This window comes from Ruegeria sp. BHSC043 (genome assembly GCF_059612985.1).
In genome coordinates, this window is sequence record NZ_JBXWRS010000001.1 from 672,126 (window position 1) to 728,852 (window position 56,727).

The 56,727-nt window shown below is 55.8% G+C and carries 55 protein-coding genes and 4 pseudogenes (2 of these 59 running past the window's edge); 41 read left to right on the top strand and 18 right to left on the bottom strand.

Features of this window, described 5'->3' with window-relative positions; translation table 11 throughout:
* The 5 genes in view from AC2FMM_RS03310 to AC2FMM_RS03330 are tightly spaced (at most 41 nt apart) and all read left to right on the top strand, a layout consistent with a single transcriptional unit that may run on beyond the window.
* Positions 1-200 carry the 3' portion of a Na(+)/H(+) antiporter subunit B gene (locus AC2FMM_RS03310; protein ID WP_170340506.1) on the top strand. Its footprint begins 76 nt before the window's first position, so the window shows 200 of its 276 coding nt (coding positions 77-276); the start codon falls outside the window, past its left edge; its stop codon occupies positions 198-200.
* A complete protein-coding gene (locus AC2FMM_RS03315; protein WP_170340508.1) occupies positions 193-882 on the top strand; it encodes an MnhB domain-containing protein in 690 nt (229 codons plus the stop codon). Before AC2FMM_RS03310 ends, AC2FMM_RS03315 begins: the two co-directional genes overlap by 8 nt.
* Entirely contained in the window at positions 882-1,202 is a 321-nt protein-coding gene (locus AC2FMM_RS03320; RefSeq protein WP_217355050.1) for an NADH-quinone oxidoreductase subunit K, read from the top strand. Before AC2FMM_RS03315 ends, AC2FMM_RS03320 begins: the two co-directional genes overlap by 1 nt.
* A 41-nt stretch (positions 1,203-1,243) precedes the next feature.
* On the top strand, positions 1,244-2,677 hold the full coding sequence (locus AC2FMM_RS03325; protein WP_496795783.1) for a complex I subunit 5 family protein: 1,434 nt from the start codon (positions 1,244-1,246) through the stop codon (positions 2,675-2,677).
* Between the two features lie 28 nt (positions 2,678-2,705).
* Positions 2,706-4,373 (top strand): complex I subunit 5 family protein, encoded by a 1,668-nt coding sequence (locus AC2FMM_RS03330; RefSeq protein WP_170340513.1) that lies wholly within the window; start codon positions 2,706-2,708, stop codon positions 4,371-4,373.
* 71 nt (positions 4,374-4,444) lie between these two features.
* On the opposite strand, the gene gltS is transcribed toward AC2FMM_RS03330, so the two are convergent.
* Positions 4,445-5,674, bottom strand: coding sequence for a sodium/glutamate symporter (gene gltS / locus AC2FMM_RS03335; RefSeq protein ID WP_170340515.1), 1,230 nt, complete (start codon positions 5,672-5,674; stop codon positions 4,445-4,447).
* A gap of 159 nt (positions 5,675-5,833) precedes the next feature.
* Here gltS and AC2FMM_RS03340 point away from each other — a divergent pair, with 159 nt between their 5' ends.
* On the top strand, positions 5,834-6,538 hold the full coding sequence (locus AC2FMM_RS03340; RefSeq protein WP_170340517.1) for an IS6 family transposase: 705 nt from the start codon (positions 5,834-5,836) through the stop codon (positions 6,536-6,538).
* Positions 6,539-6,592: 54 nt separating this feature from the next.
* Positions 6,593-7,141 (top strand): annotated as a pseudogene (locus tag AC2FMM_RS03345) (IS6 family transposase); the annotation flags it as partial.
* 187 nt (positions 7,142-7,328) lie between these two features.
* On the opposite strand, the gene AC2FMM_RS03350 reads toward AC2FMM_RS03345, so the two are convergent.
* From AC2FMM_RS03350 to AC2FMM_RS03370, 5 genes are read right to left on the bottom strand one after another with little or no spacing between them, the layout of a single operon-like run.
* Positions 7,329-8,087: an SDR family NAD(P)-dependent oxidoreductase gene (locus tag AC2FMM_RS03350; protein ID WP_093962201.1), complete on the bottom strand. Its 759-nt coding sequence runs from the start codon at positions 8,085-8,087 to the stop codon at positions 7,329-7,331.
* Positions 8,088-8,105: 18 nt separating this feature from the next.
* Positions 8,106-8,927: an ABC transporter permease gene (locus AC2FMM_RS03355; RefSeq protein ID WP_093962200.1), complete on the bottom strand. Its 822-nt coding sequence runs from the start codon at positions 8,925-8,927 to the stop codon at positions 8,106-8,108.
* Between the two features lie 7 nt (positions 8,928-8,934).
* Entirely contained in the window at positions 8,935-9,786 is an 852-nt protein-coding gene (locus AC2FMM_RS03360; RefSeq protein ID WP_093962199.1) for an ABC transporter permease, read from the bottom strand.
* A 38-nt stretch (positions 9,787-9,824) separates the two neighbouring features.
* Complete coding sequence (locus AC2FMM_RS03365; RefSeq protein ID WP_093962198.1) at positions 9,825-10,988, bottom strand: ABC transporter substrate-binding protein; 1,164 nt, start codon at positions 10,986-10,988, stop codon at positions 9,825-9,827.
* A gap of 34 nt (positions 10,989-11,022) precedes the next feature.
* Complete coding sequence (locus AC2FMM_RS03370; protein WP_254432852.1) at positions 11,023-12,123, bottom strand: ABC transporter ATP-binding protein; 1,101 nt, start codon at positions 12,121-12,123, stop codon at positions 11,023-11,025.
* Between the two features lie 165 nt (positions 12,124-12,288).
* Between AC2FMM_RS03370 and AC2FMM_RS03375 the strand changes: the two genes are divergently transcribed.
* The 5 genes from AC2FMM_RS03375 to AC2FMM_RS03395 all read left to right on the top strand — a co-directional run bounded on the left by AC2FMM_RS03375 (position 12,289) and on the right by AC2FMM_RS03395 (position 16,953).
* On the top strand, positions 12,289-13,044 hold the full coding sequence (locus tag AC2FMM_RS03375; protein WP_170343062.1) for a helix-turn-helix transcriptional regulator: 756 nt from the start codon (positions 12,289-12,291) through the stop codon (positions 13,042-13,044).
* A gap of 236 nt (positions 13,045-13,280) precedes the next feature.
* Positions 13,281-13,484 carry a hypothetical protein gene (locus tag AC2FMM_RS03380; protein WP_058283652.1) on the top strand — a complete coding sequence of 68 codons (204 nt, stop codon included), beginning with the start codon at positions 13,281-13,283 and terminating at the stop codon, positions 13,482-13,484.
* A 522-nt stretch (positions 13,485-14,006) separates the two neighbouring features.
* Positions 14,007-14,579, top strand: a complete 573-nt coding sequence (locus AC2FMM_RS03385) for a carboxymuconolactone decarboxylase family protein (protein ID WP_093964968.1) — start codon at positions 14,007-14,009, stop codon at positions 14,577-14,579.
* Positions 14,580-14,802: 223 nt separating this feature from the next.
* Entirely contained in the window at positions 14,803-15,582 is a 780-nt protein-coding gene (locus AC2FMM_RS03390) for a methyltransferase domain-containing protein (protein ID WP_496795784.1), read from the top strand.
* A 483-nt stretch (positions 15,583-16,065) separates the two neighbouring features.
* The gene (locus AC2FMM_RS03395) at positions 16,066-16,953 is read left to right on the top strand and encodes a LysR family transcriptional regulator (protein ID WP_170408191.1); all 888 of its coding nucleotides are present in this window, start codon (positions 16,066-16,068) and stop codon (positions 16,951-16,953) included.
* A gap of 159 nt (positions 16,954-17,112) precedes the next feature.
* Here AC2FMM_RS03395 and AC2FMM_RS03400 read toward each other — a convergent pair whose 3' ends face one another.
* On the bottom strand, positions 17,113-17,562 hold the full coding sequence (locus AC2FMM_RS03400; protein WP_093964970.1) for a MaoC family dehydratase: 450 nt from the start codon (positions 17,560-17,562) through the stop codon (positions 17,113-17,115).
* A gap of 198 nt (positions 17,563-17,760) precedes the next feature.
* On the opposite strand from AC2FMM_RS03400, the gene AC2FMM_RS03405 reads away from it, so the two are divergent.
* The 3 genes from AC2FMM_RS03405 (at position 17,761) to AC2FMM_RS03415 (ending at position 20,739) form a co-directional block, all read left to right on the top strand.
* Positions 17,761-18,468 carry an IS6 family transposase gene (locus AC2FMM_RS03405; protein WP_496795785.1) on the top strand — a complete coding sequence of 236 codons (708 nt, stop codon included), beginning with the start codon at positions 17,761-17,763 and terminating at the stop codon, positions 18,466-18,468.
* 482 nt (positions 18,469-18,950) lie between these two features.
* Positions 18,951-19,655 carry an IS6 family transposase gene (locus AC2FMM_RS03410; protein WP_496795786.1) on the top strand — a complete coding sequence of 235 codons (705 nt, stop codon included), beginning with the start codon at positions 18,951-18,953 and terminating at the stop codon, positions 19,653-19,655.
* A 265-nt stretch (positions 19,656-19,920) separates the two neighbouring features.
* Positions 19,921-20,739, top strand: a complete 819-nt coding sequence (locus AC2FMM_RS03415) for a MipA/OmpV family protein (RefSeq protein WP_176432512.1) — start codon at positions 19,921-19,923, stop codon at positions 20,737-20,739.
* A 42-nt stretch (positions 20,740-20,781) separates the two neighbouring features.
* Here the strand turns inward: AC2FMM_RS03415 and AC2FMM_RS03420 are convergent, their stop codons facing one another.
* Positions 20,782-21,645 carry a bile acid:sodium symporter family protein gene (locus AC2FMM_RS03420; protein WP_224890507.1) on the bottom strand — a complete coding sequence of 288 codons (864 nt, stop codon included), beginning with the start codon at positions 21,643-21,645 and terminating at the stop codon, positions 20,782-20,784.
* A 236-nt stretch (positions 21,646-21,881) separates the two neighbouring features.
* Positions 21,882-23,015: an alpha/beta hydrolase gene (locus tag AC2FMM_RS03425; RefSeq protein WP_496795787.1), complete on the bottom strand. Its 1,134-nt coding sequence runs from the start codon at positions 23,013-23,015 to the stop codon at positions 21,882-21,884.
* Between the two features lie 176 nt (positions 23,016-23,191).
* On the opposite strand from AC2FMM_RS03425, the gene AC2FMM_RS03430 reads away from it, so the two are divergent.
* On the top strand, positions 23,192-25,165 hold the full coding sequence (locus AC2FMM_RS03430; RefSeq protein ID WP_224890509.1) for a mechanosensitive ion channel family protein: 1,974 nt from the start codon (positions 23,192-23,194) through the stop codon (positions 25,163-25,165).
* 73 nt (positions 25,166-25,238) lie between these two features.
* Here AC2FMM_RS03430 and AC2FMM_RS03435 read toward each other — a convergent pair whose 3' ends face one another.
* A complete protein-coding gene (locus AC2FMM_RS03435) occupies positions 25,239-26,168 on the bottom strand; it encodes a helix-turn-helix domain-containing protein (RefSeq protein WP_496795788.1) in 930 nt (309 codons plus the stop codon).
* A 314-nt stretch (positions 26,169-26,482) separates the two neighbouring features.
* Between AC2FMM_RS03435 and AC2FMM_RS03440 the strand changes: the two genes are divergently transcribed.
* The 4 genes from AC2FMM_RS03440 (at position 26,483) to AC2FMM_RS03455 (ending at position 31,323) form a co-directional block, all read left to right on the top strand.
* On the top strand, positions 26,483-27,373 hold the full coding sequence (locus AC2FMM_RS03440; RefSeq protein ID WP_224890511.1) for a transporter: 891 nt from the start codon (positions 26,483-26,485) through the stop codon (positions 27,371-27,373).
* Positions 27,374-27,476: 103 nt separating this feature from the next.
* Complete coding sequence (locus AC2FMM_RS03445) at positions 27,477-29,024, top strand: amidohydrolase family protein (RefSeq protein WP_496713234.1); 1,548 nt, start codon at positions 27,477-27,479, stop codon at positions 29,022-29,024.
* Positions 29,025-29,070: 46 nt separating this feature from the next.
* Positions 29,071-30,438 carry a metal-dependent hydrolase family protein gene (locus AC2FMM_RS03450; RefSeq protein ID WP_217897916.1) on the top strand — a complete coding sequence of 456 codons (1,368 nt, stop codon included), beginning with the start codon at positions 29,071-29,073 and terminating at the stop codon, positions 30,436-30,438.
* A 99-nt stretch (positions 30,439-30,537) separates the two neighbouring features.
* Positions 30,538-31,323 (top strand): porin family protein, encoded by a 786-nt coding sequence (locus AC2FMM_RS03455; RefSeq protein WP_093964984.1) that lies wholly within the window; start codon positions 30,538-30,540, stop codon positions 31,321-31,323.
* Positions 31,324-31,354: 31 nt separating this feature from the next.
* On the opposite strand, the gene AC2FMM_RS03460 is transcribed toward AC2FMM_RS03455, so the two are convergent.
* The 4 genes from AC2FMM_RS03460 to AC2FMM_RS03475 all read right to left on the bottom strand — a co-directional run bounded on the left by AC2FMM_RS03460 (position 31,355) and on the right by AC2FMM_RS03475 (position 34,744).
* Positions 31,355-32,008 carry a DUF3299 domain-containing protein gene (locus tag AC2FMM_RS03460; protein WP_496795789.1) on the bottom strand — a complete coding sequence of 218 codons (654 nt, stop codon included), beginning with the start codon at positions 32,006-32,008 and terminating at the stop codon, positions 31,355-31,357.
* A gap of 206 nt (positions 32,009-32,214) precedes the next feature.
* Entirely contained in the window at positions 32,215-33,465 is a 1,251-nt protein-coding gene (locus AC2FMM_RS03465; protein WP_093964986.1) for an ABC transporter permease, read from the bottom strand.
* Positions 33,462-34,157, bottom strand: coding sequence for an ABC transporter ATP-binding protein (locus AC2FMM_RS03470; RefSeq protein WP_496713239.1), 696 nt, complete (start codon positions 34,155-34,157; stop codon positions 33,462-33,464). The genes AC2FMM_RS03465 and AC2FMM_RS03470 overlap by 4 nt, the downstream gene beginning before the upstream one ends.
* A gap of 5 nt (positions 34,158-34,162) precedes the next feature.
* The gene (locus AC2FMM_RS03475; protein WP_306372403.1) at positions 34,163-34,744 is read right to left on the bottom strand and encodes a DUF2796 domain-containing protein; all 582 of its coding nucleotides are present in this window, start codon (positions 34,742-34,744) and stop codon (positions 34,163-34,165) included.
* A 599-nt stretch (positions 34,745-35,343) separates the two neighbouring features.
* On the opposite strand from AC2FMM_RS03475, the gene AC2FMM_RS03480 reads away from it, so the two are divergent.
* Complete coding sequence (locus AC2FMM_RS03480; RefSeq protein WP_496795790.1) at positions 35,344-38,133, top strand: hypothetical protein; 2,790 nt, start codon at positions 35,344-35,346, stop codon at positions 38,131-38,133.
* Between the two features lie 2 nt (positions 38,134-38,135).
* Here AC2FMM_RS03480 and AC2FMM_RS03485 read toward each other — a convergent pair whose 3' ends face one another.
* Positions 38,136-38,621 (bottom strand): hypothetical protein, encoded by a 486-nt coding sequence (locus tag AC2FMM_RS03485; RefSeq protein WP_093964988.1) that lies wholly within the window; start codon positions 38,619-38,621, stop codon positions 38,136-38,138.
* A 295-nt stretch (positions 38,622-38,916) separates the two neighbouring features.
* Here AC2FMM_RS03485 and AC2FMM_RS03490 point away from each other — a divergent pair, with 295 nt between their 5' ends.
* Complete coding sequence (locus AC2FMM_RS03490; protein WP_496795791.1) at positions 38,917-39,624, top strand: IS6 family transposase; 708 nt, start codon at positions 38,917-38,919, stop codon at positions 39,622-39,624.
* Between the two features lie 52 nt (positions 39,625-39,676).
* On the opposite strand, the pseudogene AC2FMM_RS03495 reads toward AC2FMM_RS03490, so the two are convergent.
* Positions 39,677-39,877, bottom strand: a pseudogene (locus AC2FMM_RS03495) (transposase); the annotation flags it as partial.
* Positions 39,878-40,217: 340 nt separating this feature from the next.
* On the opposite strand from AC2FMM_RS03495, the gene AC2FMM_RS03500 reads away from it, so the two are divergent.
* The 6 genes and pseudogenes from AC2FMM_RS03500 to AC2FMM_RS03525 all read left to right on the top strand — a co-directional run bounded on the left by AC2FMM_RS03500 (position 40,218) and on the right by AC2FMM_RS03525 (position 45,484).
* Entirely contained in the window at positions 40,218-41,228 is a 1,011-nt protein-coding gene (locus AC2FMM_RS03500) for a helix-turn-helix domain-containing protein (RefSeq protein WP_496795792.1), read from the top strand.
* Positions 41,229-41,367: 139 nt separating this feature from the next.
* Complete coding sequence (locus tag AC2FMM_RS03505) at positions 41,368-42,396, top strand: DUF1214 domain-containing protein (RefSeq protein WP_496795793.1); 1,029 nt, start codon at positions 41,368-41,370, stop codon at positions 42,394-42,396.
* Between the two features lie 45 nt (positions 42,397-42,441).
* Positions 42,442-43,950 (top strand): DUF1254 domain-containing protein, encoded by a 1,509-nt coding sequence (locus tag AC2FMM_RS03510; protein WP_496795794.1) that lies wholly within the window; start codon positions 42,442-42,444, stop codon positions 43,948-43,950.
* Complete coding sequence (locus tag AC2FMM_RS03515; RefSeq protein WP_496712171.1) at positions 43,950-44,510, top strand: DUF1254 domain-containing protein; 561 nt, start codon at positions 43,950-43,952, stop codon at positions 44,508-44,510. Before AC2FMM_RS03510 ends, AC2FMM_RS03515 begins: the two co-directional genes overlap by 1 nt.
* A 12-nt stretch (positions 44,511-44,522) precedes the next feature.
* Positions 44,523-44,771: a hypothetical protein gene (locus AC2FMM_RS03520; protein WP_496712173.1), complete on the top strand. Its 249-nt coding sequence runs from the start codon at positions 44,523-44,525 to the stop codon at positions 44,769-44,771.
* 9 nt (positions 44,772-44,780) lie between these two features.
* A pseudogene (locus AC2FMM_RS03525) lies at positions 44,781-45,484 on the top strand (IS6 family transposase).
* 435 nt (positions 45,485-45,919) lie between these two features.
* On the opposite strand, the gene AC2FMM_RS03530 reads toward AC2FMM_RS03525, so the two are convergent.
* Positions 45,920-46,582: a hypothetical protein gene (locus AC2FMM_RS03530; RefSeq protein ID WP_496795962.1), complete on the bottom strand. Its 663-nt coding sequence runs from the start codon at positions 46,580-46,582 to the stop codon at positions 45,920-45,922.
* Between AC2FMM_RS03530 and AC2FMM_RS03535 the strand changes: the two genes are divergently transcribed.
* Positions 46,505-47,146, top strand: a complete 642-nt coding sequence (locus AC2FMM_RS03535; protein ID WP_496795958.1) for an IS6 family transposase — start codon at positions 46,505-46,507, stop codon at positions 47,144-47,146. The genes AC2FMM_RS03530 and AC2FMM_RS03535 overlap by 78 nt on opposite strands.
* A 349-nt stretch (positions 47,147-47,495) precedes the next feature.
* Here AC2FMM_RS03535 and AC2FMM_RS03540 read toward each other — a convergent pair whose 3' ends face one another.
* Complete coding sequence (locus AC2FMM_RS03540) at positions 47,496-48,548, bottom strand: helix-turn-helix transcriptional regulator (RefSeq protein WP_496795795.1); 1,053 nt, start codon at positions 48,546-48,548, stop codon at positions 47,496-47,498.
* 189 nt (positions 48,549-48,737) lie between these two features.
* Between AC2FMM_RS03540 and AC2FMM_RS03545 the strand changes: the two genes are divergently transcribed.
* From AC2FMM_RS03545 to AC2FMM_RS03600, 12 genes and pseudogenes are all read left to right on the top strand, one after another.
* On the top strand, positions 48,738-49,850 hold the full coding sequence (locus AC2FMM_RS03545; protein ID WP_496795796.1) for an SH3 domain-containing protein: 1,113 nt from the start codon (positions 48,738-48,740) through the stop codon (positions 49,848-49,850).
* A 101-nt stretch (positions 49,851-49,951) separates the two neighbouring features.
* Positions 49,952-50,254, top strand: coding sequence for a hypothetical protein (locus tag AC2FMM_RS03550; RefSeq protein WP_496795797.1), 303 nt, complete (start codon positions 49,952-49,954; stop codon positions 50,252-50,254).
* A 291-nt stretch (positions 50,255-50,545) separates the two neighbouring features.
* Positions 50,546-50,722 (top strand): hypothetical protein, encoded by a 177-nt coding sequence (locus tag AC2FMM_RS03555; protein ID WP_496713206.1) that lies wholly within the window; start codon positions 50,546-50,548, stop codon positions 50,720-50,722.
* A 31-nt stretch (positions 50,723-50,753) separates the two neighbouring features.
* A complete protein-coding gene (locus tag AC2FMM_RS03560) occupies positions 50,754-51,065 on the top strand; it encodes a hypothetical protein (protein WP_496713208.1) in 312 nt (103 codons plus the stop codon).
* 390 nt (positions 51,066-51,455) lie between these two features.
* Positions 51,456-51,995 (top strand): hypothetical protein, encoded by a 540-nt coding sequence (locus AC2FMM_RS03565; protein ID WP_496682738.1) that lies wholly within the window; start codon positions 51,456-51,458, stop codon positions 51,993-51,995.
* A gap of 104 nt (positions 51,996-52,099) precedes the next feature.
* A complete protein-coding gene (locus AC2FMM_RS03570; protein WP_496682735.1) occupies positions 52,100-52,384 on the top strand; it encodes a hypothetical protein in 285 nt (94 codons plus the stop codon).
* 31 nt (positions 52,385-52,415) lie between these two features.
* Positions 52,416-53,119 (top strand): annotated as a pseudogene (locus AC2FMM_RS03575) (IS6 family transposase).
* Positions 53,120-53,298: 179 nt separating this feature from the next.
* Positions 53,299-54,003, top strand: a complete 705-nt coding sequence (locus AC2FMM_RS03580; protein ID WP_496795798.1) for an IS6 family transposase — start codon at positions 53,299-53,301, stop codon at positions 54,001-54,003.
* Positions 54,004-54,232: 229 nt separating this feature from the next.
* Positions 54,233-54,406, top strand: a complete 174-nt coding sequence (locus AC2FMM_RS03585; RefSeq protein WP_496795799.1) for a hypothetical protein — start codon at positions 54,233-54,235, stop codon at positions 54,404-54,406.
* Positions 54,407-54,523: 117 nt separating this feature from the next.
* On the top strand, positions 54,524-55,168 hold the full coding sequence (locus AC2FMM_RS03590; RefSeq protein WP_496795069.1) for a protein-tyrosine phosphatase family protein: 645 nt from the start codon (positions 54,524-54,526) through the stop codon (positions 55,166-55,168).
* 19 nt (positions 55,169-55,187) lie between these two features.
* Positions 55,188-56,621, top strand: coding sequence for a hypothetical protein (locus AC2FMM_RS03595; protein WP_496795800.1), 1,434 nt, complete (start codon positions 55,188-55,190; stop codon positions 56,619-56,621).
* Positions 56,611-56,727, top strand: the beginning of a protein-coding gene (locus tag AC2FMM_RS03600) for a metallophosphoesterase family protein (protein WP_496682727.1). It continues 825 nt past the right edge of the window; the window shows 117 of its 942 coding nt (coding positions 1-117); the start codon lies at positions 56,611-56,613; its stop codon lies off the right edge, out of view. Before AC2FMM_RS03595 ends, AC2FMM_RS03600 begins: the two co-directional genes overlap by 11 nt.

The window sequence follows — 56,727 nt, forward strand, 5'->3', positions numbered from 1 at the left end:
GCCACGAGATGTTCACCGCTATCGTGCTGTTCATCGCCTTCGGTCTGCTTGTTGCACTTGCATGGGTGCGGCTCGACGCACCGGACGTTGCCTTGGCAGAGGCATCCATCAGTGCCGGTTTGACGGGCGTTCTTCTGCTTGCAGCCTGGCGGCGCCTGCGCAGTCCGCCGCAGCAGGATGGGGGGCAGAACAATGAATGACGACACATCCCCCGTGGTGCGCCTGTTGATCGGCGCGTTGGCGGCCGCGATCTCTTGGGGACTGGCGATTTCGCTGATGCGTCTCCCCGTGGGGAACAGCGAGCTTGCGGACCGTGTGATGGAAGGATTGCCCGACAGCGGTGCCAGCCATCCGGTAACGGCGGTGCTGCTGAACTTCCGGAGCTACGATACCTTCCTCGAAACCTGTGTCTTGTTTCTGGCCGTTGTCAGCATGTGGTCACTTGGTCCGGCGCGTGCAGATCCCGCGACGCTGGTTTCCACGGGCCCGGTCCTGGGCGAGGCCGGTAAGATCCTGCAGCCCATGTGCCTGTTGACGGCGGGCTACCTGCTCTGGGTCGGCGCGACAGCGCCCGGCGGGGCATTCCAAGCCGGGGCGATCCTTGCGGCAGGTGGCGTTCTGGCCCTGCTGATGGGGTGGCAGCCCGGTGCCCGGATGCGGCCCTGGCTCGAGGTCGGGTTGACGATGGGGGTCGGCGCGTTCCTTTGCTTGGCGACCATCAGCCTGTTGTCTTCGGGCACCCTTCTGTTTCTGAACCCGGAACTGGCGAAGGGTGTGATCCTTGCGATCGAACTGGCTGCAACCATCTCGATCGGGCTTTCGTTGGCCGCGATCTCGTTGGGTGGCTCGCCAATCTACAAATTGCGAGACAAGGGGCAATGATGCCGACCCTGGCACCTTACATCGTCGCCGGCGCGATGCTTGTGGGTCTGGGCCTCTTCGGTCTTTTCACAGATCGCAAACTGCTTCGGCAAATCATCGCCCTAAACATCATCAATGCCGGCGTGTTCCTGCTGCTGATCGCATCATCCGGCGAAAGCAGCGCCTCCGTCGCTGATCCGGTTCCCCGCGCGATGGTGCTTACAGGTGTTGTCGTCGCGGTCAGTGCAACGGCGCTGGCGCTTGCCTTGGCGACCCGCCTGCATCAGGTGACGGGTGAAACGCGCCTGTCGGTCGGCACGGACGACGAGGCCGGGACATAGCAATGCCGGGACCAACCGAACCTGCATGGATCGCTTGGGTGATGCTGCTTCCCTTTGCAGCGGCAACCGCCTCGTTTTTGACATGGCGCCTAGGGGCGAAAATCGGTCTCTCCGCGGCCTTCATCAATGCCATCGTCTCGGTGACGCTTGTCGTTCAGGTCCGGGGCGGAGGGACCGTCACGCATCACGTGGCCGGTTGGGGAACGCCACTAGGTATCGAACTGAGGGCAGATGGGCTTGCTTGCCTGATGCTCATCCTGACGGCAACTGTCGGGATGGCTGTCAGTGTGTATGCGTCCGGCTATTTCCCCGCCGAAAGCAGGCAGCAACGGTTTTTCTGGCCCCTTTGGCTGCTGCTTCTGGGAGGGCTGAACGCACTTTTCCTGTCTGCCGACGTGTTCAACTTGTACGTCACCCTAGAGATCGTCGGCCTTGCCGCCGTCGCGCTGGCGTCATTGCCGGGCACGGCGGCCGCGCTGAACGCGGCGATGCGCTATCTGCTGGTCAGCCTGCTGGGCTCGCTGTTCTACCTGCTTGGGGTGTCGCTTCTCTATGCCGAACACCAGCTGCTGGACCTGGTCGCGCTTGGCAGCGTGATGGAACCGGGCGCGATCACCTGGTTGGCCATAGCATTGATGACGGCGGGACTGCTCATGAAGGCGGCGGTCTTCCCGTTGCACTTCTGGCTTCCACCCGCGCACGCCAATGCACCCGCACCGGTCAGTGCCATTCTGTCAGCCTTGGTGGTCAAGGCTTCGTTCTACCTGCTGCTGCGATTGTGGTTCGAGCTCTTCGCGCCGGCGGTGACAGGCACTGCCTTGCATTGGATTGGTGCATTGGGGGCAGCCGCAATACTGTGGGGGTCATTGTTGGCCTGCTATCAGCGCAGGCTGAAGCTTCTTGTCGCCTATTCGACGGTTGCCCAACTCGGTTACCTTTTTGTCGCCTTTCCGCTTGTCACCGCGACAGAGGGCATTGGATACGGCGGCGCGGTTTACTTTGCGCTGTCGCACGGGTTCGCCAAGGCCGCGATGTTCTTCAGCGCCGGCACGATGTTGCATGCGGCAGGTCATGACCGGATCGACGACCTGAGTGAAATCGCACCGCACATGCCGGTATCGATGCTTGCCTTCGGGTTGTCCGGCCTCAGCTTGATGGGCCTGCCGCCCAGTGGCGGGTTCATTGCCAAGTGGATGCTTCTTGAAGCGACGCTGCAAAGCGGATTGTGGTGGTTGACTGCAACGATCCTGATCGGTGGTCTGCTTGCGGGCGTCTACGTCTATCGCGTCGTGTCATGTGCGTTTGCACCAGGGACCGCCCGTAGCTTTGCGCCGACACTGCGCCGGCTGGAGTGGTCTGCGCTGGTCCTTGCGGTGATCGCCTGCCTCCTGGGCCTTACACCCAACGCTCCGCTTGCCTTGGTGAGCGAAGGACCAGACCTGTCCGCACAGCTGTTCGGGGGGGCTGGGTCATGAGGTGGCGCAGGCAACCAGGGGGCAGCCGATGACCCAGCTTGCCCCCGTATCGGTCCATTCTGCAATTCTGCTTGCTGTGCCGTTGCTGCCGCTTTTGCTTGCCGCCGGGCTTGCGCTGCCGGCCTGTCGCGGGCTTTGCCTAAGACTGGCCGCCTGGGCCGCGCTTCCGGCGCTTGCCTCGGCATTCCTGGTGCCATTGGGCACTACCGTCAGCGTTCCCGTGCTGCTCGATGGCGCACGTTTTGGCATGGACCAGACCAGCCAAACCTTCCTTTTGTTCACCAGCTTGCTGTGGCTGTTGGCAGGCCTGTTCGGATCACGTTACCTGGCCGACGATCCCCGGCGCGGGCGGTTCACAGCTTTCTACCTGACAGCGATGTCTGGAAGCCTTGGCCTCAACATCTGCCTGGACCCAGCCAGCTTCTTTGTCCTGTTCGCGGTGATGGGGGTCAGCTCGTTCGGGCTTGTTGTCCACGATGGCAGCGCCGAGGCCCGGCGCGCCGCGCGGGTCTACATCGCGCTCGCCATTCTGGGCGAGACCCTTCTTTTCGTTGCGGTCATCAAGATCACGGGCGCCGGCTTCACGGAACTGCCTTACCGCGATCCGGCGGCTTCGAACCTTGTGATCGCACTTGTGCTGGTCAGTTTCGGGATAAAGGCGGGTGCCTTGCCCTTACATTTCTGGTTGCCGCTGGCACATCCCGCGGCGCCGATACCCGCCAGCGCCGTTCTCAGCGGCGCGATGATCAAGGCGGGATTGCTGGGGTGGTTGCGGTTCCTGCCGATCGGAGCGGTTGCCGCGCCGCACTGGGGGATTGCGGTTGTCATCGCCGGTTTGGCCGCGGCGTTCTACGGCGCCCTGGTCGGTTCGACCAAGGACAACCCCAAGGCCGTTCTGGCCTATTCGAGCATTTCGCAGATGGGGCTGATCACCATTCCTATCGGTATCGCGCTGGCCGTTCCGGACGCTGCGCCGATGGCGATCGTGGCGGCGCTTTTGTATGCCGTCCACCACGGTCTTGCCAAAGGGACCCTGTTTCTGGGCGTCGGCATGGCGCATCATGCCGGCAGATGGCGTGGCCCGGTTTTCCTGACCTTGCTGTTGCCCGCCGCGGCCTTGTCGGGGTTGCCCCTGACCAGTGGTGCCGTGGCAAAAACGGCCCTCAAAGGGGCAGCTGTAGTGTCCTCGTGGTACGTTTGGCTTGGTCCGCTCATGTCGCTTGCCGCAGTGGGCACAACGGTTCTGATGGCGCGCTATCTGGTCAATCTGCAAGTATCTTTGAAGAAAGACCATACCCCAAAGCCGGGGCTGTGGGTGCCTTGGGTAGCTCTACAATTGGCCGCGGGATCCCTGATCTGGCTGTTGCCACTGGCCGGTGAAGCCAGAGTCGAGACGCTGTCGCCTGGAAAGGTATGGCCGTCAGTCTGGCCGCCCATTCTGGGCGTGCTCTTGTCGGTGATACTCTGGAACCTTGTGTGGCGCCACGTTTCATCCCCGGAAGGAGGACAGCCGCGCGACATCCTGCGCGCGTTCGAAACCTTTCTGTGGTGCTCTGGCGCTGCGCTTGCCCGGGTGCTGCATCAAGGCGAACTGCGACTGCGGGACTGGCCCATTGCCGGGGTTGTGTTTCTTCTGACCATCGCCGTGCTTTTTCTGTCCTTGGCGTTCCGTTCGGACGTGCCCGCCGCTTTCTGAACGTCATTTGCAGATACCGCCGCGCAAGTCCGCCCGCCGCAGTTCTTGCACCGTTCCGGTGATGCGCAGGATCAGGGTAGAACCGAAAGGAACCCCTGGATGATGAAGGCATTGGCGACGTCCACAAAAAAGGCCGACACCAGCGGCAGCACGATGAAGGCCAGAGGCGAGGGGCCATACTTCTGCGTGACCGCCGTCATGTTCGCGATCGCCGTCGGCGTTGCGCCGAGGGCGAAGCCGGCAAACCCGGCCGAGATGACGCCGGCAAAGTAGTTCCGTCCCATCATTCGGTAGACAACGAAAACGATGAACAGGGCAGCGGCGGCAGTCTGCAGAAGCATCGTGAAGGCCAGAACACCGGCCGAGCCCGCCAGGGTCCAGAGTTGCATGCTCATCAGCGACATGGACAGGAAGACAGCCAGTGAAAAGTCCTGCAACAGCTGCAGCGACGCGGTTCCGGTAGGTGTCTTGATGCGCGGCAACAGTTTTGGAGCGAGATTGGCGATGACGATGCCGGAAAGAAGGCAGGGCACAAACAACGGCAGCTTCAAACCCGCCGCGTCCAGCGCTTCATCCGCGACAAAGCCGATCACAATGGAGATGTGCAACCAAAGGATGGCTCTCATCAGGCCGGGGTTCGTAGGGCCACCGAAGGAGGCAGTGCTGGCGTTTTCAGCCGCGCTTTCTTCTCCAGCTGCGGCGGCGCGCTCCTCGGTGCTCGGTTCCAGCTTGTCGCGGCTGATCAGGTAGTTGGCGATGGGGCCGCCGAGCAGGCTTGCCAGAATCAAACCGACCGTCGCGGCGGCGATGCCCAGTTCGGCGGCGCCCGCCACCGCGTATTGCTGCTCTACCACTGGGCCCCACGCGATCGCGGTGCCATGGCCGCCTATCAGTGATGTCGTTCCCATCATGACACCAGCCTGCGAGTGCAGGCCAAAGATCGACGCGCCCAAAACGCCGATGCCATTTTGAACGACCATGTAGCCAATCGTCAGAAGAAGCATGATGCCGAGCAGCGGGCCGCCCTTGACCAGATCCGAAAACTTCGCGTTCAGCCCGATGGTGGTAAAGAAGTAGACCAGCAAGGAGTCACGCGCATCCAGGTCGTAAATCACCTCGCGCCCGGTCGCAGTCACAACGACAAGCGTCAGAATCGCAGCAAGCAATCCGCCAGATACCGGTTCGGGGATAGAGTACTTTCGCAGGATCGGAAACCGGTCGGACAGCTGTGCTCCAAGAAAGTAGACGACTATGCCGAGCGTCATGGCAATGAAACTGTGTACCTCGATCGGTTCGACCATGAGCTGTGCCCCCGAGCACGAAATTGCTGAACGGATTAGTCGCCGCCACCGTAGGGCCGCGGGTTGGATCATTGCAACGGTATTGTTGGAAGGGCACATTCAGGTAGTGTCAGAGGAACTTATCTTGAGGCAGGGCAGGCCGCTGGCTAGCGTCCCTGCATGACCAGATCCCGTCCCTTCAAGTACTTCAAAACTAGCCCGGAGATCATCCGCTTGGCGGTGATGCTCTACGTCCGTTTTCCGCTCTCGCTCAGGAATGTCGAAGATCTCCTTCATGAAAGGGGTGTCGATGTGAGCCACGAAACGGTCCGATATTGGTGGCACAGGTTCGGTCCGATGTTCGCCTCGGAGATCCGAAAACGCCGGATCGGAGGGAAAAAATCCAGCCGGTGGCGCTGGCACCTCGACGAAATGTTCGTGAAGATCAACGGTGAGCGTCACTACCTCTGGCGGGCTGTTGATCACGAGGGCGAGGTGCTGGAAAGCTTCGTGACGAAGACACGAGACAAGAAGGCGGCGCTCAAATTTCTCAAGAAAGCAATGCGCAAGCACGGTCGTCCCGAGGCAATCGTGACGGACAAGCTCCGGTCCTATGGCGCCGCTCTGAAGGAACTCGGAGCAGGCGACCGGCAGGAGACAGGTCGCTGGCTCAACAACCGAGCGGAGAACTCACACCTGCCTTTCCGACGACGGGAGCGAGCGATGCTCAGGTTCCGGCGCATGCGAAGTCTACAGAAGTTCGCCTCCGTCCATGCCTCCGTCACAAACCATTTCAATCACGAGCGCAGCCTCTCCAGCAGACCCCAGTTCAAGTTGAACCGCGCCGCCGCTCTCGCCGAATGGCGCGGACTCTGCGCTGGATAAGAGGCAGTGACCCTGTCCTGGCAGAGACTGGTTCGAATTGGTCTGACAGCACCGTGGAACAGGTTTGGTCCAATGTTTGCAGCTGAGATCCGACGGAAGCGTGTGCAGCAGCTGCGCGCGTTCTCGAAATGGAAGTGGCACGTGGACGAGGTTTTCGTAAAGGTGAATGGCAAGCGACATTATCTGTGGCGTGCAGTAGATCACGAAGGTGAAGTGCTGGAAGCAGTTGTCACCAAGCGCCGAAACAAGGCTGCAGCACTAAAATTCCTCAGGAAATTGATGAAACGGCACGGTTGCGCCAAGGAGGTCGTCACAGATCGCTTCGCTTCCTACAAGGCTGCGCTCAGAGAAATAGGCGCGTTCGAAAAACAACAGACGGGCAGGTGGCTCAACAACCGCGCCGAGAATTCACACCTGCCGTTTCGACGACGCGAACGCGCGATGCAGCGTTTCAGGCGCATGCGAAGTCTACAGAAATTCGCCTCCGTCCATTCCTCCGTCTACAATCACTTCAACCAGGAAAGATCGCTAGCCAGTCGAGACACCTTCAAGCTGACCCGCGCCGCCGCTCTTAGCGAGTGGCGTCAGCTTTGTTCCGGATAGGTTCGCGGTTTCCGCGGCAAACTGAGACTGGTTCGAATTCGTCTGACAGCACCCCGGCGGCTTTGTCCGCGTAGCCGACATTTACTGAATTCTGCCGAAAGTCTGCTCCGAGCCCAAAGCGGACTGAAATGTGCTCGCCAAAATGAATTGCGGCGATAGACATTCTCTTGAGCGGTCTAACCCATCACTAAATGCATTCACCGCCATCGATAACCAGGGCTTGCCCCGTCATAAAAGCGGATTCATCTGAAGCCAAATAGACGATCCCATGGCCAATCTCGTCAACTGTCGCCCATCGACTCATGGGGATCGCCTGCTCGATGTAGCTTTCCAGTTTGGCACGGCCTCCCATCTGCTTTTCGAAGCCTGCATTGAAAGGGGTGTCTACAAATCCTGGACATAGGGCATTGAAACGGATTGCATGGACAGCGTAGTCGGCTGCCATCTGCCGGACCATCGCAACAGCAGCGTGCTTTGTAGTCGCATAGGCGATCATACCCCGGTCATATTGAACCCCAGAATTGGAGGCCGTGACGATCACGCTGCCTCCACCTTGTGATTTCATATGGGCGACGGCTGCACGCGCGGCAATGAAGTGAGCGCGGACATTTAATGCCCAAGAAGCATCCATTCCATCTGGTTCCACTTCTTCCAGCGTTCCTTCGATCTGCAACCCAGCGTGAGAGTGCAACACGTCAAGCCGACCGAAGTTTTTAACTGCTTCGTCTATGGTTCTGGTAAGGGCATCGTCATCGGTCACATCAAGCTGTATGGCAGATGCTTGATTTCCCTGCGCTACGATCGCGGCCACAGTGGCTTCAGCAAGTGTTGCATCGCGATCGGTTACCACAACATGCGCACCCTCTTGTGCCATTGCCATTGAACCCGCCCGACCAATTCCTGATCCCGCGCCCGTCACGAGCGCGACCTTACCTGCAAGCCGCATGTCACTTGGCTCCTTTATTTAATTATTCGATTTTGAGGCGCCTCGGCGCAAAAGCAGCTGCGCTGCTACGAGCAACAAGAGCGACGCGCCCATAACCATAGTGCCGATGGCATTGATCTCGGGTGTTACGCCGCGCCGGATGGATGAGAATATGTAGATTGGCAGGGTTGTTTCTGAGCCAGCTACGAAGAACGCGATGATGAAATCATCAAATGAGAAAGTGAAGCTGAGCAGGAAGCCTGCCAAAATTGCCGGTGCTATCAACGGCAGGGTCACCTGTCGAAAGGTGCCCCAGGGCGTCGCAAAGAGGTCAGCCGAAGCTTCCATGAGCGCGCGGTCCATACCCGATAGCCTTGCACGTACGATGATTATGACCAGCGCCATTGTGAACATGGTGTGGGCGGCGACAAGCGTGGGCATCCCCATGGAAAGTTGCGGGGGATTTGCTCCATCGGGCCATAGGCTTGCAAGAAGCGGGTTTAGCCAGCCGAATACGGTGACCAGGGCAATGAGTGTCGCGATGCCGATGACGATACCGGGTATCATTATCGCAATATAAATCATCGCATCAAACAAAGTTCGGAGCCATCCCTTAACCCCTTGTAAAGCGATGGCCGCCATGGTTCCGAGAGTGGATGCGAGGCAAGCAGTTATTAATGCCGCAAGCAGACTGGTCTCGAGCGCGTCCATTACAAATGGGTTGTTCAGCGCTCTACCATACCATTGGGTCGAGAACCCCATGAACTGGCTTGCGTGTCGTCCGGCATTAAAGCTGAAAAGCGCGATGATGCCGATTGGAATATAGAGAAAAAGGTAGACGCAAATCGCGTATAAGCGCATCGGACCCTCACATCAGCGAGACATCTTCGCGCTGGCCACCCAGGCGCGAGATGAATTTCATGTAAATTGAGACAGTGACAAGCATTACGACAACCAGAGTCATTGCGACCGCCGATCCGTACGCCCAGTTCCGAGACTGCAGGAACAGGTCCACCAGCGCATTTCCGACGAAAAAGACCTTTCCGCCGCCCAAGATCGCTGGGATCAGAAACTCGCCCATCAGCAAGATGAAGACCAGCATGCAGCCAGTTGCGATACCAGGTACCGACAAAGGAAGTGTCACCTGACGGAACGTACGCCATGGGGTAGAGCCGAGATCAGCCGATGCTTCCAGAAGGCGTTTATCCAGTTTGTCTAAGCTTACAAAAATCGGGAAAACCATCAGAGGTAGATACCCATAGACAATCCCGACAAGCACAGCGAACGGCGTATTTATCAGGCGGATATCATCGATGCCGATCGACTCCAGTAAAGCGGGCAAGCCACGCCCCCCAAGGATGAAAATCCAAGCGTATGACCGGATCAGGATCGATGTCCAGAACGGCACGATCACTAGGATCAACAGCGAAGTTCTCCACTTTGGTGAACAACGCACTGCAAGAAAGTAGGCGAGCGGGTAGGCAATTACCAACGCAGCGATAGTCCCCAGAGGTGCAAGGATCAAAGTGTTCTTAAACGCCGTCCATCGCGCAGGAAGGTTGGCATATTGTTCCAACGTGAACGCTGGAACGTAGCCTCCGGCGGCCCCCCGTTCGCCAAAGGAAAAGACGAAGACGACCAGCAGAGGAAGGGCTAGCATTACCAAAAGCCATATTCCTGCTGGAGCCAGCAACAGTGCTTTTCTGCCTCGTTCGGTCATTTTGTCCTCGTCTTTTCCGATATTGGCGGCCTTGCCGCTTAGGCCGACTTGAAGCGGGCGAGCAACTCGGCACGGTTTGGATCGGTTAGTGTAGCCGCCGCGCCGAACTCGAGTGCATTCAGAAGGTCAGCTGCCGGATAAAGGATCGGATCTTCCAGTAGTTCCTTCGGCAGCAACGCATTGGTGCGAGCATCAGCCGATGGATAGCCGTGGGCGAGGACTTCTTTCGCATTAACTTCCGGGTTCAGCAGGAAGTCGATCAAGGCATAAGCGGCATCCATATGGGGTGCGCCCTTAGGAATAGCGTAGTAGTCGGACCAGAGTTCACCGCCCTCAGTTCCCAGAACGTAGGCGATTTCAGGCATGTCGACATTCATCTGCTTGCCGTCACCTGTCCAGCACATCGTCATCCAGGCGTCACCGTTACGCATCGGTGGCTGATAATCCGACGAGATTGCAAACAGATGCGGTTTGGCATCCAGTAACAATTTCTCGGCATCCGCCAGTTCCTTCTCATCGACCGAGTTGAAGGAGTAGCCGAAGTATTTCAGGGCATTACCGATGGTGGTGAGTTGGTAATCATGCACCATTGTCCGGCCTGAGTAACCTTCCATAGTAAGGTCCCAGAACTCTTTCCATGTGGTTGGAGTCGGAGCGCCGTCAAGCTTGCTGGTGTTCACTGCAAAGCCAGTCGTGCCCCAGTTTTTTGGGACCGCGTAAAGCTGGCCATCGACAGAACCGGCATCGGAAAAGCGCTGTTCGAATGAACCTGCGTCGTAGTTTGGCAGTTTGGACGTATCGAGCGGGATGATCAGATCTTCACCCACATACGTAGTGATCGTGTAGTTGGTTGGAACGAAAACGTCCCAGCCAGACCCTCCAGCCTGTAGTTTTGCCAACATCTCTTCATTCGAGCCAAAAACATTGACCTGAACATGGGCGCCAGTGGCTTCCGTGAAGGCTTCGAAGTTCATCTCGTCATGGTAGTTCGGCCATGTGGCGAGGATCACTCGGTCGCCAATGTCCCCGGCAGCAAATGCCGGGCGTGGACGCAACCCAGGAATGGCAGTGCCCAGAACGGCCGTTGCCATCCCAAGACCTGTCACGCCTAAGAAATGTCGCCGTGTAACCGAACCCTTTTGGTACCGGCGAAGCTCTTCCATGAACTTTTGCTTGGAAATAGTCCCATTATCCTTGGTCATTGTGAACCTCTCTGTTGTTGGATTGCGGGATTTGTTATTTTTCCAGGATCAGCAGTGCGCCTTCGCCCCATGAAACAAAGGCCTGCTCTCCTGCATTGAACGTCCCCTCGTTCAATTCCGCTTGCCTTGGCACAAGTACATGGAAATCACCCAGTGCTTCGTTGCGCGCAAGGTATTCTGTGTGCTCCCCAAGGAAGATCCGATTTTGAATGGTAACTGGCAGAGCGATTTCAGCTGTGGGTAGCGCGCGGGTCAGCGTGATCTGTTCAGGACGGATACTAACGCACACTTCCTGCCCTGCATCTATTGGAATCTCCGGAGTTCCGTGCACCTTTTGGCCACTCGCTAAACGCACAGTGATTTGGTCGGTTGCTGAGTCAGTCACAGTTGCATCAAAGAAATTTGAGGTGCCTACAAATCCAGCCACGTAGCGGCTGCGGGGCATGTCATAGAGTTCGCGTGGGCTGCCAACCTGCACAATACTGCCGCCTTCCATCACACAAATTCGGTCGGACATTGAAAGCGCTTCTTCTTGGTCGTGCGTGACGAGGACAAAAGTTATCCCTAGTTGTCGTTGCAGGTTCTGCAGTTCAAACTGCATTTCTTTTCGAAGCTTTCGATCCAGAGCAGCCATTGGTTCATCAAGCAGCAAAAGCTTGGGCTCGTTTACGATCGCACGCGCCAAAGCGACGCGTTGCTGCTGACCACCAGACATCTCCCAGATGCGACGTGGGCCAAACCCACCAAGACGGACAGTTTCCAGCGCTTGCTCAACCTTTGTCGCGATTGTTTGTTTGTCTACGCGTGGTCGTTGTTGGCGCAGGCCGTACGCGATGTTGTCGAACACGCTTAGGTGAGGAAAAAGAGCATAGTGCTGAAACACCATGTTGACTGGGCGATGGTGCGCATCCAAGTCGTTGACGACTTCTCCATCGAGCAACACCTGACCTTCGGTTGGCTTCTCGAAACCTGCCAACATTCTAAGCGCAGTGGTTTTGCCGCAACCAGATGGGCCTAAGAACGACAGGAACTCTCCTTTCCCAATGGAAAGATTCAGGTCTTTGGCGGCGACCACATTCCCGAAGGTCTTGGTCACTCCTCGGAGTTCCGCAATCGTCTGCATGGTGACGCTCATGTCAAAGCTCATATACTGCCGTTTTCCTTTTGCTTGATTTTTTGGCATTTGTTGGCATACCACTCAAACAAGGAAAAAGTAACAATAACTCGGAATAACTGTATATACCACAATTGGGGTACAGAGGTGCTTTTCGAAAATCTGGAGCGGCGTGTGTACGATTGGATGGAAGAGGCCGGCAGGGTCGTGGAGAAGATCGGAACCCCAGAATTTCCATGTGCTTTGGCAGATGGCTTACGGCAGGTCGCACCATTTGATTTTACGGTGGTGTTTGGCCATGTTGGAACCGAAGCACCAATAGACCTTCACGACGATTTCCCCAAAAGCAAACGGCGTATTTTTGTTGAGGATTACCAAGCCGGGCCCTACGTACTTGATCCATTTTTTTTGGCCGCGACAAAACCAATAACACCGGGTCTGTACCGCATGCGCGATATCGCACCGGACAGGTTCTATCAGGGCGAATACTATCGCAGCTATTACAAAAGGACTGGGTTAGCAGAGGAGATTGGCTACTTTATCGATATCCCAGGCGCTGGGATGGTTGTGGTCTCGCTCATGCGAGCAGAGAAGCCTTTTTCCGCCAAGGAAATTCGTCATTTGCACGCTCTATGGCCGCTCGTTCGGGCAGCCTGTTGCAAACATTGGAGTGACTTTCCAACGATGGCCCGCGGCGCCGCAGCGAATGGCGTTAGTCGTCGCGTTGATCTAGCATTCCAGGCATTTGGCGATGGCGTTCTGACGCCACGAGAACGAGAAGTCGTTGAGTTCACATTGAAGGGCCATTCGGCAGAAGCTGTTGGCACAATTCTCGGCATCTCTCCAGGCACAGTCCGCATCCACAGACGCAACATTTACGCGAAACTTAGGATCAACTCGCAGGGTGAGCTTTTTTCAAAGTTCATTGAAAAGGCGCTTTAAAAGGTTCCTTGAACACCCACTTTATCCGTTTTGCCGACCTTGCTACCTTGTGACCCGGAAAACACCAAACATTTGGACGGCACTGTCTGATAGCCAAGGAACGCAAAGGGAGAGGGTTGGGACGCCCGGGACCCATGTTGGGCTAAATTAATACCCGAAAACGCTTTCGGGCCATTGTCTATCTAACCGGATCAGCCGTTGTAAAAATGGCGTCAAGATACGAAAGGCAAAATTTCGTGGACGCACCAGTTATCCAGTTGATTTTTATGCTCATCTTGCTGGTTGTCGTGATCTGGCTTTATATCCTGCCGATCACGATGGCAGGGCGGCGCAACCGATCCGGTTTGATCTGGTTCCTGATCGGTCTGGTTGGATCACCTCTTTTGGCTATTCTTTTGCTGCTGGCTCTAGGTGACGCACCCGAACAACCAACAACCTAATTTTGGGACGATACCATCTGACACTCAAAAGGGCTTAACCGGAAGGTATCTGGACGCTCGTGAGCCATAACGTCCTGCTCAGCATGCAATAAGGGTGCCAATTGAGACACTATACTTCCGGAAGTGAAGACAACAAATCCTTCTCACTCTCCACAACCGTGTACTGTAAACTTAAGGTCGGCCGATTTGATTGGAGAACCACAGACCGCTTCGTCCGCGTAGCGGTCACTCAGACAGAACCCGGCAAACGGCTGCTCTGAGCCCAAAGTAACCAATGCTGCTTTCTGCACGAACGTCAATACTGCGCAGAATGCTGACTTTGCAAATTTACGAGAACGGCTCAAATGAAATTGCCTTTAACCAAGCAGCAACAAGTTGGGGGTGTCGTCTGGCAAACTTACCGTTCGCAGTATCCCAACAGAATCTCTGAGCGGAACCCGAAATTGCTTTAAGGTTGCGTAAACAACGTTGGTTCCTCACTTTGAGAAAACGTAATCCATAGCAAGATTGAAAGAGAATTAAATGAAACGCCTGTTTCCATCTCTGCCGGAGAACGCGACACTTGGAAGTGTCTATCAAGCCTTTCCAGATAAACTTTCTCCGCTTTGTGCGTACGAAAGCCTTGTGATGAGGGGCGAGAGCGACCTCTCGGTCGCTGAACGTGAACTCATTGCGGCCTATGTCTCGGGATTGAATGCTTGTGCGTATTGCCATGGGGCGCACATCGTTTTCGCCAAAGCCTACGGTATTGAAGTCGAGACAATCGAGGCACTGATGGAAGACCGCGATACGGCGCCCGTCGAGGATCACCTCAAACCGTTGCTGGCATACATTGAAAAGCTCACTGTCTCACCATCCCGAATGACAGAAGCCGACGCTAGAGCAGTCTACGCGGCAGGCTGGTCGGAGAGTGCGCTGTTCGATGCTATCCAAGTTTGCGGTGTCTTTAATCTCGTGAACCGCTTCATAGAAGGAACAGGTGTCCAAAGCCCTGGCACCGACCCAAGAGAAGCGGACGAAGCCACTTTAAACCGATGCCGCAGTGACAGCTTCTATACCGATTTCGGACGAGAGAACGGCCTCGACATCCCTTGAATTGATGTTGTTCTAACGTTCGAAACGCCACGAAAAGCTGGTCCGATAGAGCGGCAGATGCGTCCTTCGCTCTCGGGGTTAAATCATTCGTCGGATCAAGTCGGCGCATTCATTTATTGTTGGTGGATCCATGTTCAAGCCTCAACGATCCGTCCTGCTTTTCGTAGATAACTCAATTTCTGATTAGGTTTTGGGGGCATGTGGGCTTTGTAAGGGTGGAGAGTTGCTTAAATTTGACGCTGAAACAACGAAATTACTTGAAATCGCCTATCAAGGCGCAGAACTGACGCGGCGAAGACAGGCTTCATTTGATGCGCTGTGCCCGGCTCCTGGTGAAACTATTTTGGACATCGGTTGTGGCAACGGGATGTTAACAGTTGAGTTGGCCCGGGCAGTTGGCTTGGATGGCTATGTCATCGGGATCGACCCAAGCGCTGACATGACGGCAGCTGCTAGAGAACGGTGCAGCGACTACGCAAACGTGGAGTTTCGTGCTGGTGCCGCAAATAGCTTGCCCATTGAGGATGAGAGTGCTGACAAGGCCGTCTCGGTACAGGTCTTTGAGTACATCGAAGACGTAGACGGTGCGTTGGCTGACACGCTGCGGTGCGTCAAACCCGGCGGGCGCCTCGTCATCAGCGATCTACACTTTGGCAGCTTGATCTGGTTCAGCGATGAGCCCGACAGAATGCAAAAGATGCTGACATCCTGGAACCAGCACTTTGTGAGTGGTTCCGTCCCGGAAAGACTGCCCGCGCTGATAAAGGCTCGCGGCGACCGTGTGGAAGATGTCTTGTCGTTCACAATGACGGATCACCAGTTGAAGCCTGATGGCCTCGCAATCATGATGATGCACCTCATGAAGCAATACACTGTCGCAAATGACCATGTTGATCCCGCAGTTGCGCAATCGTGGTTTGATGAGCAGCTCAGCCTTGCAAGGACTGGACGCTTCTTCTTTTCGATGACCCAATTTGTTGTCGTGGTGCGCAAAAAGGGGTGATTGAGCTAAGTAAATCGGCCTGGGTTCTTTCGCGGGCTTCATGAAAGTCTCGTATTGGTACTTACTCAATGGCTACAACACAGGTGCGTGGCTGCCACTTCCAGCTTGCAGCTGCATTTGGCGTGATCTAATCGCCTTATTCGGCCGATTGTCACCAAGTGTCGTCAGAACCTTCCTGGATAAAGACTCACCATGTTCTGCACGTCAAGCTCACTCGAAAACGCATCGGGATTACTCCAGATCACGTCATTAATATAGTCGCGTTCAGCGTGAAAATCGTCAGCTGTAGGCCGCGGCTTCCGGGCTTCGGGGAAGCCTCTCTTGGTCCTACCGAACAGTCCACCAAATACGGTCCAGATGCTGGGTGACATTGTATGGGAAGCCATCTCATGGTCCTTTCCGAGTTGCTTGCGCTGTCGCAACAACAGTAACTGTTCACCTGTTTTTCTGGTATCCGGCACAAAATTGTGCTGTTCTACAAAAATGAAGAACGGGTTCCGAAATTGGTCGGATATTCGTGTGTTCCTCTCTGTCTTGAGAGAAGGATCGACGCTTGCGGCCTCCAGAAAGCTAAAGGTCTCCCAACCAACGGTCGCCCGACGCATTGATGTTCTCGAAAGAGAAACAGGCTTGACGCTGTTTGAGCGTGGTACGCACGGGTTCAAACCGACCCCAGAAGCCCTTCGCCTCGTTCCCCTCGCCGAAGCAATCGAGGCTTCAGTCCTCGAATTTACCGATTGCGCGAAGGAATTGACGTCGACACAACCCATCCGTATCACCGCTTATTCGGCAAACTTCTCCGCACGCATGATCGAAATCGTAAACGAGTTTTCCGCCGACAATCAGGATGTCGCATTCGAGTTTTTGTCCAGCGTTCGGGCGCTGGACCTGATGGCGGGCGAGGCCGACATTGCTTTGCGCCTTGCAAGAACCGATCCCGATCCTGACCTGATCTGTCGTAAGATCAGCACGGCCCGCTGGTCTTTGTTCGGCAGCAAAAATTACGCGGACAAATTTGGCTTACCGGGGTCAACGAATGATCTGGCCGGGCATCAGTTTGTTACCTTTCAGCGGGACGATGTACCGAATGTATTCCACGAATGGTTGACCAATCACGTGGCACCGGAACAGATCGTTATGTCTTTCACTGAACTCGAGCTTATGCATGCGGCAATCAGATCAGGGCAAGGCCTTGGTATCAGCAATGTCAAGCTGGTGGAAACAGACATGTCTTTCATCCGATGTTTCGACGAAATCCCTGAACTTGCGGTGCCGCACCTAATGCTCATTTCGCCGGAAGCCTATCGTCGGCCAGAGGTTAAAGCCTTCGTTAAGTTCTTCGCACCTCGCTATGCGGCAATCTACAAGTAGTTATTTAGGCAAAAAGGATTGAGAACACGCGAACAAACTAGTTTGCATGTACGCCACGACCGCAGCAATAGAAGCCTTATGTGGCGAGCCCAAGGATACTCTTGAAGATGACAATGGGAGATCAAATTGATCGCCGCGCCCCAGTCGCTGCAAACCGCCTTAACTCCGACATGCCATCACGTGGTGCATGACCAGGTTAAGAACTTCAACATCGTTCTGGTTAAATGTCTGGTATCGGAATTTGACCGTTCCCCGGTCTGGCTTCGAACGTGACGGTGTAATTGCCTCAACCGTAACGCGCACGCTGATCGTGTCACCGGAATACACCGGAGCCAGCCACCGTACCTCGTCCATACCATGTCCACCCAGATTGGTTCCGGTAAGTACACCAGTGTCGCGGAACAACCTGAAAGTAAGCGCTATTGTCTGAAATCCACTGGCTATGAGACCGCCGAAAATCGACTCTGCGGCAGCCACTTTGTTAACGTGGAAGGGCTGCGGGTCATGAACCAGTGCGAAGTCAATAATCGCTCCCTCGGTCAGCGTAACGCCTCCGGTTTCGAAGGTTTCGCCAACCGACAAATCGTCGATGTATTTTCCGCTAGGCATGGCAAAAGTATAGTTTGATGCAGACTCAACCGTCAACGCGGAGCCAGGCTCGGCCGCCACTAATGCCGCATTGTCTTTCGACCATGGCAAAGATCGTAATGGAGAACTAAGTCAGTGGTCGTTGACCTATGCCGCGGCGACGGTCTTGTCAAAAGAACTTGTCTTGAGGCAGGCAGGACGGTTGCGTAGCTTTTGCCCATGACCAAACCTGCCTCTTTCAAGTACTTCAAAACCAGTCCCGAGGTCATCCGCCTTGCGGTGATGCTGTACATCCGTTTCCCGCTCTCGCTTCGAAATGTCGAAGATCTGTTGCACGAGCGAGGCATCGACGTGAGCCACGAAACCGTCCGATATTGGTGGAACAGGTTTGGTCCAATGTTTGCAGCTGAGATCCGACGGAAGCGTGTGCAGCAGCTGCGCGCGTTCTCGAAATGGAAGTGGCACGTGGACGAGGTTTTCGTAAAGGTGAATGGCAAGCGACATTATCTGTGGCGTGCAGTAGATCACGAAGGTGAAGTGCTGGAAGCAGTTGTCACCAAGCGCCGAAACAAGGCTGCAGCACTAAAATTCCTCAGGAAATTGATGAAACGGCACGGTTGCGCCAAGGAGGTCGTCACAGATCGCTTCGCTTCCTACAAGGCTGCGCTCAGAGAAATAGGCGCGTTCGAAAAACAACAGACGGGCAGGTGGCTCAACAACCGCGCCGAGAATTCACACCTGCCGTTTCGACGACGCGAACGCGCGATGCAGCGTTTCAGGCGCATGCGAAGTCTACAGAAATTCGCCTCCGTCCATTCCTCCGTCTACAATCACTTCAACCAGGAAAGATCGCTAGCCAGTCGAGACACCTTCAAGCTGACCCGCGCCGCCGCTCTACGCGAGTGGCGTCAGCTTTGTTCCGGATAGGTTCGCGGTTTCCGCGGCAAACTGAGACTGGTTCGAATTCGTCTGACAGCACCATGGCTTATACAGAATCTTGCATGTTCATGTATTGTTCTGCATTCTTCGCCCGCCAATTGACCCCGTTAGGGGCTGCTTTCTTGTCAGTGCCTTATCCGTTGGCAGCTGCTGGAGGGGACTTGCTGCCGATCCGATCTCAGCTCTTTATGTCAGTCGTATCAATTGACTCTTGTTATCGTGTTGAGGTCTATGGGGCACCCAATCCTGTGCAGTTTCGTTCAAGCGCTCCATGTAGCCGTCCTGTCGCGCCAGCCGCAGCCGATCTCCACCCAATCACGCGGGCTTGCATGGGCTTTCATTTCTGGAACCTCGCGGGCCTCGGACAACACGGAGACCAGATCGGAGCGGTTCTGTCGCAAAATTAGTTCCCACCTGTCAGGTCAAACGTAGTTTTGGTAGCGCATGCTCAAAAATGACAGGAGCAGACCGTGACAATGTCTTTCAAGGGCGCACACTTTCCGAAAGAAGTGATTTTGTACGCTGTTTTCTTTTATCTCCGATACGGTATGTCATATCGGGATCTGGAAGAAATCATGGCGGAAAGAGGCGTCAAACTGGATCACGCGACGCTGAACCGTTGGGTGAGTCGATATGCCGGTCTTGTAGCTGATGCTTCACGTTACAAAAAGCGACCTGCCGACCGTTCATGGTGCATGGATGAGACCTATGTGAAGGTGAAGGGTGAGCGGGTTTATCTCTATCGCGCCATCGACAAACACGGAAAGACCCTTGATTTCATGCTATCCAAGCGCCGGAATAAAGCGGCTGCGACCAAGTTCTTCGCTCGTGCGCTTGGGGCGAACGGTTTGCCACGGAAAATTGTCATCGACAAAAGCGGTGCGAACACAGCTGGCATCAAAGCAATAAACAAGATGCTGAAAGGCTTTGGTTGTCCGGTACCGATTGAGATGGTCAGTCGGAAATACCTCAACAACATCATTGAACAAGACCATCGCTTCATCAAACGTCGGATCAGGCCCATGCTGGGTTTCAAGTCTTTCGATTCAGCTGCATCTGCCCTGGCTGGCATCGAACTGGTCAACATGATCCGCAAAGGTCAATTCACGCCCGGCCTCCGTCCGTTTCAGCAGTTCGCCCAACTGGCAGGGCAAACCGATCTCCAATTCAACTGATGCTCTGCCATCTAAAGTTTGCGACAGAACCCCATCCAGTGTACCGTTCCGCTAACCTTTTTTATTCGGGTTTAGCTCAGATCCTTTCAATCAGGGTTGACCGAAACCATTTGCTATACCTCTTGATGCGAAGCAAATGTCGCTGACAAAACTCGCATTCGGTATTTTCCAGAAATTCGCACATTTTCATTGCAGATATCGCGTGCTTGACAGGGCGTTAGAAAATCCGCGACCAATGCTTCTTACAAAAAGGAGGCGAAATGCCATGTATCGAGCAACGAAAACGGATTGCTTTGCCTTCGCAGCGTGCCTGTCCACTATCGCAGCTTCCGCTATCGCGGAGCCCCAGTTCCTTTCTTTGACCCCCACGTATCTTCCAAGTTACTTTGGTCTCGGCATTGGAAGTTACCCGGAATATCTTGGGTCAGATGGTGCTGCGGTAGGCGTTGCTCCCTTTGGCAGGTATTCTTTTGGCGAACAGCGCTACGTTTCTCTCGAAGTAAACTATGCTACGATCAACCTTTTGGAAAATCGCAACTGGCGCGCCGGGCCTGCGGGCATGTATCGGTTCGGCCGAGAAGACGTGGATGATCCGATCGTGGATCTTTTGCCGGACATCGAAGGAACGTTCGAATTGGGCGGGTTTATATCTTATGAGAATGTCGGCAGTGACCCGAGAGAGCGTTGGTCTGTCGGCGCGAGTTTCACTCATGGTGTTACCGGTGATAACGACGGTTACACGATTGCTGCCTCTGCTCGGCGTTGGATGCCCGTAGGTAAGTTCGCCGCTCTTGGTTTTTATGCTGGCACGACTTACGGTTCGTCAGACTACATGGACACATTCTTTTCAGTCAGTCCGGCGGGCGCGGCGGACAGTGGACTTTCCGTGTTCGAGGCGGAATCCGGTGTTCGTGACGTCCGCCTATCGGTCGTCTATGTCCAACCGCTTAGTCGCACATGGTTGGTAGGAGGCGGCTTGATGTTTTCGAGACTTCTTAACGACGCGGCAGACAGCCCGATTGTTTCGGAACGGGGCGACAGGGATCAGCTTGTATTCGGACTTGGAGTCTCGCGCGCGTTTTAGCAATGCTCGAGGCGCAACCGCCTAACTGTTGGAACGAAGCGATCAATCTGGTGTCCGCCAAAATGTGTTTCGCCGAAAAATTAAGGTAGCCAGTGACGAAATGAGCAGCATGAAAAGCGAGTAAAGCGCTGCAACCGCCGCGGTCGCTTGCTGTTCTTCGCCAGAAAACGAAAGCGCGATGATTGCAATCGCCAACGGCCCGTTCCGAATTCCAGTTTCAAGCGCTATCGTCCGGGCGTCGCGCGGATGCAGGCGGAGTAATACAGCAAAGGCGAGCCCAACCAGAATACCGCACACCCCAAGTAGAATTGCTGCGGTGTAAGTTGTCGATGAAGTGGATAATAGAAACTGCCAGTTTCTGGGCACCCACGTTATCACGATAAACACGATAAAAAACACCCCAACGGCGGAACCCATGGTTTCCGCCAAGGCTCGGGCACGAGCATTTGAACGGCGTATGATCATGCCCAAAGCGACAGGGACGAGAAGCGAAGCAAGGGAGATTGCGATGTTCTTGAGCGGGATCTCCAATTCCAACGTTGAAGCATAAATCCACAAGATCAGTGGGATCAGCACAACGCCGAGAACGGTCGATGTTACCGTCATCAATATCGAAAGCGCCAGGTTCCCCTGCGAAAAATAGGTGAACATGTTCGAGGTGGTACCACCCGGCATACAGGAGAGTATCAGAAGCCCCACAGCGACGGGCTCTAGCAACCCAAGAGCTATCGACAGCACGAACCCGATAAGCGGCATGAAGCCAAGTTGCGAGACGATGCCAATAGCGAGCCTTTTAGGCGGGTGGATCGCGAGTTTGAAATCTCGTGGTGTAAGTGATGCACCCATACCGATCATGATGGGAATGACCATCGCTGAGAGCAGCGCCTGTTCGAACGCGCCAACCATAGTCTATCGCTCCTCAATGATGTCGAAAAATAATGGCCGTGCGTTCCATCTCTGACCTGGGATGTCGTGGTCCGGAAATCCTTAAGCTACAGAACCGACAAATAAGCTGAATTAGAGATGTCACATTCCAACCGGCGCTTGCGCAACAAAAACTATATGTCGTCCTGTGATGCATGCGCGAACGCGACGTTGAAAACCAATCCTATCTTTGATCGGTCGATTAGGTGACGTTGCGACTACCCACCCGGGCTTATCGAGCTCTGAGCCGCATTTGTCATGTCAACGAAGATGTTACCGAGAACTCCCGGTTCCACGGTTCCGGTATGGAGTGAATCGCCCTTCAGCATTTCGTTTCCAAGAATTTGGACGGCCTGCGGCGAGTCAGCGAACTTCGTGTGGTTCGTGCTGTTCGTATCCTCGACCTTTGTTAAGTCGATCACAGTCACACCTAAGGCGTCAAGCGTTGCGACATCGGCGTCACCGACCCGGTTGACCCCCCTTGCAAGAAATCGCGACACTGACAGCGCCTTGTCATCTTCAGAGATCAGGACGTAGAACTTGCGCTCTGACGGATCAAATACGGCCATCTGTTCGGCAAAGACGTCTACATCGATATCTGCCGAGGCCAATATGATGTTTCTGAGCTTCCCACTGCTGTCAAACCTGTTCTGGATACGCGCCTGCTTCATGGCCTCTACACTCAGAAAATTTCCCATGGAATGCGCAACAAGATTGATAGCTTTTGCATTGGTCCCAATAAGTGTATCTGAACCTTCAATCAAGGCGCTTCGTGCAGCCAGAGCGCTGTTCAGATCATACACATAGTCCGTCAGTTTTCCGGCGGACGCCCAGGTGAAAAGCACAGGCACGCCGTCGAATCCGGAGTCTTCCACGAACTGACCAAGCCTCACAACGGCGTCGGTGAACGTGGTGTTGTAACCGTGCACGAAAACCAGAATGGAGTCTTCTTCGTCTGGCGCTGCTCTTATGGCCTTATTGATATCGGTGACGAACTGCCGCTCGCCCGAAAACCGTACCGGATCAATAACTGTCATATCTTTTTGGGGATCAGGTGGCAGGCGTTTAGGGCGTTCTACTTGACCCCGCTTATGACCCGGCGGGATTGTCACGGTCACTCTGGCATAACTCAGTTCGCCACGTTGCCCGGAGAACATTAATGCCGGGTCCGCCGAAGGCTGCCGCGTGGTCAGAACGTAGATGTCGTGCGTCTTCGTGCCTGCAATCTCTTCGATAGGTACGTTCGGGTTTTGTACACCGATGATCGCCTGTTCGCGGTGGCTGCATGCGGAAACCGCCAAGCCAAGAATAAGCAGCAAAACCAGTCGCATGCCAATAGTACCATTCGCCATGCCATTACTCCCAATGCTGTTCTTCGGGCGCTGAACCGGTGCCCCCCCCCGCGTGCAGCCAGCAAAAACCGTTTTCTTTGCGAATTCAAGATGGAAGAGTTTTCCTGCATGCTGTAGTGCGTTGCCAAGGCGACGAAAGCCCTTTCAGAAATTCGAAATCCGGTTACGTTCGAGCGATGAAGATGATCAAAAGCCTGATTTCCGTAGTCGCGAGTCGATTGCTTGCCTCGCTTCTCTGCGTCTCTCTTCTGACGTCGCAGACGTCCGCGCAAGCGATCACCGAGGAGGTCGATCCGGACGCGGCCCTGCCACCGGTTTTGACACATACGCCTTACCATACTCTCCAAACACTGCAAAACCTGCACGACGAATTGGTCGAAGCAAACGCGAATTATAGCCAGGAAAAATCAAGCCAAAACTATCACCGTATCGAGTTACTTGCCGATGCCCTGATTTCTCTTTTGGACGTGTCGGCGGAAAACACGGCGACGCGGCGCGACTCTAGCCTGAGGACCATCCTTGCACTCATCGACATCATCGAGCAGGTCGATCCTGCCGAGTTCGTTGTACTGCCGGACCATACTGTGGACCTGTCGGAAATCGCCGACTACTATCCTGTTCCGAGCACGCCTCTCATTCTGCAAAGAGTTGACGCGGGACCGCGGGAAGGCGAGTTCCTGTTTTCGGCAAATTCCTCGAAGATTGCGCCCAGATATCTCAGAGAAATCGCAACGCAAACACCGGAGCGTCTGGACGAGTTATGGAGCACGCGACTTCTGCAGTTTAGCGGCCCTTGGATCCCCGCCGCTCTGGAAAGGTCTTTGCCCGATATTTCAAAGGGCTTGTACTGGGGAACGCCACTCTGGAAGATCGTTTTTGCTTTTCTGTCGCTGGCTTTCGTCATGAGCGTGCTGATTTGGCTCAAATCGGCCGTGAAACGGCGAGTTGTGGCCGGTGAAATCAGGGCGAGCACAGGTAGGCTCATCCGTTCCGGCTCGACGGTCATCCTGATCTATCTGCTGAACAAGTTTTTCAACTACCAACTCTTCTTGACCGGCTCTTTCGCGCGAACAGAGACTTTCATTGCAACAGCGGTCATCTACGGCGCTCTGGCTTGGACGTTCTGGAACTTCATGGAGTACATGTCTGACAAGATCGCCGCGCGCCGCATGTCTTCTGATCGTTCTTCGGACGATAGCATGATGAGATTGTTGAACCACATCATCGCTTTGGTGGGAGTGATCTGGATACTTGCCTTTGGCGCGCAGACCATGGGTTTCCCACTGCTCAGCATTCTTGCCGGTCTCGGTGTTGGCGGTCTTGCGGTTGCACTCGCTATCCGGCCAACGTTGGAAAATCTCATTAGTGGGTTTGTGCTGTATCTCGAAAAGTCGGTTCGTGTTGGCGATTACTGCTCCTTCGGCGGTCAGGCTGGTACGGTCGAACGCATCGGCGTACGCTCCACGCATGTCCGCGCTCTGGATCGTACGCTCATCGCCATACCAAACTCGAAGTTCGTCGATATGGAGTTGGTCAATTGGGCCCAGTGCGACGAGATGCTGATCAATTCGGTCATTGGTCTTCGGTATGAAACCGACACGGATCAACTCCGCTTTGTTTTGGCCGAAATCCGGAAAATGATGCACGGCCATCCCCGTATCAAGAGCGAGACGGCGCGCGTGCGGTTTGTTGGATATGGCGCATCTTCTCTGGATATTGACGTTCGTGTTTATGCGCAAACTCGGGAATGGAATGACTTTTACGCGATCCGCGAAGACGTTTTCTTCCGGATAAAGGAAATCGTCGAGGCATCGGGCACGGGCTTCGCGTTTCCAAGTCAGACCGTCTATCTGTCGAAAGATGCAGGACTCGACGCAGCCAAGTCCAAAGCGACGGTTGAAGAGGTTGGGCGATGGCGATACAAACGGCAACTTCCGTTTCCGAACTTTTCTTCGCAGGTGCGGGAACGACTGGAAGGTACGTTGCGCTATCCGCCGCGGGGTTCGCCTGAGTACTTCGGGCCAGAAGAAGAGACGGCAAAGGTCACCGAGCCGCTTTCCGCGTCCCCGACCGAGGATCAACCGGCGGATGAAACGAACGCGCAACCCGATGACGACGGGAAGCCTGGCGATAGTGGCAAGACCAGTTGACACGTCGCAGGCTTGACGGGGCCTTCTTCGAAACGTTCAAGTTGCGTTCAGACCATGCTAGATCGGCAATGGCTTACAGGACCTCTGCGCCGCGTGACGCGGTACCTTTTGCGCGTTTGACCGTATCGCGTGGCAGTTCCTCAAAGACGGCTTGATAACTTTTCGCTAACCGTCCGCTTGACGGAAAGCCGAATTGGAATGCGACATCCCCGATTTTACAGTTTGAGTTCTTGGGATCCAGCAAGAACTGCCTTGCCCGCCACAGCCGCCGCAATTTCAGGTAACGCACCGGCGGTGCACCGTAAACATTGACAAAGCTTTTGTGCAGTCGGTTTTTACCGGCACCTGCGATCTCGTATAGCTCTTCAAGCCGCAGATCTTCATGCAAGGGACGGTCCCTGATCGCATCTCGGATCGTTGTCGTGATGTGATAGTCGTCGATTTGGCCGAGCCATGCCGAAGTGGGGCACTCCATCTTCTCCAAAAGTACGTGCGCGACCTTCGCAACGACGGCTCGTTCCTGGTCTTGTGACAGGTTCGTGCCTTCAAAAGTGGCGGCATGACGAATGCCGTCCGTTTGAAGGGAAGAAATCATCTCTTCCATTTCGAACACGCACTCCGAGCAGTCGTCGAAAATGCGACTCCCAGAGAGGAAATCCACATCGATGTCTCCAGAGATTTCCGAAAGGACAGAGTCCATTACGCGTCGCCTGATGCCCACAAGGAGCCTCACCGAGTCCTGACACGCCACGGTGTATTCATGGGTGCCGTCGAGGTAATAGGCGCTATTGAGCTCGTGCCGACAGGCATTCAACCGGAAATCACCCGTCCAAGACATAGGGGTAAGAAGTCCGATCCAGCCGGGATGCGGACGTGCGGTGAACGACGCGTAGGCGCTGCTTGCAATCTTGAGGATGAAAGTGTCGCGGCCCCAGAACTCCATCGTGCGGAAGTTCATTTGCCCCGACGAAATCTGAACGACTTCAGCTTCTTTTACCGGCATTCGGTTCAAGAAGCGGTCATGTATGCGATTTTTTAACCATGCCACACGGCTGAATTTAACATGTATTTTCGATGAATCCAGCGTTTAGGGAAGAATGGCGCCCAATGTAGGAAGAATCGTATCTTTATGGAATTGCCAAATCCAACCCGCCAAGCGCACACTTAATCCAATGATTGAAAGTTTGGAGCACGAAGTGGTCAAGCTGAAGATGCCTCGTCGTATCGCGGCGAATTCAACCCGAACGAGGACGCGATCCACGTCTTCAGTTTCCGCCGCCGCCAGTTTCATCGATTCCAAGGGACCTTAACGTGAGAATGAATTCGACACTTACAAAGCTTTCGCTTGTTTTTGCGGTCTCGCTGCCGACAGGCGTGCTGGCTCAGTCCTCGTCCGCGATTTCCTCCGGCGACACCGTCACCCAAGGCGCGACTGCTGGTGGCGTGCCCGTTCCGAACACCTCCGGCAGCCCTGCGCCGGGGGAGGCCGCTGATCTGGCCAAGCAGTTGTCGAACCCGGTCGCCAGCCTGATAAGCGTCCCGTTTCAGTTGAATTACGACACCGGTATAGGGGAGGCGGATGCGGATCGCTGGGTTCTCAACGTGCAGCCGGTTATCCCGTTCGATCTTTCCGATAACTGGAATCTGATTTCACGGACGATCGTTCCTTTCATTGATCTGGACTCGCCGGTCATCGGCGGCAGCGACACCTCGGGGCTGGGCGATATCGTCCAGTCTTTTTTCTTCTCGCCAAAGGCACCGACCAAAGGTGGCTGGATCTGGGGGGCGGGCCCGGTGCTGCTCCTGCCAACAGGCAAGGACGAATTCTCCTCCGATAACTGGGGGGTTGGTCCAACATTTGTCGCGCTGAAACAGAAGAATGGCTGGACCTATGGCGCCCTCGTCAACCACATCTGGGGCGTCGACAGCCCGTCCGATGGCCGGGACAAGACCAATGCGACCTTCCTGCAGCCCTTCCTGACCTACACGACGCCTGACGCCTGGACCTTTTCGATCAATGCCGAAGCGAGTTACGATTGGAATGAGGAAGAATGGACGGCGCCGCTGAATATCGGCGTCAGCAAGCTTGTGCATTTCGGCCAGCAACCGGTCAGCTTTCAACTGGCGGGGCGCCCGTACCTCGACTCGCCGTCGGGTGGACCCGACTGGGGGTTGCGTTTCAACGTCACCTTCCTGTTCCCGAAGTGATCTGGATCAATGAACTTTACCGACGCGCCGTCACGATGAAGTCAGCCCGGTGCTGACTTCTTTATTCGTGGCGCAGACCATTGAACGACTGTAGGAGGTTTAAATGAAGAACTCGCTAACAGCTCTGCCACTCATTTTATCCGTGATGACCGCCTCTACAGCCTATGCGCAAAGCTTCGATTTAGTGATCAACAATGGCCGCGTGATGGACCCCGAAACCGGCTTCGATCAGGTGGCCAACGTGGGCATCAACAATGGCTACATCACCGAGATCAGTACGGATGACCTTGACGGTGCGCGAGAAATCGACGCGACCGGGCATGTCGTTGCCCCCGGGTTCATCGACTTTCACAGCCACGCGCAGTCCGAATTCGGGCACAAGCTTTACGTCCGGGATGGCGTAACGACCCCGATGGACCTCGAAGTGGGCGCCTTTCCGGTGTCCGATTTCTACGACTATTGGAACGGCAAATCCTTCGTAAATTACGGAACGAACGTGGCGCATGTTGGCGCGCGCGTTGCGGTGCTCGACGGGCAGGAACCCGACGGCCGGCTTCTTTACAGCGCCGCGATGGGGGCGGCCATGAACGATGGCGCACAATTCAAGACCAAGACCTTCGATCCACTTGACGAGGTTGCAATCGTCGACGCGATTGAGGCGGAGTTGAAGCAGGGCGGGATCGGGATCGCCTATCCCATCGGATATTACACTGTGGTTGGCAGCCCGGAACTGATGGCGGTCACGGCGCTGGCCGGGAAGTACGATCTGCCGATCACGACGCATGTGCGGTATCTGGCGCAAATTCCGCCGAGTGGTTTCATGGGCCTCACCGAAATGCTGACCATCGCTCGGGAAAACGATGTGCCCTTGCTGGTCCACCATGTCCCCAGCAACTGCCTTGGCTTGACCGGCAATTGCCTTGATCTGATCGACTCGGCACGCGCCAAGGGGCAGAAAGTAATCGGCGAATTCTACCCTTATCAATACGCCGGAACTTACGTGGATGCCGATTACAACGCACCGGGTTTCGAGGCGCGCATGGGTATTCAGGCCTCGGACTACAAACTGGCCGCGACTGGCGAGCCACTGACTAACGAGGAATTCGATCGTCTGCGCAAGGAAGCACCTGCAACCGATCTGCTGATGTACACCATGAAAGAAGAATACATCGAGGAAGCCTTCACCCGACCGGGGGTGATTGTCGGATCGGACGGGATGCCTTGGATCATCACCGACGCCGATGGAAACAAGCTGGGCTTCACCGCTACATTTGACACGCCCTACGGGTCAGCAAACGGTCACGCGCGGGGTGCAGGCACACATGGGAGAATCCTGCGCATGGTGCGCGAAGAGGGCAAGGTCTCACTAATGGACGCGCTGTCCAAAATGAGCTACGAGCCGGCCCGGTTCCTCGAAGATCATGTCCCGCAGATGAAGCAGCGCGGGCGTGTGCAGGAAGGTATGGCGGCGGATATCACGATTTTCGATCCGGAGACCGTGACCGACAATGCGACCCCGACGATCGGAGAGAACTCCCTGCCGACCACGGGTATCCCTTTCGTCATCGTGAATGGACAGGTCGTGGTGGACGACTCTGTCGTGCAGAACATCCCGGCTGGTGTCGCGATCCGCAATCCTGTGGTCGAATAAGAGAGCTTTGACAATCGCTGGTCGGCAGGTAGCGTTATAAACTGAAATGGAAAAACGAAGTGGAGACGCCGATATGGTAAAACGACAGTCAAGAACAGCATTGAGCGCGTCTCTCGCGCTCATTCTTTCAACCGGGGTCGCCGTGTCGCAGGACGGCCCCATCCTGTTCACCAATGTCGATGTTTTCGACGGCGTGAACGAGACGTTGATGGAAGATGTCAACGTCGTTGTCACCGACAACTTGATTACCCAGATCTCGTCGGATGATATCGCCGTCGCCGGCGGTCAGGTGATCGACGGCGGTGGTCGCACATTGATGCCCGGGCTTTCCGATACCCACGCGCATATTACGTGGACCACGTTGCCCCAGAGCGCATTTCTTACTGCCCTCCCAGAGTACAATGCCATTCACTCGGCGGTAGACGCTGAAAACATGTTGATGCGTGGCTTCACTTCGGTAAGGGACATGGGCGGAGCTTCGTTTGGACTGAAGCAAGCGATCGATCAGGGGCTGGTTCCCGGCCCGAGAATCTATCCGTCCGGAGGGCCACTCTCACAGACTGCTGGCCACGGCGATTTTCGTTTCCCCAATCAAACCCACCCCCGTTTCGGCGGCGATCTTCCCCCACTTTACAAGTCGGGCGATGGGTATCTCACTGACGGGGTCCCGCAGGTACTGGCAGCGGCACGCGAGAATTTGCGGCATGGCGCATCCCAGATCAAGTTGATGGCTGGCGGCGGTTATTCCTCGCCGGCTGATCCTCTGTTGGGAAACCAGTTTACCTTTGATGAAATCAAGGCCGCTGTCGATACGGCTGCTGACTGGGGCACCTATGTCACGATCCATGCTTATCACAAAGAGTCCATTAATCGCGCGATTGATGCGGGCGTCAAGGATATTGGGCACGGGCAACTACTGGACAAAGAAACGCTCCAGCGTATGGCAGATGAAGGTGTGTTCCTGAGCACGCAGCCTTTTACGGTCTGCTCCGAACCGCAGCTTAGTGATTTTTCGAATGCCAAGCTCGCGATTGTTTGTGAAGGCACAGCCAAAGTGTATCAGTGGGCCAAAGAAATCCCGGAATTAAAAGTGACCTACGGTACAGATTTGTTCTTCGTGCCATCCGAGGTTGCTGAAGAGCAGGCCAAGCAGATGGAGCGTTTGCTGGACTGGTTTGAGCCCGTCGAAATATTGCGCATGGCGACAAGCAACGCCGGAGAGCTTTTCGCAATGAGCGGCGATATGCGTAACCCCTATCTTGAAGGCACTCTCGGGCTGGTGGCGGAAGGCAACTATGCCGATCTGTTGCTGGTCGAAGGCAATCCGCTTGAGGACCTGGGCGCGGTGACAGATAGCGACAACATCAAAATTATCATGAAAGACGGCGTCATCTACAAGAACACGCTTGAATGACACCGCCGCCGGAACGGTGACCATTGGGATAAGAATCCCGCCTTCCTTCCGGCAGAAATTACACCTGCATTACGAGCTGGCAATAGGAAGGAAATCGACATGAATGCTTTGAAATGTCTGAAGGCAGTGTGTTTGCCGGTCGCGGCAATAATCTGCGCTCCGAACGTGACTGTTGCACAGGATACCGGACTAGGCAGTTGGGACTGGCAGGCCGAAGTTTACTTCTGGGGCGCTGATCTTGGGGGTGAAACCACAACGGGTGCTGACATATCGATGCCCATCGACACGATTATCGAAGACCTGAAGCTTGGCTTCATGGGCGCTATTTTCGCAGAGAAAGACGATTGGCTATTCTTTGCAGATGCATTTTACCTTGATCTCGGGGACTCCGCAGGCACCTCCGCATCGGTTGGCCCGATCGAGGTTGACGTCAATGGTTCTTTTGACCTGAAGGGCTTCCAAAGTACTTTTGGTGCTGGGTACAAGATCATGAAGACAGCAGGGACTACCCTGCACGCAACGGGTGGGGTCCGATTCCTGTGGCTGGATGGCAAAGTCGAGGTGGACGCCACGGAAGCCGTTGGTGGTTCCCCTATCGACGGGCAGGTTATCAGAGAAAATGAAGCGGGCAACAACTGGGACGTCGTCGTTGGCCTTCGTGGCATTACGGAGCTGAATGATAAATGGTACTTATCCTATTATGGGGACATCGGCGCCGGCAACAGCGACTTGACCTGGCAAGCGTCACTTGCTGCAAACTATCGAATGAACCGGGCTGATCTGGTTATCGGTTACCGCTACATGGATTTTGATCTGGACAATTTCGGACCAATCGATGACCTCAATCTCGGCGGACCTTTTCTGGGCGTAAAGTTTTCTTTCTGATAAACGCCGCAGCGCGTGAGTATCTGCCGTATCAGTAAAGTTCTACCGTTTCGGCAGACATCCCGTAGCCCACTTCCACGCGCGATGCACCGTCGGAAAAGCCTACGTCCTGCACGGAATAGGCTGCATTCATCTCCCCCTCGATCCATACAGGCGCGAACAGCCCGGAAACCTCAATCCCTTTTTCATAAGTAACATGCACCATCTGGTTTGCCGGAGGTGGAGGCGTATGGATACAAGCACCGGCGTAAGGGACTAACAGGAACTCGGTCACTTTTAACCCGTCGAATTCGAGCGGCAGGACATAGCCAGGCATACGAACTTCTGCTCCTATGATTTCGGGGTTCACCGCGGTGCTCTGGGCGCGGCGTTTCTCTATGATGCGCTCGCGCTGCTCGAAGAGCCAATCTACGTCCAGACCTTCACCCAAGAGCCGATCGCGGAGTTCGCTTGCATTTTTGGACGTCATGGAAGGATTCGGGCTGTTCTTTGAACTCTCGAACCTGAGAATCTGCCTGAGTGCTTCCAATTGGTCTCGGGTCAGTTTGGCAAATGGATCTTCGATAACGGCCTGCGGTGGCGCCAATGTGTCCCAGCCTAGAACCAGTCGTTCGGCAGAGGCCGAAGATACTGCAAACAGCAGACCCAATGTGGAAACGAGAACAATTAGCTTGCGGTCTTTCACCATCAACTCCTTTCAAGCGTTCCTAGTTATACGGGCGTTCATGTTTCCCGTGCTCACCATCACACACCCGAGACAGTACCATAGTTTCCGGCGGTTAGTAGCATCATTGCGCACATCGCTATGCGCTCTGTCTCCGGGATCAGGACCAATCAGCAACCGGACATCGCTTCGCGGCCCACTGGCCTCTGCGGCCCTGTGCAAGTGCTTCATGTTTTCACCGTCATGCCGTCTGCCAAGGACAAGCGGTAGGCGCGCAAGGCTGGGACGAGGCTTACGCCTGCACCAGCAGCGACCACCGAAATCAGGACGAGCAGTTCCTTGAAAGCTGGCGGATCGATCGGGATGAACAGGCCGAAGGCGCTGTCAATCATCGGCTGCGCCACGACCAGGCCGAGATAGAGCATGCCCAAACCCAACATGGCTCCCGCAGTTGCAGTCAGTATTGCTTCGAAGACAAGGAGCCCCATAATTGCCGCTGGGCTGGCTCCCACAGCCCGAAAAATCGCCATTTCGCGCCTGCGCTCGTTGAGACTGGAAAAAATCGTCGCCATCATGCCGATGAGCGCGGTAGCGACAACCATGACAGACACAGCAGATAATGCAGTCTCTGCGACACCAACGATCCCCCATAACTCTTGAAGGGCCACGCCCGGTAAGATCGCAAGCAAGGGCTCCTCGGGGTATTCATTGATGGCGCGCTGCAACGCGAATGTTTGTATCGGGCTATTCACCCCGACAAGTGCTGCAGTGATGGCTTTCGGCGTCAGGTCCATCTGGCGGATAGCCTCCTGCGGTGTGGTCTGGCCGGGCATCCTTGCGCCGCTCTGCCAATCAACGTGGATCGCTTCGATGGCCTCCATTGAGACGATCACTGTCCGATCAACGGGGGTGCCAGTTTTTTGCAGGATGCCGGACACGCGAAAGGGCTGATCCCTGTGTTCGGTAAAAGAAGCGAGCCCGTGCGCGATGATAATTGGATCGCCTATCGAGTACCCCAGTGTCCGGGCGACATCGTATCCAATGACCGTGTCGAAGAGATCATCGAGGATGACACCAGATTCGAAGGCCAGATCTTGCCCGTTCCGGTACTTGTAGTGCTCGAAAAAGGCTGCACTCGTTCCCATGACCCGGAACTGGCGATGGCTGTCGCCGAGCGATATGGGAACGATCCAGTCAACATCCGCACGCGCCGCGATGTCTTGATAACTTTCCCAGGTCACGTTGTTTGTCGCGTTGCCAATGCGGAACACGGAATAAAGAAGAAGCTGCACCGATCCCGAGCGCGCCCCAACGATCAGATCGGTGCCAGAGATCGTATCCGCGAAACTCGTCTTTGCTCCAGTCCTCACTTTTTCCACGCCAAGGAACAGCGCAACCGACAAGCCGATTGCGAGTATCGTCATGGCGACGGTCAGAGCGCGTGCCATCAACGAGCCGAAGGCGATCCGCAAGATCACGCGGCTTGCCTGTCGGTCTCTACGGTATCGGACATGCGCACCACTCGGTCGAATCTCTCGGCCAGACGTGGGTCATGGCTGACCATCAAAAGGGTCGAGTTCTGTGCGCGGACTTGCTCAAACATCAGATCCAAAAAGGTCGCTTGCGATGTTTCGTCGAGTGAAGAGGTTGGCTCATCTGCAACCAGGATTGGCGGTTGACCGATCAGGGCGCGTGCGACGGCGACACGCTGTTGCTGACCTACGCTAAGCTTCGCGGCCTTGCTGGATACGATGCCGTCTGGCAGTCCAAGGGCACTGCAAAGATTGGCGGCGTCCTTATTTTCATCCAGGCAACGACTTCTACGTTCGGGAGCGAAGCGAAGGGGCAGCAGGATATTGTCGATAACCGATGCGAAGGGTAACAGGTTGAATTGCTGAAAGATGACACCGATATTTTCCGCTCTGAACCTGTCGCGCTTCCCACTTGACAGTGTCTTGAGATCAATCCCTGACACGGTCACAATTCCCCTGTCTGCAATGATGGTTCCGCAGATCAGAGATAGAAGCGTCGATTTTCCCGAACCGCTCTCACCAAGAAGCAGGACGGTTTCGCCCGCCCGCACGGATAGAGCCGAGACCGAAATACCAAAGGATTTCCGCCCCGGCCAACGGAAGCGGACATTCTTGAGGTCTATGTTGCCGCCTCCCAGCAAGCTCAGAAGAAGCCACGCAGGTCCAGCGTCGGCTCATCGCGCTCAACTTCAAATGCTTGTGCACCCGTCTCCGAAACGATCTGCACCTCCAACTCTCGAGCGTTCGAGAAGGTGTCGAAGTAACCAAACGAGATTTCGGTAATTGCGTCTGCATTGGCACAGGTCAGGGTGTATTCGGCGTGAAACTCTGTGTGACCTGCTTCGTTGGCGCCGTGTTCATCATGTTCGTGGGCATGATCTTCTTCATGCGCATGCTGCTCGCCATGTGCACCTTCGCCTTCCAACTCGGCGCTGGCCTGCACTACGCTGCATTCTGCGGCGGCCGGCAGGATGAAGAGTTTAAGTGGACGGGCAAGTGTCGCTACGGCCGTGTCTATGGCATTGCGATCCTCAGCGTTCACCGCCGCATACTCGAAACCGACGATATCGGCTCCAGGAGCGTGAAACTCCATGAAAACCGTGGTGTCGTCCACCGCGATATTCAATACGCCGACGCCGTGTTCATGGGCGCCAAGCGACCGTGTTTCACTGGCAAAAACGGTAGTGGCAAGCGAGGTGAAAACTAGCAAAGTTCGCTTGATCACGTATGTGGCTCCTCGTGCGCTTAAAAAGATATCATTTACATATCAAATCCGGCACAACGTCGGCAAGAGCGCCGGGCTGTGCCGTCGAGTCCAAGTTAACAATAGCAGGACCGCTTTGCACTCATGTTATCGTGAAAGCACACGAAATTTTCTCGATCAGATGCTCAGTCCCGGACAAAAATCCGAGCGCTTCGGCAGTCGCTAGACTGGGACTGCTTTTTTCGTGGGACCGAAGCGGTGACCGCTGCGGAAACAGCCAGACTGAAGGCCCGTCAGTACGCACAAACACGTTCAAATGCCACTGCCCCGATTTCGCCGAACGAGGCAGCGCAACGGTCGAGGTCAATTTCAACCTGCAATGCCCGAAGGCGTGCGAAAGCTCATGCGCAGCTTTAAACCAATCCAACGAAGAGTGATAGATGAAGATCTACATAGACCGACACCGCTATACAAATGAACGGAGCCGGAATAAGCTGAAATTCGTATGAGAAAACAAGTCGCTTTTGCAGATTGAACCCCCTTGAGCCATGAGAATAAATCGTCGACTTATCCGTTTAAGCGCAGTCTTTCTTGCAGGGTTCGTCGCAAGTCTCGCATTTGTGCTGGAGAGCAGCAGCTTCCGTTCGTGGCGCAATGCGCTTACTGCTGATTTTCTGACAGATTTGCTTGGTCAGACGGTATTGGTGGAGGGAAACGTTGACCTTGATTTTTTCCCCTCCTTCTCGCTCGAAGCCACCGGGCTGCGGCTACCTTCAGAGGCTATGCCGGGTACTGAGCTTCTGACACTGGAGACGGCACGGTTGCACCTTGCTCCGTGGACGGGGGCGGCGGGATGGACGCAGCTCCCAATGATCGAGGCAAACGGTCTGCGCATGGAACTGCTCCGCCTTGAAGACGACAGGACGAGTTGGCGAACGGCGCAGAAATCGATTGACCAAAAGCGCGGCATGTCATCGTCGGACGCAAGCCCGGCGCTCATCCGCTTCATGAGCACGCGTGACATCCATTTTTCCGACATGAAGGTGGCGGTAGAAAATCGCCAAACCGGGTTCGTCTTCGATTTCGTTCTTGATACCTTCCGAGTTGATCAGAAAGCGGTAGCCGGTGAGCGTGAGGTGGCGCTCGTGTTCGACGGAAAGTTAAACGATGAGCATGTGACATTGCATGGCGTTTTCCCTGAAGATGAAGCATTTTCGGTCACCAGCCGTATCGGCGTGACGGATCTCAGCATGAGGGGACATTCCGATCCATCACTGGGCCCACTTGGGTTCGACAGCAGGCTTGAGATCAAGACCGAGGACCTCAACGCAGTATTGCAGGCGCTTTCGCTACGCGGCGAGGTACATGGCTCCGGGCGGCTCGAGGCGCGGTTTTTACGTCGGCACGGCTTGTACGACTTCGAGGAAATCGAAACACTATTGACGCTTGAAAAAGGTCAAAGCGTAAAACTCGCCGGCTTTCTTCGCAAAGTTGGCGAGCCGCCGGAATTCGATCTGAAACTCGATGTTGATCTTCTTGGCGAGAAAACCCTCACCGCGCCGGCGATCTTTCTCCGCGACATTAGACCCGAAGCTCTCGGAATGCGTCTGGTTGGCGCGGACAAGCTGCTGTCCATCGAGGATTTCAACCTTGCGACTAACGCCTTTTCGGAACATCTCAGCGATATCGGTCCTTTCCGCGTCGGCGACATAAAGCGAACGCCAGACGGCAAGTTGGCGCTACGTGACGTGTCCTTTGCGCTCGGACCGCTGGACAAGCCGTTTTTCTCCGCTGCGGGGCACATGGACGATCTGCTAAATCTGCGCGGATATGATGTAAAAGGCGATCTCGACCTGCCTGCCGCGCAGGTCCTGCGCACCTTGCGCCCCGAGCGCGTTCATGAATTCGGTCGCTTGCTAGGGCATGTGTACATAACCGAAGTAGACGGGCGGACCGTTTTGGAGGACTTTGAAATAGAGGAACGCGACAGCGATCTGTGGGACGGATACCTCTCGCTACGCTCGGAAAGCTTGTTTCCCCTTAAGGATACAAGCCTTTCCGTCGCGCTATCCGCGCCTGACGGGGCCTCTTTTCTGGAAGCGCTGCAACTCACCCCCGTGGATACTGGCGCTGCCGGGGTCGCCCTCGATCTGGTCCGCCATAGCAAGGGGATTGAAGCCAGCGGTGAAGTGAGCACTGGCGAAACCCGTATCTCCTTGATGGGCGATCTGAACATCATCGCCGGCGCGCCGGTATTGCGCGGCTCCATAAATAGCAAGGCGGTGTATCTTCGTGATTTGCAGAACGCGATCCGTACCGTGCGGGAAGTATCCCGCGAGCCCGGTGTTTATCTGGAGATGCGGTCAGTGCAGTTGAAAGAACACCTCGACCCCACCGCTAGCGAGGATTTGTCGGGCTTTCAGCCGCTGGTGTTGCCCGCAGCCGAGCCGGAACTGAGGGAAGAGGATCTGTCGGATTTCCAGCCGCTCGTCCTTCCGTCCCCCGCGCCCGCCGTTGAAGACCTGTCGGACTTTCAGCCGCTGGTGTTGGGTGATGATGCGGGAGATTTGAGCCTCGCTGCTCTGAAGAATCCTGCGGAACTCTTGCGAGTCCTTGACGCCGAGATCGACATCACATTCGACAAGATCATCGGGCAGGAAGGTATCTCGCACATGGCCAGTGCATTCACGGCCCAAAACGGACGCGCATGGCTTGGCCCGCTCAGGGTCGATTACGGCGGCGGTTTTGCTTCGTTCTTTGCAACGGTAGACGCTCTCAACCGTCCGGACTGGATTGAATTGTCCGGCAGTACAGGGGGCTGGGACGTGGGCCGGCTGACCAATGGTCTGGGCGGGAAAGTGCATGCAACAGGTACATTGACCGGCCGGTTTGACCTTGCCGCGCGCTTTCCCGAACCGCAGGACTTTGCCAGCAGCCTTACTGGTAGCGCCGAGATTGAGATGGGGCCCGGGCAGGTTTCCACGACCCTGATCGATCTCGCTGGGTTGGGCGTTCTACCGTGGCTTTTTTCTGCGGATCGCCGTGCAGGGTTTTCGCCGATCTCTTGCATACGTGCGCCGCTGCGTTTTGACAGCGGGCGAGTCACGATAAACGACGCTGTACTGGAGACTGCCCGCGTGCAAGTGGTTGCCAAAGGCGATCTCGATTACCTGAAAGACACGATCGACCTGCGGGCTGAGCCGCGCCCTCTCGGTCGTCCGTTGGCACGCAGCGCCTGGCCCTTCGAGATCAGCGGGCAACTTTCCAAGCCAATTGTGAAGTTGGTCCAGCGCAACAAACGGCGAGCAACCGAACCCATTACCATGCCGGACTCTCGCGTGCCTTGCATTGCGGATGTAGCCCAGATTCGAGCCGCGCCCGATCCTGCTCTACGCACGGGCCCGCATTGACTTCAACCTTGTGCGGCTTGGCAACGCTCCATCTCGGCGATGGCCCGCGCCGATCCGGTCAGGTCCACTTCGAATTCCCCGCCCTCGGGTCCCAACACGCGCAGAGACCTGCGCTTGGCGATTTCTAGGGCAAATGCCGGGTTGTTAAAAAAGGCCCTGCCGCCGGGCATTCCGTCTCGGACCATCATTTCCACTTCCCCGGCGAATTTCTCTTCGGAGGTAAAGAACTTCACGTTACCCGTCTCGTCTAACGGCCTTTCCAACCAATCGGCGCTGAACGCGGAAATGAACCCGCCCTCGAGGTCTGGCAGGTAGCCGAAGGCAAGCCGGATGCCACTTTCGAAATCCTTCTCGATGTAGCAACCGTTTCCGACCGCTGCGTCTATGCGAACATGCCAGTCGCCGCTCGTGCCCCATTCGGAGACCTGAGCTTCTGCCCAATTTCCCGAAAGGGCGACCCATACTAAGCCAATCACCAGATGTTTCATCATTTCCTCGCCAGTCCGCGGAGCCTTGCTGACTGTGCACTCCGTGTAAGCCAAAGAGCAACGGCACGGGACTTGCTGTGGGCATGTAGGCCCAACTGGACCGAGCGTGCATATTTGGGCGTTATGAGGAACAATAATGGAGCACAGCCCAACTTGACAAGAATCTGATCTTTACACAGTTTGCCCATTCGATTGGAGGGTATTGTATTGGAACGAGAATTTCTTGCATATTCTCAATGGTGTTGTCAGAAGGAATTTGGTTGAGGCGGGCAGGGCGGTTTCGTAGCCTCCGGCCATGCCCAAGTGTGATCCATTCAAATACTTTCATAGCAGCCCGGAAATTATCCGCTTGGCGGTCATGATGTACGTTCGTTTCCCTTTGTCGCTGCGGAATGTCGAAGATCTGCTGCACGAGCGCGGAATTGATGTAAGTCACGAGACGATCCGTTTCTGGTGGAACAGATTTGGTCCGATGTTCGCGTCAGAAATCCGGCGTCGGCGGGCGGAAAGACTGCGATCCGGGCGGCAATGGCAGTGGCATGTCGACGAGGTTTTCGTGAAGATCAACGGCGAACGTCACTACATGTGGCGCGCTGTTGATCACGAAGGCGAAGTTCTGGAAGCCGTGGTCACGAAACGTCGAAACAAGCGAGCCGCTCTGAAATTCCTCAGAAAATTGATGCGGCGCTACGATCGGCCGGAAGTTCTGGTGACGGACCGCCTCCCTTCGTACCGTGCGGCGTTGCGGGAGATTGGAGCGGCCGATCTGCAGCATATAGGCCGTTGGTTGAACAATCGGGTTGAGAATTCGCACCTGCCATTCCGACGAAGAGAACGGGCCATGCAGCGCTTCCGGCGCATGCGAAGTTTGCAGAAGTTCGCCGCCGTTCATTCCTCCGTTTACAACCATTTCAACCAGGAGCGCCACCTCTACACCCGCGAAAACTTCAAGCTGATCCGCAACGCCGCTCTCGCCGAGTGGCGTAAGCTCTGTTCCGCCTAAGTTCCCGTGGTTATTGGGAAACTGAGACTGGTTAGAATCTGTCTGACTGCACCATCCGCAGCATCAGCCCCGGATGATAGCCGGGTCGACCCGTCGCAGCCGCCGAGGTCTGGAAACCCAATTCCGCCAAACTGAGCATGTCGACAAATGCATCAATCGCGCGGACAGGGCTGTTTTCACCCACATAGTCGCCCAGACATTCGGGCAGCAACATCGACTGCTGCCGGTCCACACCTACGATAAACTGCCCCATTGAATGCCTCCACATCAATTGCCGAAATCACACCATCCAACAGCCAATAAAGGGAGTTTTCACACAGCCTCTCCGCATCTCGGTCATAGCCCCGTTTTTTGTCTGGGTCCGGTCCTGGCAAGAGCAGACCTTCAGGCGCAAATCCTCAAAATTTCCATGACCAAAGACCGCTGTCCGATACATTGCAGTCATCCGATTAAAACTCTCAAATGACCGGGTCGAGCCCGGAGCGGACGTTGCCTTCGCTACGGCAAAATGCCCTTTCGCTATCCGGCAGCGTAAGTTACAGTCTGCTGCACCAACGTTGGTTTCAGGGCCTCTTGGGGGTAGGCAGAACCGCATGAACTTTCAGGTCACCAATAGATTTCAGTGCGGCAATTTTTCGACGGATGACCCAAGCGAATTCGAGATGGCTGTGCAGCCTTGGGACCTCTTGATTGACGGCCGTGATCAAGGAAAGAGCAAGTTTGGGTTGGACTTCATCAGCTTCCCCGGGCTGTCGGTACTGCGAGAAAGCTATGGAGATGACGTTCGGCTGATAGGGCTGCCGCCGCCTGGCCACCTTGTCCTAGCCATTCCTTTCGGAGGCGATGGCCAGTCAATTGCCTTTGGTGAGCCGGTTATTGACCACCAGCTCTATTCTCTGGCCGGTGATCCTCTAGAAGTGAGATACCGCGGCGGACAAACGGTACTGACAATTGAGATAGAAATTGCACAGGCTTTCGAGCCCACGCTTGAGCTTGCAATGGACAAGCTCGCTTCGCGCGGCCGGCATTCGGCATTTTCGCCATCACCCCAGAAGGTGCGTACAATTGCGCGAAAGCTCGAAGAGCTATTCCCGCCGGCATACACGGACCGGGCGACTCATATAAAAGAAACCGCTGACGTGATACGGGAGTTCATTGAAGACGCACTGATCGATGCAGTCCTCCCTGATGGACTTGATTCAATTCATGGGAAGAAGCTCGGTCAAAATGCGGCTGTAGTGGCGGCCCTTGAGTACCTTCGCACCCCCGATACCGAGTGCGTGTCTGTTGCAGCCCTGTGCGAAGCGGTAGGTGTCAACAAGAGAACACTCGAACGTGGAGTGCGTGAGAAATTCGATTGCACCGTCGTTCAACTGTTGCAGAAATGGAGGATGCACGCGGCGCGTCAGCGCTTGTTGGAGGCCGGCCCGAAGGACACCACCGTCGCTCACATTGCGACATCGCTTGGCTTCTATGATCTTGGTCGCTTTGCCTCTCGGTACCGACAGCGGTTTGGGGAATACCCGTCGGATACCTTGTCGGCAGCAGCTCGGTGGGTTGCTCGTCAAAGCCGCAGCGCAGCTCCCCGGCGTTTCCCGGTCTGAAAGGCGAAGCTGAACAAACGCTCAGAAGGCATCTGAGACGCGGATAAACTGTCGCAAATTACGCAGACGGCTTTCATATGGCTCGCTAAATACTAGTAGCGATCAGATGGAGTGGGAAATGCGTGAGTTTGCAAGCAATATGCCTTGGACAGCAATGCTGATTGGTGGATCGGTCACCTTTGCTGCTGCCAGCCCAACCGCCGGCGATGAGATGATGCCGGTGACCGAAGAAACCTTCATTCGCGCCGAGGTGGACGCGCGCATTCTACGCTTCATCGAGGCCGGTGGAATGAACAGGGGGCTGGTCTATGACGCCCCGACGCCCGTCGACAATCAGGCCGTCCCACGCATGAACCGCGATACGCTCTATGCGGGTATCCCGATCGACACGTCCGAGCGGTTTACAATCACGGTGCCCGAGGTCCCCGATGGCCGCTACCTGTCGGTTTACATGATCGACAACGACCATTTCGCCATCGACATCCTGTCCGAGCCAGGCATCTACGAATTCGGCCCGCAAGACACGCGGTATATCGTGGCGCTGCCGCGTGTGCAGGTGCTGGACGCGAGCGACGAAAGCGACGTTGAAATTGCGCGGCGCCTCTTGGCTCAGGTCGAGGTCACCTCTGGTAGCATGGAGCCCAAGACCGCCAATTGGAACTGGGAACAGATGGTCGCAATGCGTCCCGGCTATGAAGAAAAACTTGAAGCCTTCACGCAATATCCGCCCAGTTTTCAGGACACGCGCGCCTCGGGCAATGTGATCCCAGAACATCACCGGATTGCCGTTGCCACTTCCTGGGGGGTCTTCCCCAATTATGAGGCCGCCTACATTAACTTTTCGGGTCCTGAAGGGCCTGCCGGGGTCGAGACTTGCTACACCGCAAACTATACGCCGCCCGAAAATGACGCTTTCTGGTCGATCACCATGTACAATGAGGAAGGCTATCTCTTCAGTGACAACCATGCGGTTCTGAACCCGGCAAACACAAAGCTGAACGCGGATGGCAGCTTCGATGCTTTCTTTGGTTCTGAGGAACTTTGTGGCGATGTCGCAAATCGCCTTGATACGTCCGAAGGCTGGAATTTCCTGATGCGCGTCTATCGCCCCGCTGAAAGCGTCAGCGCGGGGGAATACGTTTTGCCGGACGTCGAACCTGCAAATTAACTGCCGCAGAGCCGCAGATCAAAACTCAACGGGGAGATTGTTTAAATGCCGATGTTCCGTACCGCCCTGCTGGCAGCAACGCTGGCGGTGGTCCCGCAATTCGTCGGAGCCGATGGGCCAACCTACGCTGCCAACGTGCCCGAGAAGCTCTTGACGCCCGATGTGGTCGAAACGGAACGCCTCGGGACGCTCTACTTTTTCGACGGCTTGCCCTCGGAAGAGACCATCGACAAGCTTTGGGACAATCTCGATTTCATGCGTGGCGTGGACGCGTTCTTGCACGGTATCCCGGCCACCTCGATCCAGGCCTTTTGCGAAGGTCTCAAGGCGGCCGGTGTGCCCCCCTTTACGGTCGGGATCACCGAGGGTTTGCTCGATGCCAGAGGCCTCATGCTGACGGCAAACTCCACGACGATGTATGTCCTGACCTGTATCGACACCAAGTCAGGCCCGGTTGTCATGGACGTCCCGCCCATTACGCTCGGGCCGATTGACGACGCCTATTTCCGCTGGGTGACCGATGTGGGCTTCACCGGTCCCGATCAGGGCCGCGGCGGTCGGTATCTGTTCGTGCCACCAGGATACGACGGTGCGTTGCCGCAAACCGGTTTCCATGTCGTTCATTCACCGACCTACAAGAATTGGATGTTGATGCGGGCTTTCGTTCTCGATGACGGGCTGGAGGGGACCGTGAAGCGGGTCAAGGACCATCTTCGGATCTTTCCCTTCGCCGAGATAGAAAATCCGCCAGAACAACAATTCGTGCAGCTTACGGGCAAGCAATGGAACTCTATCCACGGAAATAACTTCTCTTTCTATGAAGAGTTGAATGCGACGGTGCAATACGAGCCTCCTGACGCTTTTCCGCCGGAAATCGCCGGTATCTTTAACAGCATCGGCATCCGGCACGGGAAGCCATTTCAGCCCGACGAGCGGATGCAAAGCATCCTGATCGAGGCGGGAAAGGTCGGCAACGCTACGGCGCGGGCGCAATCTTTCAGTCCGCGCGACCCGGGCGTTTACCTTTTCGAAGGGCGCCAGTGGACAACGCCGTATGCTCGTCTGAGCCACGAGTTTCTCGAAGATGGCGCCCGCATCTTGAGCGATCGGACCTTCTTTCATTACCTGGCGACGGGCGTCACCCCCGCCATGGTCAGACCCCAAGTCGGCTCCGGCTCGGTCTATGGCTTCACCGCGAAGGACTCGGAGGGCAACTATCTCGACGGAGGCAAGACCTATCGCATCGATCTGGAGGCACCTGTCCCCGCCGGCGATTTCTGGTCTTTCACAGTCTACGACAACCAGCACCGCTCGATGCTGGAGACGGATCAAAAGCTCGCCGGAATAGATAGTACCGTGCCTGGGATCGAACCGAACGAGGACGGCTCATGGACCATCTGGTTTGGTCCTGAACCTCCTGAAGGCAAAGAAGGCAACTGGGTTCAAACCATGCCCGGTAAATCCTGGTCTTCGATCATTCGGCTTTATGGGCCGGGCCAGGAATGGTTCGATAAAACCTGGGTTCCCGGGGATTTCGTGAGGGTTGAAGAGTGATGCCACAGATCGGCCAGCACGAGTTGGGGAATAACGGCCCGGAGATGAATGCAGTTGAGTACAAGGCCACCTTTGATCGAACAATAGTGAGGCATGGGATGCGAAGGATTGCGACGCTTACAACATTTTTAGCACTTGCGATATTTGCGGGTTCGGTTTCCGCCGAAGAGCGTGATTTCGAGAAAGAGAGATTTGAGCGGCGCGCCTACGAAAGCGCCCTTTGGGCGCAACCGCTCGTGGCGGGTAACCAGATGATTGCGGGCGCGATAGATGCAGGTCAGGCGCTCAACCAAGTCGCGTATTTCTCACAACCGCCCAACTGGAAATTTCAGTCGCCCACGCCGAATAACTCTACGCCCTATGTTCAGCTCATTTACGATGTGAAAGATGGGCCAGTAGTAGTGGAACTTCCCGCAGCGACCGAAACCTACAGCATCTTTGGCACGTTCCTCGATGTCTGGCAGCGACCGATTGTCGATGTTGGCCCCGATGGCGATGACAAAGGCGAAGGGGGCAAATACTCCCTGTACGCGTCGAATTCGGACACCGTGGTGCCGTAAGGATATCTCCCCGTGCCGCTTGAAACCTATCGCGGTTACGGGACGTTGCGCATCATCACGCCTGATCTTGAACCCGCAACTTTGGAAGGTGCAGAGGCCTATATCAGGGACGGGATCCATCAATACCCCTACGGCAGCGATGAGCGACTGCCCCATATGGACATCTACGATGTTCTGTATACCTCGCAGTTTCCGTTCGACAGCAGTTTCTTTGGCATTGTCAGAAAGATTCCGGTTGAGGCGGGCAGGGCGGCCTCGTAGCGTCGGAACATGACCAAACCTAACCCGTTCAAGGGCTTTCAAAGCAGCCCGGAAATCATCCGCCTGGCGGTGATGCTATACATCCGTTTCCCTCTTTCGCTTCGGAATGTGGAAGATCTATTGCATGAACGCGGCGTCGAAATCAGCCATGAAACGGTTCGGTTTTGGTGGCGCCGTTTCGGCCCGATGTTTGCCTCGGAGATCCGGAAGCGCAGGATTGAAGGCATGCGATCCAGTCAATGGTGTTGGCACTGGACGAAATGTTTGTGAAAATCAACGGCGAACGCCACTACCTGTGGCGGGCCGTCGATCACGAAGGCGAGGTGCTTGAAAGCTTCGTTACCAAGACGCGTAACAAGAAAGCAGCCTTGAAATTCTTGAAGAAAACAATGAAGCGGCATGGCCGGCCGCACGTTTTCGTCACGGACAAGCTGCGTTCCTATGGCGCTGCATTGAAGGAAATCGGTGCGGCGGACAGGCAGGAAACCGGTCGCTGGCTGAACAACAGGGCAGAGAACTCACACCTGCCTTTCCGACGAAGAGAGCGAGCGATGCTTCGATTCAGGCGCATGCGAAGTTTGCAGAAATTCGCTTCCGTCCATTCCTCAGTGCACAACCATTTCAATCAGGAACGCCACCTCTACTCACGACAAAACTTTAAGCTGAACCGAAGCGCCGCTCTTGCCGAGTGGCGCGAACTTGGCGCGGGATAAAGGACAGCGTTACTGGCCTAACAGAGACGAGTTCGAATCCGTCTGACAGCACCGCCACTCATACCTGTCTCACTCCATTGATACTTTCTGTCCCGGATTTCTGTCGAGACTTCAGCGGTTTACCATACCCGTTTTCTATCAGAGACGATCTAGCAAGCACAACTAGGGCACGGTTCTGACGCCAGTCTCAGTTCCGTATTTTCGCGGGGTCGCTTTGGGCGGATTTTCCCTGATAACAGGGAGTTTACAGCGAATTTCGGCATTTTTGGCGGAATTTCCTGATTTCGCCCTTGTGGTAATGGCGTGATATCAATGATTTACGCCCCAAATTCCCTAAGCTGTGGAACAGGGAATTTTTTCACGGTAACAGGGAAGTTCTGCGTCGGAACAGGGACGTCACACCGGGTATCAGGGAAGCCGGAATTTCGGAGAGTTTCAGAAGCCGAAGATGCGCTCCTGCTCCGCCCAATCCAGCGGGTGGGTGACGCTGACCAGGCGCTTGAGGGTAAGCTCCGGCGGCTGGCTGCCGTCGAGAATCGCGGCCTGGATCTTCGGCGACAGGAAGGCGAGTTGGGCGCGGGTGCGGATGAAGGAGGCGGGCACCTGTTCCCGGCGCGCGATGTCGACCAGCTGGACGCCACTTTTCAGATTACGGACCCAGCCATGGGCGCGGATCAGCATGGAGCGGAGATGCGGATCCGGGTGAGGCTGCACATCGCCGGCGATGATCTTGGCTTCGACGCCGCGGCGCCGCAGGTCGAAAGGCGCTTCGATTCTCAGCAGGTCGGGGTTCAGATCGTCTGGCGAATGGCCAAGCGTGCTTGCCAGGGCCTTGCCGTCCAGGTCGAGGCAGATCCGCCCGCGCTTGAGCGTGCCAGAGGCAAGCAGGCCGGCGCAAATGGCACTGTCAAAGCAAACTGCCTTGAGGCGGGAGGGGCGGTTTTGTAGCGTCGCACCATGACCCAACGATCGCCGTTTCGCTATTTCAAAACCAGTCCAGAAATCATCCGTCTGGCGGTGATGTTGTATGTTCGGTTCCCACTGTTGCTTCGGAATGTGGAAGATCTGCTGCATGAGCGCGGCATCGACGTGAACCATGAAGCCGTTCGGTTTTGGTGGCACAGGTTTGGGCCTATGTTTGCCAACGAGATCAGAAAACGACGGGTCGAGGGGATGAAGTCGAGCCAGTGGCGATGGCATCTGGACGAGATGTTCGTGAAGATCAACGGCGAAAGACACTATCTGTGGCGGGCCGTGGATCACGAGGGCGAGGTGCTCGAAAGCTTTGTCACCAAGACCAGAGATAAGAAAGCGGCATTGAAATTCCTAAGAAAAGCAATGCGGAAGCATGGCCGACCTGACGTAATCGTGACCGACCGGCTCCGGTCATACGGTGCTGCCCTGAAAGATATCGGTGCCGACCATCGCCAGGAAACGGGGCGCTGGCTCAACAATCGCGCTGAGAATTCACATCTGCCGTTCCGACGACGAGAGCGGGCGATGCTTCGCTTCCGGCGGATGCGAAGTTTGCAGAAATTTGTCGCCGTCCATGCCTCGATCTATAACCTGTTCAATTCTGAGCGCACGCTTTCCTCCAGACCAAACTTCAAGTCGGACCGGGCCGCCGCACTTGCCGAGTGGCGGGGTCTCTGCGCCGATTAAGGGACAGCCATTCTGTCCATGTGGAGACTGGTTCGCATTCGTCTGGCAGCACCCGCGCGCGACTATCAAAAATTGTTCAATTGTTTGCCATCGGAAGATCTGAATTCCGGAAACTAGGGACCAAAAAGTAAAACCTGCGCGGGCGAATAGACGTCATCACCGCAGTCGACCCGGCCAATACGGGCATTCATTCGCCGCACAGCGGCACCCAAGTCCTCGGGCGATGGCCCCTTCGGGCTCAAGGCAGACGTTCGCTCAATTCCGCTCAATGACTACAATGCGGACTTTGCTGGCTTTTGCCTCATTGCGTTTGAATGGCGCATGGGCGGCCAAAAGAGAAGTTCGCCGGTTATGTTGTCCAACGTGAATTTAGAGTCGCGACGGGGTGTTCACCAAAGACCTCTTTGTAGAGCTTGCTGAATCGCCCGTGATGCTCGATGCCGCACATTGAGCAGACGTCCGACACCGTTTTCGGACCGTCGCGGTCGAGCAGCGCACGCCTTGCGCAATGCAGCCTTGCCTGTGCCAGCACTTGCATCGGCGTGGCTCCGCGAACCTTGCGAAAGGCAGCCTGAAGCGTTCGCTCGGACACGCCGACATGGAGGGCGATGTCCGGAAGCCCCTCGATCTCGTTGGGGCGCTTGTGTATCAGTTCTTCGGCCCTTCTGACGTGCCTGAGAGACGGGTTTTCCTCGGGGCCGGACGACTTATTCGCGCCGGTACCGAGGTGCGCGTCAACGCAGCGGTTGAGCTGGTCGAGCACTATCGTCCCCCATGCCTCGGCCAAGCGCATGTCCATTTCCATATCCGCGCAAAGGGACACCTCTGCAGCCAATGTGAGCGTAATGCGGGCCAGATGCAGATCGTCATCCCGGAACGCGTCTCCACAGAGCATGCCGCCCTGCGCTTCCATGCGTGCGAGGCGGTCACCAAGGACCTGGGGCGGCATGGACAGCACGAAGGCCTGGTAGGGTGCCTCCTGCGTGGGAAGGGTCGTCGTTTCGCGCGTCCCGCGGCCAAACAGGATCCATGGCTCGCTCTTGCGCTCGAACCGCATCTGTTCGTTTCGGCTGGCCAGCGTGCCGGTGACCGGGACCAGAAGGTTAGCCCGCTGCAGTTCCCGCACGACAACGTCATGTCCGGTCGATCTAACATAGGCGAGGCTCAATAATGCGATATCGCTGATCGCGACGGCTGCCTCGCCATCCGTCGGATCGCGCAGTTTGAGGTTGGATTTGCCCGTGAACTGGCGCCTCGACAGCTTGGACCGTTCGCCGCTGTAATAGGCGCTCAGCCGGAATCCCCCGAGCCCGGTCGGCAATTCATCATCCGCGGTCTGGCATAGTACACGGGGACCGAGCCCAACAGGCGGATTTCGAGCATGTGCGATCGGATCAAACATTTCCAACTTCGCAGCGGTTTTTGGATAATCTCTGCGCCAAATGGATAGACTATTCCCGAGTCAGTTGCAAACATGATCGATGAGTAGTGGTCATTTTGGGGGGATGTCTGCATTGATCCGCATGATAATGCCAACACTCTAAGCTGTGGTCACGTGCGTTACACCCGAAATCCATTGAGGATTTGCAATATGTCTCCCGGCATTCAGCTCTTCACCAACCTTACCGCTGCCGCCGCGCTCGGTCTGGCGGCAGCGGCCTTCGGCGGATTGTCACCCGCGCTTGCGCAGGATGAGATGCGCACCGAATATGTCCGATTTGCTGCTGGTACGTCTGGCACGGTTATCAACGATTCCATAACCGGCTATGAGAGTGTCCTCTACCGGATCGGCGCCGAAGCGGGCCAACGGATGAAAGTCCGGCTCGAACCGTCAAACACCGCCACCTATTTCAACGTCTACGTTCCCGGCAGGGGCCCGGGTGACGAGGCATTGGTCAACAGCCAGTTCATGGGGGCGATGGTGCCTGATCTGAACATCTTTGACGGGGTTCTGCCTGCCTCCGGCGAGTACACCGTGTCGGTCTACATGATGCGCAGCGCAGCGCGGCGGGACGAAGTGTCTGACTACATGATAGCGATCAGCATCGAGGGCGAAACCGGCGACAGGGTGCAGGCCGATTATGCGGACGGCCTGCAGGGCGGCCCGGATTTCTACAAGGTAGCCACCTCGGGCGGCACCTTGAACTTGCGTTCGGGCCCTTCCTCGGGCGCGAGCCTGGTGACGCGCCTCAACAACGGGCAAAACGTGCGCAACTTGGGCTGCCGGATGCAAGAAGGCCGCCGCTGGTGCCGCGTCGCCACGCTGGCCGACCCGGGCTACGAGGGGTGGGCTGCGGGTGACTTTCTGATCGAAGGCAGCAACGATCCTTCCTCTGGCATGAGCGGCGGTTCAGCGTCGTCAGGCGCCGCTGCAGGAGCATCGGGAGGCGGCGGGTCGACCGTGATCATAAAGTTCCCCGCAGGTGGCTCCGGAGCGGAACTCACGGGCTCTCTCCTGCCGCAAGAGAGCCGGCGCTACATCCTTGGCGCGCGCGACGGTCAGTTTCTGTATTTCCGTCTCGCCGCGAACGGACCCGGAATGACGTACGTAATCTACAACCCGGACGGTTCCGTGTTGCTGGATGAAATGAATGCGACGCAAGAGTATCGTGGACAGCTCTGGCAGTCAGGAGACCATGTGGTCGAAGTCTACAACACCGCAAATGGTGCTCAATCGTACAATGTCATCTTCGGGATTGAATGAGACAACGCTGGGTCATCAAGACGGCAGACAGTAAACTTGGTCAGCATTCACTGGCCAATCGTAACGAAGCAATCTCACATGAAAGGAGTGGAAGGGACACAATGAGAAATAATTTCAGAATGATGGCCGGCGCAGTAGCGCTGCTCGCGCTCGCGGGATGCGTCGAAGACACGGGCGGCACTTCGGCACCGGCGAGCACAGGCGGCGCGGGAGATCTCTCCGACTTCGTCGGCGCACGTGCAGGCCAGGCCGAGGGTGGGCTGCAGGCGCGCGGATACGAACTGATCCGCAGCGAAGGTCTGACGAGCTATTGGTTCAATCGCACGACAGGATCATGCGCAGCGATCACCACGGCGGACGGACGCTATTCCAACATCACGATGCTGCCCGCCGAGGACTGTTGAAACTCTGCAAGTGGATCATCCGGATCGCCTGGGCGATGTACCTCGTAGCTCTGGCGTTGCTCCTGATCGGAGCCTTTGGGCTCTTCGGTCAGGAGCGCGATCCCCTGGCAGGCGTCTTTCTGATGCCGCTTGGTCTGCCATGGGTTCTTTGGACGGACGGATTTCCCGAACCGTTGCTCCCGTGGATAGCAACCCTGTCGCCGTTGCTGAATATCACGATCCTGACATTGCTTTGTCGATACGTTCACGGCGGCAGACCCCGCAGTGAACAACCTAACAAGGGAGGGCCAGATGCACTTTGACCTCGCACATGCGCTTGTAACGGGCGTCCTTATATTTGTCGTGATGATCGGCATGCACAAAGCGGGTCTTTATGTCCCGCACAAGGACGGTGGCCCGAGATGGAGTTGGCCGCTGTTCTTTGGAATCGGTGCCGCGGTTTTCATCCTCAATTTGTTGTGGCCCTGAAGGCCGCTGTTTTTGAGAAAGGCAAGAAGACATGGGTAAAATACTGATTGGAACTGTCGGGCTGGTTATTGGACTGGTCGCAGGAGCCCTCTTCGGTGGGGCGATCGTCGGAGGCTCGGCCGCAGGTGCGGGTATTGCGACGGGTATGTCGGCCGGCGTCTGCTCGATCGTGATTGCCGCGCAGGAGGAGGGACTTTTGACCCCTGACCAGGTGGACCAGATCCTCACCCGCGCAGCGGCCGACCTTGCCGAGATGTCCGGTGAGACAGCGCCTGGTGCCGTTGTGGGAAGTACGTCTGACTGCGACGCCGTAATGGAGCAAATTCGCTCTGCGGCAAACTGATGGACCAGGCGGTGCTCTCAGGCCGGTGGGGTCTTGCAACAAGAAGTCATGGTATTGCTGTGATGATTTTCACTGGAACGCACGGCATCCGGACAGCGACGTCATGGGCAGAGCTGGCGGCTTTCAACTCGGTCGGGTCACAGTTCGTCCGTTTTCCAAACACGGGGCATGGGGCAACCTTGTTCTCACAATGCGCCAGAGACGTCGCCGCAGCCTTTTTCGATCAACCGGGCGAACCAGTGAATTCTGGCTGCACAGAAGACCTCGTTCCAACATTCCTTGTGCCAGAGGATCCAATCCAATGACACTGTTACGGGTGCGAAATGCGTCCTTCTTGGTCGCCACTTCGCGTACACTTTTCAGTTTAATCGCTAGGTATAGGAGGAAATCATGCGAATTCTAGTTACGGGCCTGGTTGCTGGCTCGTTGTTCGTCGGATCAGCGATTCCTGGTGCTGCGATGTCCGACAAGGAAAAGGCGGCCTTGGCCGCGGCTGCGATCCTTGGCATCGCGGCCCTCGCGCATCACGAAAATCACTATCAGGAAGGATACAGACCTCAAGGACACCACGAGACGGCGATGTTCGAGGCGGGATACCGGGACGGTTTGCACAATGAGCAGTTCGATACGGGCTACGGCACCCGCGCTTACAGCGAAGGCTACGCGGCCGGACATAAAGAGCGTGAGAACAACCTGGCGCACAAGCGAAACAAAGTCCGCGAAGTCAGAGTGCCCGCTGCCGCGATTGCAGGCTGCAGAGACGAGGTTTCATCCAGCTTTGGTGTCAGAGCGCGGGACGTTCACATCATCAAGGCCGGCCAGGAAGGGTCCGACAACTACTATATCGAGATGGCCTCGGGCCACCGTCACGTAATTTGCGGGACGAACTCTCGTGGTCAGGTCTTCAATCTGCGCAACGGTAGATTGTAACCAACCAAGCAGGCAAATCAGGTGTGACGCGGATGTAATGGTCTGCGCCACATTTGTGTGGGTTGATCCGGCAGTTTTGGCCGTTCAGGGAGGGAGACTTCTCAATGAAGAAACATATGATGCCACCTGCACTTGGCTTTCTGGCGACGCCCGCCTTTGCTCAGGTGCCGCCCGAAGCGCTGGGCACCGGTATGGGGCTCGTTTCAGGGCTCTTGATTGCTGTGGTGGTCGGCGCGGTCGTCGGCTGGGTGTCGACCCTGATTGTCAAGGGGTCCGGCTCTGGACTGGGCCGTGACATCCTGATCGGGATCGGCGGCTCGCTGGTTACCAGCTACCTGTTCCCGGCCATCGGCCTCAATATCGGGTCTTGTCAGAGGAAACCGGCTTGAGGCGGGTAGGGCTGTTTTGTAGCGTCGCCCTATGACCATAAGATCGCGGTTTCACTATTTAAAAACCAGCCCAGAAATCATCCGCTTGGCTGTGATGCTGTAGGTCCGTTTCCCGCTTTCGTTGCGAAATGTCGAAGATCTGCTTCACGAGCGCGGGATCGATGTCAGCCACGAAACCGTGCGGTTTTGGTGGCACAGGTTTGGCCCGATGTTTGCCGCCGAGATCCGGAAGCGGCGGATAGAGGGCATGCGTTCGAGCCGCTGGCGCTGGCACCTGGATGAGATGTTCGTGAAGATCAATGGCGAACGCCATTACCTTTGGCGTGCGGTTGATCACGAGGGCGAGGTTTTGGAAAGCTTCGTCACGAAGACACGTGACAAGAAGGCCGCGCTGAAATTTCTAAAGAAAGCAATGCGCAAGCATGGACGCCCGGAAGTCATCGTGACCGACAGGCTCAGATCCTATGGTGCTGCACTGAAGGAAGTTGGCGCTGGCCATCGCCAGGAAACGGGGCGCTGGTTGAATAACCGCGCTGAGTATTCTAACCTGCCGTTCCGACGACGAGAACGAGCTATGCTGCGCTTCCGGCAGATGTGAAGTTTGCAGAAATTCGTATCCGTCCACGCCTCGGTCTACAACCTGTTCAATTCGGAGCGAAGCCTCTACCCCAGACTAAATTTCAAGCTGAACCGCGCGCCGCCCTCGCCGAGTGGCGCGGTCTCTGCGCCGAATAAGGGACAGCCATTCTGTCCATGTGGAGACTGGTTTGCATTCGTCTGGCAGCACCGTTCGAATTGGTCTGGCAGCACCCGTCATGGGGAATCTAACTGGCGGTATTATCGTCTGCTTCCGCTTCGGCACTGTCAAAGCAAACTGACTTGAGGCGGGAAGGGCGGTTTTGTAGCGTCGAACCATGACCCAACGATCGCCGTTTCGCTATTTCAAAACCAGTCCAGAAATCATCCGTCTGGCGGTGATGTTGTATGTTCGGTTCCCACTGTCGCTTCGGAATGTGGAAGATCTGCTGCATGAGCGCGGCATCGACGTGAGCCATGAAGCTGTTCGGTTTTGGTGGCACAGGTTTGGGCCTATGTTTGCCAACGAGATCAGAAAACGACGGGTCGAGGGGATGAAGTCGAGCCAGTGGCGATGGCATCTGGACGAGATGTTCGTGAAGATCAACGGCGAAAGACACTATCTGTGGCGGGCCGTGGATCACGAGGGTGAGGTGCTCGAAAGCTTTGTCACCAAGACCAGAGATAAGAAAGCGGCATTGAAATTCCTAAGAAAAGCAATGCGGAAGCATGGCCGACCTTACGTAATCGTGACCGACCGGCTCCGGTCATACGGTGCTGCCCTGAAAGATATCGGTGCCAACCATCGCCAGGAAACGGGGCGCTGGCTCAACAATCGCGCTGAGAATTCACATCTGCCGTTCCGACGACGAAAGCGGGCGATGCTTCGCTTCCGGCGGATGCGAAGTTTGCAGAAATTCGTCGCCGTCCATGCCTCGATCTATAACCTGTTCAATTCTGAGCGCACGCTTTCCTCCAGACCAAACTTCAAGTCGGACCGGGCCGCCGCACTTGCCGAGTGGCGGGGTCTCTGCGCCGATTAAGGGACAGCCATTCTGTCCATGTGGAGACCGGTTAGCATTCGTCTGGCAGCACCCGAGGGTTTGAACTCATCCGAAGCGAAGGGCTGACCTCGTACTGGTTCAACATGGAGACTGGTGCTTGCGCTCGGATCACGACATCTGAGGGAAGATACTCGGACGTAACGGTGCTGCCGTCAGGTGACTGCTGACACGTATTCACCAATCCCAAATCTGCAAAAGGAGATCCAACTTGCATTTCGACCTGGCACATGCGGCGGTCACCATCGTCGCTCTAATCATAACAAACCTGGCGTTGAGATCGGCCGGCGTGATAAACGAAGAAAACAAACACCAATTGAACTGGAAAGTTTTTCTGGCCTACTTCGTGGTCGTCTTTATCATCAATTTGGTGTGGCCGATTTAAAGCTTCAGGGCGGGAAGCCAACCGCCGACCTGACTTGGCTTCCCTGAAGCGCCTCTCGGTGGGACTGACGGCAGGAAAAGCGTGGGCATCGCTGGCTGAAAACAGAAAGGAATACGCATGCGGTTTTTGACGTCCCTCATATTCATTGGTGTTCTGGCAACCGCGGCGAATTCTGACGTCACCAGTCGAAACGGTGGCCCAAGCAACAGCCAGATGCTCTCCAAGGGCAGCGACGGAGGCGTCGATGGCGTAGCTTTCTTTCGCCCAGTCCTAGGCGGAGTTATGTATCGCTCTGGCTTCAAGGGCGGCGACAAGGGTCGAACGGGCTTGAGCGACGCTCAGCGCGAAACACTGTGCGATGACGGGTTTTCGGCCGGGTTTTATGCGGATTTCGGCAAGAACACCGAATTCGGCCGAACCAGTTGTGGAAACGGATCCTTTGACTATCAGAGCGCCAGATCGTCCCGCCCCGGCACCGTCATGGCCGCCATACACGAGGTGATTGAGGACCCTGCAAAGGGTCCTGTCCTTGTGCACTGCATGTGGGGCGTTCATTCCTCAGGCGCATTGTCGGCAATGGCGCTTGTTCAGTTTTGCGGTTGGACGGAAGAAAGGGCCAAGGAATATTGGAATGATGCCAGAAACGGGGCCCCATGTTCGGGCGGGTGTGACCAGTGGATTGATGCAAAGTTCGCCAATTTCAGTGTCGACCCCAAATTGAAGATTTCCGCCGAACAGCAGGCCGCGATTTGCCCCAAATGAGATCTGGAGGACTATTCAGATGAAGCTCAACCTTGTAGGGGCACTTGCTGTCATCGCGCCCACCGTCTTGTGGGCGAACGACGATGTTCTAGGTGAAGTCGCGACATTTGATAGCCCCAATGGCGTTACAGAACGCTGCATTCGGATCGAAAAAATTCCTACGGGCGAGTATAAGAAAAGCGATCTTCAGGAAGAAACGGCCTATTGCGAGATCGATTTCTATGCCTCCGAAATCGCTATTTGTCCAAAAACCTGGAGTACCAGCCCGGGAATGGCCGTCTACGATATTTCGGAAGGACCCTACGTGGGGAATCGCTCTGAATTCGAGAGAAACGCTTGCAAAGAGGGCAAGTCGGCAAAAGCATTAGCCAAGGACAGAGTGGCCAAATTCAAAACCACCATGAACCAAAAGGGCACGAGTGGAACGTTTTCCACCTCGTCTCTGCTTTACTATCATTTCTCCAGGTATTTCGATGCAACGGTGAAAGTGCCGGTGGCGGTCTGGCGCAGCATGGACGCTCAGGCGCATCTCTCCGAGGTCGCAGAGCCCGGTCTTGCGATTTCAGGTGGCTCTCATGGCGGGCGCATGAACCATGAAGGCTGGCGGGTCTTCGCAGCTGCGGATTCCGACCCCAACTCATACCAACCGACCGATGATCTGTTCACCTCGGATCGAACGCAAATATACGGTGTACTAGTTGATAGTCCTGGGCATCGATACGGCTCGGAAATCAACGGCACCCGCAAATCTGGTTGGGGGAAAGGTCAAAACCGCGATTTTCAGGAAACTCCTGCCTTCTTGGCATTGCGTTCTTCAAAACCATTGTCAGAGGCAATTGCAGATGGCGTGAAAGAAGGCCGAAAAGACCGGCAGATCAACAAGGATCTCGGTCCCGATGTCAGTGACCAACAGATGGCATTTTGGATGCAAGAACTTACCGAGATTGTTCTGCTCGACTTCATCTTCAGCCAGCAGGACCGTGTTGGAAACATTGATTTCACGCCCTACTGGTACTGGGTCGAAGACGGAGAACTGAGGCATAAGAAAGCCAAGCACCATCAACCAAACGATGGAGATGTTCCGGCCAACGCAATATTGATCCGCCGCAGCAATCTAAACGACAACGATGCTGGTGGGCGGGTTGAGTATGCCAACTTCGCAAAATCTACTCAAATGCTCGAGAAGATCCGGCACTTCTCTCCAAGCACGTACCGTCGCTTGGTTGCGTTGAACAGTGACCTTCAAACGCAAGGTGCTATTTATGACTGGTTGTCGCAGAGTCTTGGGTTGTCAGATAGGCAGATTGCCCAAGTTGTGAAAAACACCGCGTTGGCAACGTCCATCCTACAGAACAATTGTTCTAGTGGTGATTTGATGTTCGACTTGAACCCTGTCGCATTCTTTTTGCGAAACAACACCGAGGTGGCGGCATTAGACTGTAATGACCCGTAAGCGTTCTGCCCCTATTGCGGCGTTCATTTGGACCGCTATGTTCGCCTGTAAAGCGGCGGCGTTGGATGTAATCGTCATATCGGATCTAAACGGAAGCTATGGCTCG

What these genes read in the sequence shown, in the direction of transcription:
- AC2FMM_RS03315 (WP_170340508.1), top strand. Translation starts at nt 193, where the DNA reads ATGAATGACGACACATCCCCCGTGGTGCGCCTGTTGATCGGCGCGTTG.
- AC2FMM_RS03320 (WP_217355050.1), top strand. Translation starts at nt 882, where the DNA reads ATGCCGACCCTGGCACCTTACATCGTCGCCGGCGCGATGCTTGTGGGT.
- AC2FMM_RS03325 (WP_496795783.1), top strand. Translation starts at nt 1,244, where the DNA reads ATGCTGCTTCCCTTTGCAGCGGCAACCGCCTCGTTTTTGACATGGCGC.
- AC2FMM_RS03330 (WP_170340513.1), top strand. Translation starts at nt 2,706, where the DNA reads ATGACCCAGCTTGCCCCCGTATCGGTCCATTCTGCAATTCTGCTTGCT.
- gltS (WP_170340515.1), bottom strand. Translation starts at nt 5,674, where the DNA reads ATGGTCGAACCGATCGAGGTACACAGTTTCATTGCCATGACGCTCGGC.
- AC2FMM_RS03340 (WP_170340517.1), top strand. Translation starts at nt 5,834, where the DNA reads ATGACCAGATCCCGTCCCTTCAAGTACTTCAAAACTAGCCCGGAGATC.
- AC2FMM_RS03350 (WP_093962201.1), bottom strand. Translation starts at nt 8,087, where the DNA reads ATGCGGCTTGCAGGTAAGGTCGCGCTCGTGACGGGCGCGGGATCAGGA.
- AC2FMM_RS03355 (WP_093962200.1), bottom strand. Translation starts at nt 8,927, where the DNA reads ATGCGCTTATACGCGATTTGCGTCTACCTTTTTCTCTATATTCCAATC.
- AC2FMM_RS03360 (WP_093962199.1), bottom strand. Translation starts at nt 9,786, where the DNA reads ATGACCGAACGAGGCAGAAAAGCACTGTTGCTGGCTCCAGCAGGAATA.
- AC2FMM_RS03365 (WP_093962198.1), bottom strand. Translation starts at nt 10,988, where the DNA reads ATGACCAAGGATAATGGGACTATTTCCAAGCAAAAGTTCATGGAAGAG.
- AC2FMM_RS03370 (WP_254432852.1), bottom strand. Translation starts at nt 12,123, where the DNA reads ATGAGCGTCACCATGCAGACGATTGCGGAACTCCGAGGAGTGACCAAG.
- AC2FMM_RS03375 (WP_170343062.1), top strand. Translation starts at nt 12,289, where the DNA reads ATGGAAGAGGCCGGCAGGGTCGTGGAGAAGATCGGAACCCCAGAATTT.
- AC2FMM_RS03385 (WP_093964968.1), top strand. Translation starts at nt 14,007, where the DNA reads ATGAAACGCCTGTTTCCATCTCTGCCGGAGAACGCGACACTTGGAAGT.
- AC2FMM_RS03395 (WP_170408191.1), top strand. Translation starts at nt 16,066, where the DNA reads ATGAAGAACGGGTTCCGAAATTGGTCGGATATTCGTGTGTTCCTCTCT.
- AC2FMM_RS03400 (WP_093964970.1), bottom strand. Translation starts at nt 17,562, where the DNA reads ATGCCTAGCGGAAAATACATCGACGATTTGTCGGTTGGCGAAACCTTC.
- AC2FMM_RS03405 (WP_496795785.1), top strand. Translation starts at nt 17,761, where the DNA reads ATGACCAAACCTGCCTCTTTCAAGTACTTCAAAACCAGTCCCGAGGTC.
- AC2FMM_RS03415 (WP_176432512.1), top strand. Translation starts at nt 19,921, where the DNA reads ATGTATCGAGCAACGAAAACGGATTGCTTTGCCTTCGCAGCGTGCCTG.
- AC2FMM_RS03420 (WP_224890507.1), bottom strand. Translation starts at nt 21,645, where the DNA reads ATGGTTGGCGCGTTCGAACAGGCGCTGCTCTCAGCGATGGTCATTCCC.
- AC2FMM_RS03425 (WP_496795787.1), bottom strand. Translation starts at nt 23,015, where the DNA reads ATGGCGAATGGTACTATTGGCATGCGACTGGTTTTGCTGCTTATTCTT.
- AC2FMM_RS03430 (WP_224890509.1), top strand. Translation starts at nt 23,192, where the DNA reads ATGAAGATGATCAAAAGCCTGATTTCCGTAGTCGCGAGTCGATTGCTT.
- AC2FMM_RS03435 (WP_496795788.1), bottom strand. Translation starts at nt 26,168, where the DNA reads ATGCCGGTAAAAGAAGCTGAAGTCGTTCAGATTTCGTCGGGGCAAATG.
- AC2FMM_RS03440 (WP_224890511.1), top strand. Translation starts at nt 26,483, where the DNA reads ATGAATTCGACACTTACAAAGCTTTCGCTTGTTTTTGCGGTCTCGCTG.
- AC2FMM_RS03445 (WP_496713234.1), top strand. Translation starts at nt 27,477, where the DNA reads ATGAAGAACTCGCTAACAGCTCTGCCACTCATTTTATCCGTGATGACC.
- AC2FMM_RS03450 (WP_217897916.1), top strand. Translation starts at nt 29,071, where the DNA reads ATGGAAAAACGAAGTGGAGACGCCGATATGGTAAAACGACAGTCAAGA.
- AC2FMM_RS03455 (WP_093964984.1), top strand. Translation starts at nt 30,538, where the DNA reads ATGAATGCTTTGAAATGTCTGAAGGCAGTGTGTTTGCCGGTCGCGGCA.
- AC2FMM_RS03485 (WP_093964988.1), bottom strand. Translation starts at nt 38,621, where the DNA reads ATGAAACATCTGGTGATTGGCTTAGTATGGGTCGCCCTTTCGGGAAAT.
- AC2FMM_RS03490 (WP_496795791.1), top strand. Translation starts at nt 38,917, where the DNA reads ATGCCCAAGTGTGATCCATTCAAATACTTTCATAGCAGCCCGGAAATT.
- AC2FMM_RS03500 (WP_496795792.1), top strand. Translation starts at nt 40,218, where the DNA reads ATGAACTTTCAGGTCACCAATAGATTTCAGTGCGGCAATTTTTCGACG.
- AC2FMM_RS03505 (WP_496795793.1), top strand. Translation starts at nt 41,368, where the DNA reads ATGCCTTGGACAGCAATGCTGATTGGTGGATCGGTCACCTTTGCTGCT.
- AC2FMM_RS03510 (WP_496795794.1), top strand. Translation starts at nt 42,442, where the DNA reads ATGCCGATGTTCCGTACCGCCCTGCTGGCAGCAACGCTGGCGGTGGTC.
- AC2FMM_RS03515 (WP_496712171.1), top strand. Translation starts at nt 43,950, where the DNA reads ATGCCACAGATCGGCCAGCACGAGTTGGGGAATAACGGCCCGGAGATG.
- AC2FMM_RS03535 (WP_496795958.1), top strand. Translation starts at nt 46,505, where the DNA reads ATGTTGTATGTTCGGTTCCCACTGTTGCTTCGGAATGTGGAAGATCTG.
- AC2FMM_RS03530 (WP_496795962.1), bottom strand. Translation starts at nt 46,582, where the DNA reads ATGGTTCACGTCGATGCCGCGCTCATGCAGCAGATCTTCCACATTCCG.
- AC2FMM_RS03540 (WP_496795795.1), bottom strand. Translation starts at nt 48,548, where the DNA reads ATGTTTGATCCGATCGCACATGCTCGAAATCCGCCTGTTGGGCTCGGT.
- AC2FMM_RS03545 (WP_496795796.1), top strand. Translation starts at nt 48,738, where the DNA reads ATGTCTCCCGGCATTCAGCTCTTCACCAACCTTACCGCTGCCGCCGCG.
- AC2FMM_RS03550 (WP_496795797.1), top strand. Translation starts at nt 49,952, where the DNA reads ATGAGAAATAATTTCAGAATGATGGCCGGCGCAGTAGCGCTGCTCGCG.
- AC2FMM_RS03555 (WP_496713206.1), top strand. Translation starts at nt 50,546, where the DNA reads ATGCACTTTGACCTCGCACATGCGCTTGTAACGGGCGTCCTTATATTT.
- AC2FMM_RS03560 (WP_496713208.1), top strand. Translation starts at nt 50,754, where the DNA reads ATGGGTAAAATACTGATTGGAACTGTCGGGCTGGTTATTGGACTGGTC.
- AC2FMM_RS03565 (WP_496682738.1), top strand. Translation starts at nt 51,456, where the DNA reads ATGCGAATTCTAGTTACGGGCCTGGTTGCTGGCTCGTTGTTCGTCGGA.
- AC2FMM_RS03570 (WP_496682735.1), top strand. Translation starts at nt 52,100, where the DNA reads ATGAAGAAACATATGATGCCACCTGCACTTGGCTTTCTGGCGACGCCC.
- AC2FMM_RS03580 (WP_496795798.1), top strand. Translation starts at nt 53,299, where the DNA reads ATGACCCAACGATCGCCGTTTCGCTATTTCAAAACCAGTCCAGAAATC.
- AC2FMM_RS03590 (WP_496795069.1), top strand. Translation starts at nt 54,524, where the DNA reads ATGCGGTTTTTGACGTCCCTCATATTCATTGGTGTTCTGGCAACCGCG.
- AC2FMM_RS03595 (WP_496795800.1), top strand. Translation starts at nt 55,188, where the DNA reads ATGAAGCTCAACCTTGTAGGGGCACTTGCTGTCATCGCGCCCACCGTC.